The organism is Roseateles sp. GW835-FHT13E02 (assembly GCF_058794035.1).
Genome location: NZ_JBXAGJ010000002.1, coordinates 226383 through 283816 on the forward strand (window position 1 = coordinate 226383; position 57434 = coordinate 283816).

Here is a 57434-nt window from a genome sequence, read left to right on the forward strand (position 1 = left end):
ACGCCCCCCTCGGGCAGGCCCTGGAAGGTGTCAACAAAGCCAGGCTTGGGCAGCAGCTGCAGAGCGCCGCGAAAGCCGGCAATGATGTCCAGCACCTCCTGCATATCGTGGGTCATGTCCAGGCGTACCAGGGTGCGCAAGGTGTCGCCTTTGCCGATCAGGTTCTCGACCATGGAGTGCGCGCCCTGGTGCGGCGTGCCCAGCATCAGCAGGCGGGCGCCGTCGCGCGCCATCAGGCTGTCCATCACCGCGCGGCGCTTGTGGATGCAGGCACGCACCACCAGGCCACCCATGCTGTGGGCCAGCAGGCGAATGGGTTGGTCGCTTTCCTTGAGCAGGCGATCGAGGAACTGCCCCAGGCGCTCGGCCAGCACGTCAAGCGGCTGGCGCCAGTCGTAGGGGAAAGGCTCGACCTGGTGGCTCTTGCTCAGGTGCTCGCACAGCTTGCCGTAGAACATAGCGAACAGCTCTTCGGCCTCCACCCCCGCTCCCCCCTCCTGCCAGGCCAGCTTTTCCAGACCACCCGCAGCAATGTCCAGGGGATCGAACCAGACCCGGTCTTTGGGGCCGGCGCGCAGATGCGAGCCCATCACGCCGGGCAACACCACGACGATGGGCCGCGTGTCCGCGCCCACCGCGCGGCTGCTGCTGGCCGCCAGGGCGGCGGCCATGGCCGCGGCAAAGTCGGCCTGAGCCGGCAGGTCGTGAAAGTTGGGCAGCCGGGCCGGCTCGCTGTGGGTCAGCCAGTCGCGCAAGGCGCTGCGTGTGTCGGCATTGAGGAAATAGCGGAAGTGCGAAACATCGGCACCGCGATCGAACAGCACCCGGGCCGAAAGCTTCGGGGCGATGCCGGCCAGCATAGCGCTGGTGTTGACGACCAGGTCGTTGTCGTCCATATCGAAGAGCAGGTAGTCGGTCAACATCACGCCGACCCGGCGCAAGAGGCCGCCGCCCTCGATATCACCGGCAATCACCGCCATCTGCGTGCCGGGCCGCACCGGCGCTTCGCGCAGCAGGCGGGCCAGCGGCGAATCGGGCAGCATGGCCTCGATGCCGGGCACCAGATGGGCATCGGTGCGGTTCTTGGCGATCTCGATCACCACACGCTTGAAGGCCGAGTACAGCGGGCTGCCGAAGAACACCGGCACGCGGCCGATCAGGCTCAGCAGGCCGGAGAGAAAGACATCGAAATTGCCGCTGGCCAGCTTGGTGCCGCTGGCCGGCGAGGCGGCACGCACATAGCGCTGCACCACCAGGCGGCGCTCACGCAGCACCCGGGCCAGGGTGCGCAGCTGCTCGCGCTGCTCGGCATGTCCTGCATCCAGCTCAGCGCGGATGCGCTGGTTCTCCGCTTCATCGGCCACGCCCGTGCCTTCGAAGGCATAGGCATAACGCTCGATCAGATCGTCAAATTTATCCAGGCAGAGCAGATCGGCCACCAGGCCGCCGCGGGAGTGCGAGACCAGGTTGACATGGGCGCCGATGGGCAGGGAGCGCGCCAGGGCGATCGCATTCTCGATCGGGCTCTCGGAAAGGGTGCGATGCTCGAAGGCAAAGATGCCACCGCGAAAGCGCGCCTCCAGCGCGCCCCAGAGATCGCGGTCGCCGTTGCGCAGCTCGCCAAAGCTGCCCAGCGAGCTGGAACCGGTACCATGCACAAACACCAGCATGGGCTGGGCCGTGGCCGGGTCCACCGGCGTGAGCAGATCCAGGCCGTGCGGGGCCAGGTCTTGCGCCTTGCCGGTGGCCGAGACCCAGCGGTACAGCCCGGGCTCCTGGTCCAGCTGGCACTCGATCGCCCACATCAGCGCACGCGTGCCGGCCCAGGTGACGCCGAGCTCGGCCTTGTCTGCCAGCTTGCCCAGAGCCAGCTTGATGATGGAATCAGGCTTGTCGCCTGCCGCGAAGGTGAAGACTCTGCTGATCAGGCCGCCGACGGCCTCTCCCAGGCCGCGGCTGGGGGCGGCGCCTTGCTGGCGCAGCTGCTCCAGCAGGATGGCGCCTGTCGCGGGGTCGAGCAACTCGGGGTGGCTCAGGCGCAGGCTTTGCTGCAGGCGTGCGGCACTGGTGATCAGGCTGCTGCCATCGGCCAGCTCGATCAGCATCAGGGCATCCGGTGCCAGCGCAGCCTCATGCTGGGAGGCACCGGCCACGCTGCTGCGCGCGGCCGGGCTGGTCTCGAAGCTGGCCAGGGGCTGGAGGTAGCCGGCCGGAAAAAACACATCGCCCTGCTCTTGCGGCGTTCCCGCCGCGCGGGTGGCTGGCATCAGCAGCTGAGGCAGCTGAGCCTGGCCAGTGGCGCGGGCACTGAGGCGCAGAGGGATGGGGGCGGCGGCAGCGGGCATGGCGGGCTCCAGCAAGGCTCAGACAGTGAAAGGCTTTTGCGCAAGAAAGGCCGCAGCCGGCCCCAGGACGAAGAGATTGGGCGACTGGCTGGGCGGCAGACCGGCGCGGATGCGGGCATGGAAGGCCGAGTAATTGCCGCTGAAGGCGCCGTTGTTCCAGACCTTGAGCAATTGGCCGGTGAAAGCGCCGTTGTGCGGGCCGTCCATCGAGGTCTGGTTGTCCTGGCAGCCCGAGATCAAGAGCACGGCCGGCCGGAAGCGCCCCACCAGCTTGCTGGCCTGCGCCGCGGCCCCTACCAAAGCCAGGGCCGCATCGGGGTCCACAGGTGCGGCCGAAGCCGCCCTGGCCGCCGCCTTCATCACATCGTCCTGCAGCTTGTCGTAGAAGGCCTGGTGCTCGCGGTAGACGCGGTTGGCCACTTCTTCAGGCATGAGCTTGGGGCGCTGATCCGGCGGCGGTGGCGGCGGTGGGAAGGCGCGTGTGACGCTGCCGCTGTGGCAGCTGTCGGACAGCACCAGGATGCGCACACCGGCGGCAAAGCGGCTGAGCTCGAAATAGAGCTCGTCATCGATCAGTTGGCCGTCAAACAAGCACCAGGTCTCGTCCTTCTTGTCGGGTTCGTCGCCATTGCTGTCGGCCACCTGGCCGCCATGGCCGGAGTAGCTGAGCAGGAAGAAATCACCAGCCTTCAAGCTCTTGGCCGCCGCACGCATCTGCGCCAGCACGGCCGCGCGCGTCGCCTTTTGCGTGAGCAGCACCGCGGGTTTGGCGATGCCCTGGGCTTTGGCTATGGCCGCCATGTCCTGGGCATCGAACTCGCAGGCCGCCAGCGGTCCGCTCCAGCCCCCGTAAGCCGCCGGGCTGACGGCATTCAGGCCGATGTGCAGGGACGCTGCCTTGGGTTTGAGCAGCGGCTTGGAGGCGGCAGTTTTCTTGCTGGCCATGGTCGGATCTCCTGACAAAGATGAACGCGGAGGGTCTCGGATGAACGGCCAGCGATCTCAGCCCGAAGCGGCCGGCGCGGAGCCGGCGGCCATCTTGGGCGACATGCGAACAGGACGAAACCCCTAGGTTCAGATTGCCCAAACAGCCACGGGTTTCACCCAGGGTGCGCGGGCAACAAATCGCGCCAGGGAAAAAGAAAAGCCGCAGGGGCATGCCCTGCGGCTTTGCGTCGACTTCGCGCCCGTGAACGGCCCACAGGGCCGCGGCGATCAGGCCTTGTTGCGGCGGCGACCCAGCCAGCCGATCACGCCCAAGCCGCTGAGCAGCAGGGCATAGATTTGCGGCTCGGGCACGGCCGCCACGGCGGCGACACCGGTGTCGGTGAAGTCGGTGAAGATGCCGTCCACGCCCATCTTCAGATAGGCTTCCATTTCCTTTTGCGGGTCGTTGAAGCCCAGCATGGAGGCGTCGTTGCGGAAGGTCCAGGTGTGCACGAACAAGCCGTTGGCATGGGCGTTCTCGATCACGCCGGTGCTGCCGTCAAGGCGACGATCCTGGCCATTGACGACGCCATCACCGGTGCGGTCCACGCCGTCGGCCACGGTCTTGAGCAGATAGGGCTTCCAGGGGCCGATGCCGTCGGCATAGGTGGCGACAAAAGACAGGCCGACGTTGCTGACCAGGTCGGCAAAGGTCAGCTTACCGTTGCGCACCGCCACGTCGTACGGGCGGTCATAGGGTGCAACCAAGGACATGGAGCCATCGGGGTTGACATCGTCGGCATCCACCAGCTGCACCAGCTTGATGTCGGTCCTGGTGTTCAGGTACTGCAGATTGCCGACTTCAAAGCTCTGGATGAAGACCGGTGCAGCGCCCGAGTTGCCGTAGGCAGCGTGCAGGGTCGAGACCAGCTTGTCTTCAAAGTAAGTCTTGCCGAAACCCAGGCTTTGCGAGACGCCCTGCATATAGGTCGAGTGCTTGAGCTCGGGATAGATGCCGATGGTGCGGCCGGTCTCGATGCTCTTGGCCTTGGCCAGGGCGATCACTTCGTCCAGGGTCGGAACCTTGAACTGGCCATCGAACTCGGTCGGGCGGCCGGCGCGAGTCTGCTTGGCGCCCAGGGTCTTCAGCTCGGCCAGGGTGAAGTCTTCGACGAAGAACTGGTTCTCGTACTTGACGCCGTCGATGGTCTTGGTCGTCATGCGGTCGGCGAACTGGGCCAGCGATCGCACATTGGTCGAATCGCCGATCACCGGCTCATGGCGGGCCACCAGCACGCCATCGCGCGTCATCACCAAGTCGGGCTCGATGTAGTTCGCGCCCAGTTGGATGGCCTTGGCATAGCCTTCCAAGGTGTGCTCGGGCAGGTAGCCCGAGGCGCCGCGATGGGCGATCACCAGCGGAGCCTTGCCATCCAAGGTATTCCAGGCTTGTGCCGGCGCGGCGGCCAAGCCAGACAAAGCGGCCAAGGCGGCCAGGACGGTGAAATTCAGATTCGTGTGCATGGGGGGACTCTCCGGTCTACAACAACAAGACGTGAGCCATATTCCTCATTCCCCGTGAAAATTCTCACCATGCCGATGAGCGCTCATGAGCCAAACGGACTACCTGCAAACATCCAGCAGCGGATGTGGCAGGGGCTGGTTCTGGCACAGAGCTGCCGTTGAAGGTTAGGCTGGTGCCACGGGGCATCGGGCGAGTGCTTCCGCTCATGTCCTCCGGCCAGTGCTGCGCACTGGCCTCCCCCTTTACTTCGCTTCAGCACTCACCCGACACCCCTTGTCAGTGCGACCGCTCGGCGTTTTCGCCGAAGGAGCAAGGCCTTGCTGGATCGGGACGGCTGGGTGCTCTGCGAAGTGAAGTCAAGGAGGAGACCCCAGCCGCGGGCTGGGGTCGGGGGACAGGAGCGGAGCAGAGCGCCCAGTCGGCCCGATCAACAACCGATCCAAGGGCTGCTTCGTACCTACAGCCGCCATCCCCAAGGATGGATGCTGCACAGCAAAAAGGGGCGAATCCTCCCGGACTCGCCCCCTCCTTGGATATCCAAAGTTTGCCGCGACTCAGCGCATGCTCAAACCGCCTCGCGCGGCCTTGACCGCACCTTCGCCCAGGGCGGCGCCGAAGCGCTTGGCCAGGCGTTCGGCCACGTTTTCACGCGGCGTGTAGTCGATCACTTCCTCGGCCTTGACCACCTCGCGGGCGACGTAGTCGAGGTTGCCGAACTCATCGGCCAAACCCATCTTTACGGCCTGTTCACCGTTCCAGAACAAGCCGGAGAACATCTCCGGCGTTTCCTTGAGGCGCTTGCCGCGGCCTTCGCGCACCACGGCAATGAACTGCTGGTGGATCTGGTTCAACATGGCCTGGGCGAACGCCTGCTGCTTGGGCGAGACCGGGCTGTAAGGGTCCAGCATGCCCTTGTTCTCGCCGGCGGTGAGCAGGCGGCGCTCGACGCCGAGCTTGCCCATCAGGCCGGTGAAGCCAAAGCCGTCCATCAGCACGCCGATCGAGCCCACGACCGAGGCCTTGTCCACATAGATCTCGTCTGCGGCCGCGGCGATGTAGTAGGCACCCGAGGCGCACATTTCCTCGACCACGGCAAACACCTTCTTGCCATGCAGGGCCTTGAGGCGCTGGATTTCGTCGTAGACGATGCCGGCCTGCACCGGGCTGCCGCCGGGTGAGTTGATTCGCAGCACCACGGCCTGCGAGCCGGGGTCCTCGAAGGCGTCCTTCAGGGCCGACAGGATCAGCTCGGCGCTGGCCTCTGTGTCGGCCGCGATCTCGCCGCGCACCTCGACCAAGGCGGTGTGCGGCGTGTTATTGCTGGGCCGGTGCAGATGCGGCGGGTACAGAAACAGCCAAGCACCGAAGGCCAGCACCAGCAACCAGAACATGCGGAAGACCAGCCGCCAGCGGCGCTCGCTGCGGCGGTCACGCAAGTACTCGCGGGCGAATTCGGCCAGCAAAGGCTCATACGCTGCGGCGCCGGAGGCCGGGCTGGCCGCAGTTGCGGCCGCTGCTGTCGCAGGGCCAGGCCGCGCGGCCGGCTCGCTCGCCAGCGGAGCGCCTTCAATCACCGGATCCGCAATCGGCCGCGGCAGTTCGTCATGGTTGCTCATCTTGGGGTACGGCTCGTTCTGTTCAGAGTGTTCGTTCGGGGCGGGCCCCAAAGAGGGCCGAAAAGGGCCGCAAAAAGGGCCAAATCGACCCAGGGTCGCCTGGTTTGGCTGTCAGCCTACTCGGCTTTGGGCGTCGGCGCTGCGGGGCGGGTGTCTCGGGAAGGATACCAATAGACCACGCCCTCGCGCTCCTGCACCTCGATCTTGGTCAGGCCCATGCGGCCGCACATGCCGGTGACGCAGCGGCCGGTCAGCGGGTCGTACACCGCGCCGTGAATGGAGCACATGATGTACTGCTTGTCACCATCAAGGAACTCGCCCTCCTGCCAATCCATCTCGGTCGGCACATGGGCGCAGCGGTTCAGATAGGCCACCACCTGGCCATCGAAGCGCAGGGCGAAGGCCCGCGCCGGCTCGCGGTACTGCTGTACATCAAAGGTGTGGGCACGACCACGCTCCTGCAGCGCCTCGGAGCTGCACAAAGGCAGGCCCTCGGCTTGTGGCGATTCCGAAGACGGCGGTGGGGTGAGGCTGGGCGGGAGGCTCATCGAGGGCTTCTTATTCAAATCCATCAAGGCTGAAATCAGGACAGGCCGGCGGACCACCGGCCCTCAGGCATGCTGCAGCAGCCACTGCTGCAAGTCAGCCACGCTGTGGGCCACATGCAGGGGCTGGAACTCGGCAAAACTGCTGTGATCATGGGCGCCATAGCTGACCCCGGCGCTGGCGCAGCCGGCGTTCAGCGCCAGCTGCAGATCATGGGTGGTGTCACCAATCATCAAGGTGCGCTCGGGCTCAGCACCGAACTCGCGCATCAGCTCCAGCAGCATCTGCGGATGGGGCTTGCTGCGGGTTTCATCGGCAGTGCGGCTGCCATCGAAGAGCTGGTCCAGGCCGACCGCGCGCATGGCCTCGTCCAGGCCGCGGCGGCTCTTGCCGGTGGCGACCGCCAGCCAGTGGTGGCGGGCCTGCAAGTCGACCAGCATCTCCGGCACCCCGGGAAACAGAATCACCTCATGCTGGGCCGCCAGGTAGTGATGGCGAAAACGCTCGCCCATCTCGGCAAAGCGCGCCTCAGGCAGATCGGGCACCGCATGCGCCATGGCCGCCTGCAAGCCCATGCCGATCACATAGCTGGCCTGCGTGTCGCTGGGCCGCGGCAGACCCAGGTCCACCGCCGCGTTCTGGATGCTGCGGGTGATCAGAGCCGTGGAGTCGAACAGGGTGCCGTCCCAATCAAACGCGATCAAATCGAAACGCTGAGGCCGAGTCATGGATGCCCCTCGACCAAGGCATGCCTTGGTCGGTCCCCCGAGGGGACGGCGATTCGTGCCGGTTCGACCGGCACGAACATCGCCGTACCGGGCCGGCTTGGGGCGGCCCGGCGCTCGTCCCGAAAATCCAGGTCTTGGTTCATCAAACTACTTTCGACTCAAAGCCGCGACCAGGCGCTGGCATTCCTCGGGCAGAGGTGCCAGCAGCTCGATCTCCTCGCCCTCGCGGGCCGGATGGTTGAAGCGCAGACGCTGGGCGTGCAGAAACATGCGCTCGAAGCGGTGCTCGCCGCGCGCCAGGGCCCGGTTTGCTTCGAAATCGCCGTACTTGGGGTCGCCGACGATGGCATGGCCGCCGTGAGCCAGGTGCACGCGGATCTGGTGCGTGCGGCCGGTCTTGATGGTCACGTCCAGCAGGCTGTAGCCATTCAGGGCCTGGGCCACCTTGACCAGGCTGATCGAACGCTTGGCCTGCTCCGCCTGTGGATCATGTGAATTCGTCACCGCCCTCACCCAGCGCTCGCCATCGCTGCCCACGAACTTGAGCAAGGGCACGTCGATCACCTTCAGATTGGCCGGCCAGACCCCGGCCACCAGGGCGGCATAGGTCTTGCCGGTTTCGCGTTCGCGAAACTGGTCCTGCAGCGCGACCAGGGCGCTGCGTTTCTTGGCGATCAGCAACAGACCCGAAGTTTCCTTGTCCAGGCGATGCACCAGTTCCAGGAACTTGGCCTGCGGCCGGGCCTGGCGCAGTTGCTCGATCACGCCGAAGCTGACGCCCGAGCCGCCGTGCACGGCCACGCCGGCCGGCTTGTTGATGGCCAGCAGGTGATCGTCCTCAAAAACCACCGGGAACTCGCGCGGCGGCACGTACTCCCCCGCGCCTTCCGCCGCCCGCTCGGGCAGGCGCACCGGCGGGATGCGCACCTCATCGCCGAGCTCCAGCCGTGTGTCGGCCTGCGCCCGGCCCTTGTTCACCCGCACCTCACCGGCCCGGATGACGCGGTAGACATGGGTTTTGGGCACGCCCTTGAGCTCGCGCAGCAGGAAGTTGTCCAGGCGCTGGCCGGCCGAACCGTCGTCGATCACCACGCGGCGGACTTGGGCGGCCGAGGGCGGCAGCGGGGCTGTGGCGTCGGCTGCCGGCTTGCGCGCCGAAGCCGCCGGCGCCGCCGACGTACCCAGTGGACGCGCACCGGGCTTCACCGGCACCCGCTCGCCCAGCAAGGGGCCGGCCCGGCGGCCGCCGGCTCGGCCCGGCGCCTTGGCGCCCGGGCGGGCGGTTTTGTCGGCGGCCCGGCCGGGTGTTTTGGCAGCGCTGGCAGCGCCCGATTTGGGGCCGGACTTCCGGGTTTCTGTGGCGGCCGGTGCTCTGGCTTTAGCCCTTATAATGTTGCTCACCACGTTACTGCCGTAAGTATTTGATTTTTCTGATTTTACCCGGGCTCAGGCCCGCGCAGGATCGGGCAGAAATCAAGGCCAGACTCAGGTCAGGGCCACGGCGGCGAGGTGGCGATGGGGCTTGATGCCCGTCAAGCACGTGGTCTTGAGCCCCATCAACAACTGGTGATGCAACACAAATGCCCAGCGGCGGGCCCTGTCCCCAAGTGACACGGCGGCGGCTGAGTGTGTGTGGCAGAGCGATGTAGAACGAACCACGCCGCATGGGCGCCGCCGACCTTTGAATCGCGGGGCGCATGGGGCAGCAGACAAGGTATTCCACGGCGGCAGGCCGGTCGATCAAGAGTCAGACCGCCTGCTGCTCGCGTCCAACAGTCCTCGCGGATGATTTCCCTCACTCCCCCCACCCCCCACCGCTTTGCATGCAGCCCCGGCCCCGCGCCGGCGAGGCTGGCGCGCCGCCGTGGCCGGGCCGCGCAGCACCCCCGGGCCTTTGGCGCCCGCGCTGCGCGTTCATGGGAGCGGGCCTCCGCGCCGCCTGTTGCGCCGCACGCGCCAACGCTGGCCCACTGAGCGTCCACCCACACCGGTGGCGATCAGGGTCAGTCCAGGGCGATTCCTTCCTCGGTTCCTCCGCATCGCCCGTGCATCGATGAGTCGCCGCCCGGCTTCGGTCCTTCCGGATTGACGCCGCCGCGGTGACGCGATGTGTGAGCGCGCGAACCGCTCGGGCCAGAAACCCGACGGCCGCGCGCGAGGAGTGATGTCAATGAAACGCATGCTGATCAATGCGACGCAGCCGGAAGAACGGCGCCTCGCAATCGTTGATGGCCAGAAGCTGCTCGACTTCGAGACCGAAATCGAAGGCCGCGAACAGCGCAAGGGCAATATCTACAAAGCGGTCGTGACCCGCGTCGAGCCCTCGCTCGAAGCCTGTTTCGTCGATTACGGCGAAGACCGCCACGGTTTCCTACCCTTCAAGGAAATCGCCCGCCAGTACTTCCGCGAAGGCGTGGACGTGCGCACCGCACGCATCCAGGACTGCATCAAGGAAGGCCAGGAACTGCTGGTCCAGGTCGAAAAGGAAGAGCGCGGCAACAAGGGCGCAGCCCTGACCACCTTCGTCTCGCTGGCCGGCCGCTACCTGGTGCTGATGCCCAACAACCCGCGCGGCGGTGGCGTGAGCCGCCGCATCGAGGGCGAAGACCGCGAAGAGCTGAAGGAAAACCTCGACCAGCTCGAATACCCCAAGGGCATGAGCCTGATCGCCCGCACCGCCGGCATCGGCCGTTCCGCCGCCGAGCTGCAGTGGGACCTGAACTACATGCTCAAGCTCTGGACCGCCATCGACGATGCGGCCAAGGGTGGCAAGGGCGCCTACCTGATCTACCAGGAATCCAGCCTGGTGATCCGCGCGATCCGCGACTACTTCACCGCCGATGTCGGTGAAATCCTGATCGACACCGACGACCTGTTCGAACAGGCCCACCAGTTCATGAACCACGTGATGCCCGACCAGGGCCATCGCGTGAAGCGCTACCGCGACGACGCGCCGCTGTTCAGCCGTTTCCAGATCGAACACCAGATCGAAACCGCCCACAGCCGCACGGTCAACCTGCCCTCGGGCGGCGCCATCGTGATCGACCACACCGAAGCGCTGGTGTCGGTGGACGTCAACTCGGCCCGCTCGACCCGCGGCGGCGACATCGAAGAAACCGCCACCCGCACCAACCTCGAAGCCGCCGATGAAATCGCGCGCCAGATGCGTCTGCGCGACCTGGGCGGCCTGATCGTGGTCGACTTCATCGACATGGAAGAGTCGAAGAACCGCCGCGAAGTCGAACAGCGCCTGCGCGATGCCCTGCGCAATGACCGCGCCCGCGTGCAGTTCGCCTCCATCAGCAAGTTCGGCCTGCTGGAAATGAGCCGCCAGCGCCTGCGCCCGGCCCTCAGCGAAGGCAACCACATCACCTGCCCACGCTGCAACGGCACCGGCCACATCCGCGACACCGAATCCTCGGCGCTGCAGATCCTGCGCATGGTCCAGGAAGAGGCGATGAAGGACAACACCGCCGCCGTGCACGTGCAAGTGCCGGTGGAAGTGACCTCCTTCCTGCTGAACGAGAAGCGCACCGAGATCACCAAGATCGAGTTGAAGCAGCGCGTCACCGTGCTGCTGGTGCCCAACAAGCACCTCGAAACGCCCAACTACAAGCTGGAACGCCTGCGCCACGACGACCCGCGTCTGGAAAACCTGCAAGCCAGCTACACCATGATCGAAGAGCCGCAGGACGAGGTGGGCATCACCCGTCGCGGCGACAGCGACAAGGGCCGCAGCAAGCAAGAGCCGGTGATCAAGGGCATCCTGCCCGAGCAACCCGCGCCCATGCCCACGGCACCGGCCCCCAAGGCCGAGCCGGCAGCACGCGCGGCATCGCCGGCCGCAGCACCGGTGGCCGCAGCCCCGGCCGCTGGCGGTGGTTTCTTCGGCTGGATCAAGAGCCTGTTCGGTGGCCCGGCGGAAGCCCCGGCCGCGGCCCCTGCCGCCGCCAAACCGGCCGCGGGTTCCGCTGCTGCAGCAGGCGGTGAGCGCAAGCGTGAGGGCGGCCGAGAAGGTGGCCGTGACGGCGCCCGCGGTGGCCGTGGTGGCCGCGCCGAGCGCGGTGGTGAGCGTGGCGAGCGCAACGGCAAGCGCGAAGGCGCAGGCCGCAACGAGCCCCGCTCGGAAGCTCGCGGTGAAACGCGTGCAGAGGGCCGCCCCGAGCGCACCGAGCGCCCGGAACGCGCCCGCCGCCCTGAGCGCGCCGAGCGCCCGGAAGGCGTCGAAGGCCAACGCCCGGAACGTGCAGAGCGTCCGGATGGCCGCCGCCCGCGCGGTGATCGCCCGGAACGTGGCGAACGCAGCGAGCGCGGTGAGCGCGCCGAACGTGGTGAGCGCGTCGAGCGCAATGCCGAGCAGCAGCAAGCCGCTGCCGCCCTGCCCGCCAGCCTGAACGACACCCCCGCCGACTTCGTCGACACCGTGCCCGAAGGCGCGCTGAACGCTGGTGAAAACGGCGCCGAGGCTGCCGCTGGCGCCAACGGTGAAGAGCGTCAAGGCCGTGGCCGCCGCCGCCGCCGTGGTGGCCGTGACCGCGAAGAGGGTCGCAACGTCGAAGCCGGTGAAGCGGTTGAAGGCGCCGACACGGCCGAGGGCGCTGAGCCCAAGGCAGCGGCAGCCAGCGAGGCCGAGAGCGGAGCCGGCAGCGATAGCGCCAACAGCGCCGCCGCCGCTGAAGCAGGCAGCCACGAGTCTGGCGATCGCCCCGAAGCGGGTGAAGGCCAGGAAGGCCGCCGCCGCCGTGGTGGCCGCGATCGTGGCCGCCGCGAGCGCCGTGACGACCAGGCCGAAGGCCAGAGCAGCGAGCACGCAGCCACCCAGGGCGACAGCGCAGAGGCCCTGGCCACTGCAGCCCCTGCGGCCGCACCGGTGCAACTGAGCCTGGCACCGGAAGCGAGCGACGCTGCAGCAGCCGCGACGCCGGCCGCTGCACCTGCCCCCGCTCCGGCTCCTGCTGCGCCTGCCGCGCCCGTGGCAGCGCCGGCCCCGGTCTTCGCTCTGCCGATGGACGAGTTGCACGCCATCGCCGCCTCCAACGGCCTGCAATGGGTGAACTCCGACGCGGACAAGATCCGCGCCGCCCAGGAAGCGATTGCGGCCGAGCCCAAGCCGATCCATGTGCCGCGCGTGCGCCCGCCCATGGTCGCCCTGGACGAAGGCCCGCTGGTGCTGGTCGAGACCCGCAAGGACCTCTCGCAGTTCAAGCTGCCTTTTGAGCAGTAAGTAAAAAGAGGAAAGAGACGCGCCGTGGCCCCAAGCTCCGGCGCGAAGCTCTCGCCCTTTAGAGGGCTGGGCAGCCTAGACCGCCCCGCCGACAATGCCGCCTCGCTGCACCGCCAGCCAGGCGGCATTTTTTCGACCGGGTTTCAGCGCGCGCGCCACCCAGGCCTTTTCCCTAAGCACCCCATCACACTTACCCGAGGGAGTCTTGTCCATCATGTTGACGTCTCAACACCCCAAGCGCAGCCTATTGACCCACGGCTTCAGCGCCCTGCTGATCCTCAGCGCCGCCCTGCTGCCGGCCGCTCAGGCCGCCTCGGCCAAGCCCAAGGCCGCTGCCGCGGCAAGCGCCAGCGCGGCCACGGACGAGGTGGAACTGCGCTTCTTCCCCCTGCCCCAGCAACGCCATCAGATCCATTCGGTCATGCGCATGAAGATGGACATGCGCATGGAGCCCTTCGAGGGCATGAGCGAGGAAGAGCGCGCCAAGATGGAGCAGGCCATGCAGGCCGCCAAGATGCCCATGAGCATGCGCAGCGAGTTCGACCAGCAAGTCACGACCACGGCCGCTGACAAGCAGGGCAACTTCCAGCTTCAGCTGCGCGGCAAGAGCCTGCCCCTGGAGATGAGCAATTCCGCTGGCGAGCGCGTCGGCCCGCCCAAGGCCACGGTCGACATCAAGATCGACGCCAAGCTGAACCAGAAGACCGGCAGCTTCCAGTCCATGAAGATGGCCGGCATGGATGCCGCGAGCAGCGGCCTGTCCGAAGGGCTGCTCAAGCAATTGCTGAGCAGCATGAGCGCTCTGGAAGGCCGCCGCCTCAAGGTCGGCGAATCGGCCGAGATGCCGCTGGACATGGCCTTGCCGATTCCCAAGGGCCCGGGCATGGACCTGAAGATGCTGGGCCGCTACACCCTGGTCAAGCTGGAAAACGGCGTCGCTGATTTCGACGTCGGCGTGAACATCACCATGGCCATGAACGATGACAAGGCCGAAGCCGCTGCGGCAGCTGCCGCCGCTGCAAGCTCGGCCGCCAGCGCCCCGGATGCCACCGCCTCCGCGCCGGCCGCGCCGCTGATGACCGCCTCGGGCCAGGGCCAAGGCCGCATGAGTTTGCGCTTGGCCGACCGCCTGGTCCTGAATCACGCCATGAACCTGGCCATGAACATGCGCATGCAAGCGCCGGGCAAGCCGGTGATGAATATGAAAGTGGACATGGAGATGGAAGCGAGCGGCAAGAACCTCAAGCGCTGAGTGTTTCAGTGGCGGGGGCCGGAGGCGCGTCCCCGCTACTGCGCTCGCTGCCGCGTCTCCCAGGCCCTCCGGGCCTGGCGATACTGGTCCATGGCCAGATCGTGCAGGTCGAAGATGCAGGGGTCGCAGCCATTGCCGCAGCAGGCGTCCAGGTCGGGTGCCACGGGCGGCTCGGGCCGGGGGTCGGCCGCCTTAGCCGCACTGGCAGCGTTGACTGCATCAGCCGTCGCGAGCGCGACGCCGGCATCCTTGTTCATGACCGCAGCCTCCGGCTTCAAGGCAGGGTCTGCAAGGCCTGGTGGTAGGCCGGTTCATGCATGAGCTCGTCCCAGGTCAGCGGCGCCGATTGCGGCAGCAGGCCTGCGCGGCGGGCCTCGCTCTCGGCGCTCGGCTGCCAGTCACCGCGGGCCTGCGCGGCTTGCAGGCCGTCCAGGAATTCATCCAAGGCCCGGCCACCGTCGACATTCGACTGATTACACAAGAGCACCAGATCGCAACCGGCCTGCAGGGCCGCCAGCGCCGCGTCCACGTAGCCGATCGCACGCCCTTCCAGCACGCGGGCGCCGGCCATGCCCAGGTCATCGCTGAAGATGGCGCCGCCAAAGCCCAGGCGCTCACGCAGCACCTCCTGCAGCCAGCGGGCACTGAATCCGGCCGGGCGAGTATCGACCTTGGGGTAGATCACATGAGCCGGCATCACGGCGCCGGTGCTCATGACCAGCCATTCAAACGGTTTCGCATCCTCGGCCAGGATGGCCTTGAGGCTGCGGCGGTCCACCGGCACCTCGGTGTGCGAGTCGGCCTTGACGTAGCCATGGCCCGGGAAATGCTTGGCGCAGCTGGCCATGCCAGCCAGCAACAAGCCATGCTGCAAGCTCTTGGCCAGCACGGCCACCACGCGTGGGTCGCGGTGGAAGCTGCGGGTGCCGATGACAGAGCTCTCACCGTAATCCAGGTCCAGCACCGGGGCAAAGCTGAAGTCCACGCCACAGGCGCGCAGCTCGGCGGCCAGCACGAACCCGGCAGCAGTGGCCGCCGCGGTGGCCTGCAGCGCATCCTCCATCCATAACTCGCCGAGCCGACGCATGGCCGGCAGGTGGGTGAAGCCATCGGTCTGGAAACGCTGCACGCGGCCGCCCTCATGGTCCACACAGATCAACACATCCGGTCGGATGGATTTGATCTCGGCCGTCAGCGCCAGCAGCTGGGCACGGCTCTCATAGTTACGAGCGAACAAGATCAAGCCGCCGACCAGGGGGTGGCGCAGGCGCACACGCTCGGCCTCGCTCAGGCTCAGGCCGGCGACATCGAGCACCACGGGGGCGTGTTGCAGGTCTACTTCCATCGTCTTTGTCCGTCTTTCTGCGGCCTTGCTTCAGGCCAGGGTCTCGACCACCACAAAGCTGGTCGCGTAATCGGTTTCGTCGCTGACGCTGACCAGGGCGCGCAGGCCCTGGTCCTCGAACCAGCGGGCCAGCTCGCCATGCAGGCGGATCTCGGGCTTGCCGCTGGGCGCGTTGAGGATCTCGCAGTCGCGCCAAGTCATGGGCATGCGCATGCCCAGACCGATGGCTTTCGAGAAGGCCTCCTTGGCGGAGAAGCGGGTGGCGAGAAAACTCAGGCCCCGGCTCTCTGCGCGCGCACGGCGGGCGCGAAAGACCTCCAGTTCCTGCGGACCCAGCACTTTTTCCGCGAAGCGCTCGCCGCGCCGCGCCAGGGTCTCGCGCATGCGGCGGATGTCGCAGACATCGGTGCCGATGCCGTAAATCATGCCTCGGGCTCCAGCGGTGCCCAGCCCAGCAACTCATTGCGATGCTGCTGGCCGCCCAGTTCGAACCAGGCCTCGCCCCAGAGGCTGGCACCTTCGCGGCGGTAGAAACGCAAAGCGCCTTCGTTGCCGATCCAGGCACTGAGCCACAGCGAACGCTCGGGCCAAGTCTGGCGCGCCTGGTGCAGCAGCTTCAAGCCCAGGCCCTGGCTCTGGCTGTGCGGCGCCACGTAGAGGCGCTTGAGCTCGACCGCCTGGCCGGACACAGCCACCGGGCAGACGGCGCTGTCGTCCAAATGCGCCCAGGCCAGCAAGGTGTCGCCCCGCTCGATCACCCAGTGACGGTTCAGATCGATGGACTGACGCAGCAGCTGTTCGTCGAAATCACGCTTCAGGTACTCGGCCACGGTGCTGTTGACGCCGCCCTCGGCGGCATAACGGTCCAGCCAGACCCAGCGCGCCAAGGCGGCGATGCGCAGCGCATCGTCAGGCTCGGCCGGGCGCAGGTCGAGGAATGCCGGCTTCTTGTTGCTCATGTCGACGCTCAGGCTGCGTAGGCGCGCTGGATGCTGCGCAGGTACTCACGCACGGTCTCGGTGTAGCCCAGCTCCAGGGCATCGGCGATCAGGGCGTGGCCGATGGACACCTCTCGCACACCGGGCACGGCGCGCAGGAACAGGCTCAGGTTGTCGCGGTTGAGGTCGTGGCCGGCGTTGATGCCCAGGCCCTGGGCCAGGGCGGCCTCGGCCGTGCGGGTGAAGCCGGCCAGCACCTCGGCCTCGCGGGCGGTGCCGAAGGCGCTGGCGAAGGTTTCGGTGTAGAGCTCGATGCGCTCGGCGCCCAGCGCGGCCACATGGGCCATGGCCTCGGGCAACGGGTCCATGAAGAGGCTGACGCGCACGCCCAGGCTTTGGCATTCCGCGATCAGCGGCGCCAGGCGCTCGCGATCGGCCGGCAGGTTCCAGCCGTGGTCGGAGGTGAACTGGTCCTCGCTGTCAGGCACAAAAGTCACCTGGTGCGGACGCAGCTCACGCACATAGTCCATCAGGTTCTGGGTCGGGTTGCCCTCGATGTTGTACTCGGCATGCGGCCACTGCTTCATCAGCGCCGCCAGCTCGCGCACATCGGCCGGGCGGATGTGGCGCTCGTCGGGGCGCGGGTGCACGGTGATGCCCTGGGCCCCGGCCAGCAAGCAGGCCTCGGCCGCGCGCAGCACGCTGGGAATGCCCAGGTGTCGTGTGTTGCGCAGCAAGGCCACCTTGTTGACATTGACCGACAAGGCGCAGCGCTGGCCGTGCGAATGGACGGCCGAGGCCTCGGGAGCGAGCAAAGGATTCATCGTTTCCAGTTCCAGCAAATATCAGTCAGGGCGGCCGGGGCTGCGCCCAAGCTTCAATCGAACAGCTTCTGCACATCCAGCATCACCTGGCGGGTGCGCAGCGGCTTGCCGCCCAGATGATAGTGAAGCAGGCCGCGCAGCGCCGACTTGAGCTGCGGCAAGACCGGGGCGCAAGCCTGCTGCAGCGCGGCCATGCTGCCGTGCAGCAGCGCGGCTTGCAGATGGATCCAGGTGCTGCCATCCAGGCCGCCTGCTTCGACGGACAAGGGTTGAATGCCGGCCTCGGCAGCCAGACCATAGCTGCGTTCCAGCTGCAATGGCGCCTGCGTCAAGGTCACGACGCTAAGGTCGGGCAGCAGGCCGGTTTCCACCAGCAGACGCAGCTCGAATGCCCGCAGCGCCGCCTGCGACTGCGCATCCTCATTGGCATGCAGCTGCGGCAAGGTCTGGGCATAGGCATCGAAGAGCAGCGGATGGGCGTCCTGCCGGGCCAGCAGCTTGAGCAGCAGCTCGTTCAGGTAATAACCCGAAAACAGCGCGGCGCCGGCCGGCAAGGTGCTGCCGCCGGCCCATTCGGCCGCGCGCAGGGTGACGACCTCGGCCGGGTTGCCATCCGTGGATTTGGCCGGTTTGGACAGGGTCACCTGGATGCGCTGAAAGGGCAGCAGCACCGCGCGCAGCTGCGAGTACGGCCGCTTGGCGCCCTTGGCCACCACGGCCAGGCGCCCCTGCTCACGAGTGAACAGGTCGAGGATGAGGCTGGACTCGCTCCAGTCGTACTGGTGGAGCACAAAAGCCTGCTGAACCGCAGGTGCGCGCGCGCCGCGGGCCATCAGCGAACGGGCCGCCGGTCAAGCCGGTCAAACGAGAAGCACGCCAGCGGCTTCACTCGTAGCCGTAGGTGCGCAAATGCTCTTCGCTGTCGGCCCAGCCCGAACGCACCTTGACCCAGAGTTCCAGGAAGACACGGCCATCCATCAGATGCTCCAGCTCCTGGCGCGCCTCGGAACCGATGCGCTTGAGGCGCTCGCCGCCCTGGCCGATGATCATGCCCTTGTGGGCATCGCGCTCGACCACGATGGAGGCCGAGATGCGGCGCAGCTCGCCCTCGTCTTCCCATTTGTCGATGATCACGGTCGAGGTGTAGGGCAGCTCGTCACCGGTCAGGCGGAACAGCTTCTCGCGGATGATTTCGCTGGCCAGGAATTTCTCGCTGCGGTCGGTCAGCGCGTCGCCGTCGTAGAACCAGCCCTGCTCGGGCAGGTAGGGCTTGAGGATCTTGAAGAGGCGCTGGACATCGGCATCCTTCTTGGCCGAAAGGGGCACGAATTCGCTGAAGTTGCGGCGCTCCTGCATGCTCTTGAGCCAGGGGGCCAGATCGGCGCGGCGCTGCACGGCGTCCAGCTTGTTGGCGATCATCACCACCGGCTTGTCCTGCGGCAGCAGGGACAGCACCTTGGCATCGTCCAGGCCGAAGCGGCCGGCTTCCAGCACATAGAGCACCAGATCCACATCGCCGAGCACGCCGTGCACGGTGCGATTCAGGTTGCGGTTGAGCGCCGCGTTGTACTTCATCTGGAAGCCGGGCGTGTCCACGAACACGAACTGCGCCTCGTCCACGGTGCGCATGCCGGTGATGCGATGGCGTGTGGTCTGCGCCTTGTCCGAGGTGATGCTGACCTTCTGGCCGACCAGGGCGTTGAGCAGGGTCGACTTGCCGACATTGGGCCGGCCGACGATGGCGATCAGGCCACAGCGCTGGGGCGTGCCGTCGGCCATCTTGCCGCCGCTGGCTTGCGCGGCGGCTGCGGCCTCGGGCGACAGCGAGGTCGCGCCGGAGCCGGCCGCGGGAATGGGCGGCAAGGCATAGGTGACGACGGGTGCAGGAGAGGCCGACGAAGCTTCAGGCGAAGTGGCGTCGTCCGGCGTGGTGGGGGTGTGGGTCATGGGGTGTCGGCGCGGGGCCGCTCCTTGTCGCGCAAGCCAGAACTTGGCTTGTCGAGGGCAATCAGTTCGTCGAGCAGGCGACGGGCGGCTTCTTGTTCGGCAATACGACGAGACCGGCCTTCGCCGCGCGTGGCCAGCTTCAGCGCAGGCACGACGCACTCAACCTCAAAGGTCTGGGCATGGGCCTGGCCGCGGGTGTCGGTGATGCGATAGGTGGGTACGGCGAGGCGGCGGGCTTGCAGCATCTCCTGGAGCGCGGTTTTGGCATCCTTGGCCCAGCGGTCGGTGGCCGCACCGGCCAGCAAATCGCCCAGCATCTTGCGCACCACCTCGAGCGCGGCCGGGTAACCGGCGTCGATGAAGGTGGCGCCGATGATGGCTTCGAGGGCGTCGGCCAGGATGGAGGGGCGCTGCGCGCCACCGCCCTTGGCCTCGCCATCCGAGAGGCGCAGCACCTGGGGCAGACCCAGATCGAGCGCCAGGCGGTGCAGGCTGTCTTCGCGCACCAGGTGGGCGCGGATACGGGTCAGGTCGCCCTCGTCGGAGCCGGCATATCGCTCGTACAGCAGGCTGGAGACGGCCAGGCTCAGCACCGCGTCGCCGAGGAACTCCAGGCGCTCGTTGTGATCGCTGCTGAAGCTGCGGTGCGTCAGGGCGCGGCTCAGCAGCTCCGGCTTGCTGAAGCGATGACCCAGGCGTTGTTGCAAGGCGAGGAGAGGCGCAGCACTGCTACTCATGCGGACACAGACGTTGAAAATGCGGGCGCCAGCGACCGAAGCGGCGAAAACGCCATCAACGGGACTTGCCCTGGTACTTGATCAAGAGATAGACAGGGCCGGCCAGATCGACCTGCTTGTCGTAGGCGAAGCTGATCTGCAGCTTCTCGTTGTCCTTGCTGATCACCAGATCCTGGCTGGAAATGCTGACCATGGAGTATTCAACCTGCTGAGCGCGCTCGAACTCGGCGCGCACGGCCGGCACGGTGGCCGGGTTGGCCGCAGCAATGCGATCGACCACACGTTGAATGGTGTAGAACTCCAGCACGGTCGGGATGACGCGGGCGATCACCACGCCACCGAAGGCGAGCAGAACACCCCAGAACAGCAGGCCCAGAAGGCTGATGCCGCGCTGTGATCGCGCTTGGGCACCCGAATGGCAACGCTGGCCTGGCTTTGACTGACGACGAAGCATCGAAACGTCCTCTCCCTGAAGTTTCAAACCGGATCTTTGCCGGGCGAGACCGCAGCCCCGCCGTTCAGGCCGCCTCAATGGAAGGGGCCAATGCGCTTGAGGTTACCGAAATTCATCCAAACAAAGAAGGCCCGGCCGACGATGTTTTCATCGGGGACAAAGCCCCAGAAGCGAGAGTCCCCGGAGTTGTCGCGGTTGTCGCCGATCATGTAGTAGTAACCCGCCGGCACCGTGCAGCGCACGCCTTCGATGGTGTATTTGCACTGGTCCTGGTAGGGGAACGGGCCATCCGGACGGTTGGGCTGGAAGATGGGCTGCGCCTGTGGGTTGACCAGCATCTGATGCTCCTTCTCGCCCAGCTTCTCCAGGAAGCGCGGACGGTAGGTCATCGAGCTCTCGTCGTAGAAGTCACCCTGGGGTTGGACTTCGGTCGGCTTGCCGTTGATGTAGAGCTTCTGGTTCAGATAGGCCACCTCGTCGCCGGGGATGGCCGCCACGCGCTTGATGAAGTCCACGCTGGTGTCCACCGGCCAGCGGAACACCATCACGTCGCCGCGCTTGACCTCGTTGTTGGAGATGATCTTCTTGTTGATCACCGGCAGGCGCACGCCGTAGTGGAACTTGTTCACCAGGATCAAGTCACCAACCAGCAGGGTCGGCACCATCGAACCCGAGGGGATCTTGAACGGCTCGAACAAGAAAGAGCGCAGAAAGAACACGGCCAGGATGACCGGGAACAAGCCGGCAGTCCAATCCATCCACCAGGGCTGCTGCAGGATCTGCTGACGCGCCGCCTCGACATCCCCATCGACACGGCTGATGCCCTGGGCGGCCAGGGTCTGGCGGCGCTGGGCATCGGCATCGAGCAGGGCCTGGGCGGCACGAGCTCGGGCCGGCTGGAAATGAAAGCGCTCGGCCAGCCAGTAGGCCAGCGTGATCACGGTCAGGATGAAGAGCAGAAGGGAGAAGTTGCCGCTCCAGTAGCCGGTGTACCAGCCGCCCAGGTAAGCGACCAGGGCCGCGTAGAGAATTCCGGTCAGAGCACTCATCAATCGATCGCTTGGTTGGGAGGAAGGGAGAAGAAAGAAGGCCGGGCGACGGCGGTCAGTCGTCCACTTGCAGGATGGCCAGGAATGCCTCTTGAGGCACCTCGACGGAGCCGATCTGCTTCATGCGTTTCTTGCCGGCCTTTTGCTTTTCGAGCAGCTTGCGCTTGCGGGTGATGTCGCCGCCGTAGCATTTTGCCAGCACGTTCTTGCGCATCGCCTTGATGTTCTCGCGGGCGATGATGTTGGCGCCAATGGCAGCCTGGATCGCCACGTCGTACATCTGACGCGGGATCTGCTCGCGCATCTTGGCCGCCACGGCGCGGCCGCGGAACTGGCTCTGCGCGCGGTGGACGATGATGGACAGAGCATCGACGCGGTCGCCGTTGATCAGGATGTCGACCTTGACCACATCGGAGGCGCGGTACTCCTTGAACTCGTAGTCCATGGAGGCGTAGCCGCGCGAGACCGACTTCAGCTTGTCGAAGAAGTCCAGCACGATTTCGGCCAGCGGCATTTCATAGGTCAGCATGACCTGGCGGCCGTGGTAGGCCATATTGATCTGCGTGCCGCGCTTCTGGTTGGCCAGGGTCATGACCGGGCCGACATAGTCCTGCGGCATGTAGAGGTGCACGGTGACGATGGGCTCGCGGATCTCGGCGATCTTGCCGACCTCGGGCATCTTCGAGGGGTTCTCCACCTCGATCACCGTGCCATCCCCCAGCACCACCTCGTAGACCACGCTGGGCGCGGTGGTGATCAGGTCCTGGTCGAACTCACGCTCCAGACGCTCCTGCACGATCTCCATATGCAGCAGGCCCAGGAAGCCGCAGCGGAAGCCGAAGCCCAGCGCCTGCGAGACTTCGGGTTCGTAGCGCAGCGAAGAGTCGTTGAGCTTGAGCTTCTCGAGCGCATCGCGCAGCTGGTCGTACTCGCTCGATTCGGTCGGGTACAGACCGGCAAACACCTGGGGCTGGATTTCCTTGAAGCCGGGCAAGGCCTCTTCGGCCGGGCCGAGATTGTTGGGCAGCTTCTTTTCCAGCGTGATGGTGTCGCCGACCTTGGCGGCCTGCAGCTCCTTGATGCCGGCGATCACAAAGCCCACCTCACCGGCATTGAGCTGATCGCGCTTCTCGGACTTGGGCGAGAACACGCCCAGATGCTCGGCCGGGTAGATGGCATTGGTGGCCATCATGCGGATGCGCTCGCCCTTGCGCAACGTGCCGTCCACCACGCGAACCAGCATCACCACGCCGACGTAGTTGTCGAACCAGCTGTCGATGATCATGGCGCGCAGCGGTGCCTCGACCACGCCCTTGGGCGGCGGGATGCGGGCGATCACGGCCTCGATGATTTCATCGATGCCCATGCCGGTCTTGGCGCTGCAGGGGATGGCGTCGGTGGCGTCGATGCCGATCACGTCTTCGATCTCGGCCTTGGCGTTGTCCGGGTCGGCGCTGGGCAAGTCCATCTTGTTCAGCACCGGCACCACTTCCACGCCGAGGTCCAGCGCGGTGTAGCAGTTGGCGACGGTCTGTGCTTCCACGCCCTGGCTGGCGTCCACCACCAGCAGCGCGCCCTCGCAGGCCGACAGCGAACGGCTCACTTCGTACGAGAAGTCCACATGCCCGGGCGTGTCGATCAGGTTGAGGTTGTAGGTCTTGCCGTCCTTGGCCGTGTACTGCAGGGCTGCGGTCTGGGCCTTGATGGTGATGCCGCGCTCGCGCTCGATGTCCATCGAGTCCAGCACCTGCGCTTCCATCTCGCGGTCCGAGAGACCGCCACAGCGTTGAATGATGCGGTCCGCCAGCGTGCTCTTGCCGTGGTCGATGTGGGCGATGATGGAGAAATTGCGGATGTGGTTCATGCTTTTACAGACTGAGCTGGGCTGGAGTCACAAAGGGCGGGAGCCCGGGCAGCGCAAGCTCTCAATCGCGGCGCGATGTGATGGCCACACAAAGGCCGAACGGCGGGTAAAAAAAAGGCACGTCGAAACGGTGACGCGCCTTCCAACAAAAGGTATGGCAACTGCTTGTTGGGCTTCCATTGTAGCCAAAAGGTCCTGTCTGGAAACCGCGCCCCGCCGGGATTGCCCGTCGTTGCGGCCCGCCAACATGGATTTTGTCCACAACTTATTCACAGGCTTATCAAGGCGCGCTGGCATGGTTTTTGAAAACCTTGCAGCCCGCCCGCCTGCGCCTCCGTCGGCCCGGCATTTTCGTCACGCTTGACTCGTGTTTACGTCTTTCGCCGGCCGCAAACAGGCCAGGCGAACTCCGGATTCTAGCCGACAGCGACAGGAATCGAAATCCGCCACCCTGCCCTGCCGCGTGGCCCGGCAGGTGAGCAGCTTCCGCCATATGAAAAGACCCGGCAGCCCGCTCTGGCATACCGGGTCTTGGCACTGTCGCCAGCGTGGATTAACCGGCCGGATTACCGAGCCGGACGCAGCAGCACAAAGCTGGTCAGGTCACCGCGGCGCACCAGCAAATTGATGACCTTGGCCTTGTCCAGCTTGGCCAGCACCGCCTGCACCTGCTTGACGCTGCTGACATCGGTGTTGTCCACCGACAGGATGACATCGCCCTCGCGCAGGCCCGCGCGTGCGGCCACGCCGATGGCCGCTTCCACGCGAACACCCGACTTGAGCTTGAGCTCGCGCTTTTGCGCCTCGCTCAACTCACCGAGCTGCAAACCCAAGGCGCTGGCCGGACCGGCAGAGGGCTTGCCATCACCGTCAACGCCCGCCGAAGCACGTGCTTCTTCATTGGGCATCTCGGCGATGGTGATGTTGAGGTCCTTGTAGGTACCGCGGCGGAACACCTGGACCACGGCCTTGCTGTTCGGCTTGAGGCCGGCCACCACGCGGCGCAGATCGCTGACCTTCTCGATCGTCTTGCCGTCGAACTTGGTGATCACATCGCCGCCTTCGATGCCGGCCTTGTCGGCCGCGCCGCCCGCGACCACGCTGCGGATTACGGCGCCATGCGGCTTGCCCAGGCCGATGGCCTCAGCCACATCCTTGCTTACATCTTCCAGCGTCACGCCGATGAAGCCGCGCACCACCTTGCCGTGGCTGCGCAGCTGCTCGGACACGCGGATCGCCTCATCGATGGGGATCGAGAAGGAGATGCCCATGAAGCCGCCGGACTGGCTGTAGATCTGCGAGTTGATGCCTACCACCTCGCCGCGCATGTTCAACAGCGGGCCGCCCGAGTTGCCCGGGTTGATGGCCACATCGGTCTGGATGAAGGGCAGGAAGTCGCCGGTGTCGCGCGCCTTGGCGCTGACGATGCCGGCAGTGACGCTGTTGTCGAAGCCAAAAGGCGAACCGATGGCCATGACCCATTCACCAACCTTGAGGCGGCCGACATCGCCGATCTTCACTGCCGGCAGGCCGCTCGCCTCGATCTTGAGCACGGCCACATCGGTGCGGCGGTCGGCGCCGACCAGCTTGGCCTTGAACTCGCGCTTGTCAGTCAGGGTGACGTAGACCTCGTCGGCATCCTGAACCACATGGGCATTGGTCATCACATAGCCATCAGCGCTGAGCACAAAGCCCGAGCCGACGCCGCGGCGCTGCGGTGCATCGTCGTTGTCGCCGCCGCCGCGTGGGGCACCACGGCGCTGGTTGGGCGCGGGCATGCCGAAGCGGCGCAGGAACTCCAGCATCTGCTCGTCCATCTCGGGCATGCCCTGGGCATTGGCCTTGAGGCGCTCCGAGGTGCGGATGTTCACCACCGCCGGGCCGACCTTCTCGACCAGCTCGGTGAAGTCCGGCAGCTCGCGCGCCTGGGCATGGCCGACATCGGGCAGCAGGCTGAGGCTCAGGGACAAAGCGCCGGCAGAGAGCAAGGCTCGCGACCAGCGCGACAGGGACGGACGGGCAAGAGACAGAAAGGACATGGTTGGACTCGAAGTGTTCACCAGAGAAAAACCCACCAACGCGGCCAGGGCGTTGAACCTGAGACAGCAGCTGGCGATTTTGGGACCAGGCGCCTTGATTTCAAGGGTGGACGAATGCAAAGAACAGGTAAACAAATGCAGCGTGTGCTGCGATCGGACAAGCGGGCGGACAAGCCGCCACTGCCAGCAAGCACGGCATGGCGCGCCAGCCTCGACCGGCTGCAATTGATGATGGCAGCGGCCCAAGCCAGCTTGCGAAAGTCACCCCGGAATCAGCGGCCGCCGCACCTCAGGTCGCAGGACCTGCGCCTCCAGGGGGCTGATCCTGCGCCCCGCGTGCGCCCTGCCCGTCCTGGCTGGCGCGAGCGGCAAACAGGGTCGCCCGCAATGTGCCCCACACTCCCGGCTGCCGGCGCCGGCTCAGCGGCAGATAGAGCGGCACCCAATGCCAGCGCAGTCGCTGCAGCCGAGGTACTGCAGCACCCACACGCTGCGCCCGCAGAAGCAGCCAGTCGTCGAAATCAAAGACCGCGGCCAGTCTCAGTTCCACAGCCGGGTCACGCGGCGCCCCCGAGGCCTCGCGCTCGTGCAAGCGCCAGCTCTGGCCATCCCACAGCAACAGGCGCGGCCGCACACGCGCCACTCGCCAGCCGAGGGCGGCGCACAGAGGCAAGACCCAAACCGAATGCCACGCGGACGCCTGCTGGTGCGCGACCAACGCCGCCAGCAGCGAGGCCGCAGCCAGCAGGGCCAGAAACGACACAGCCAGCTGCAAGGCTGGCTGTGGAAGCACCTCAACCCGGAGCGGCGCTGCGTGACGCGAGGTGGCGTTCATCGCAGCAGGCTCAGGTTCGGCTTTGAAACAACAAGGCAGCTGGCGCCGCCGGCGATCAGACCCGCTTGAAGATCAGCGTGCCGTTGGTGCCGCCGAAACCGAAATTGTTCTTGGCGGCGTACTCGATCTTCATCTGCCGCGCTTCGTTGGCGCAGTAGTCCAGGTCGCACTCGGGATCCTGGTTGAAGATGTTGATGGTTGGCGGCGCCACCTGGTGGTGAACCGCCAGCACCGTGAACACCGACTCGATACCACCGGCCCCGCCGAGCAAATGCCCGGTCATGGACTTGGTCGAGCTGACCACCAGATTCTTGGCATGGTCGCCGAAGGCCAGCTTGATGGCGTTCGTCTCGTTCACATCACCCAACGGCGTGGAGGTGCCGTGGGCGTTCATGTATTGCACTTGGTCAGCGTTCAGGCCTGCGTTGCGCAGGGCCGCACGCATCGACCGCTTGGGACCGTCCACATTGGGCGCGGTCATGTGGTACGCGTCAGCACCCATGCCAAAGCCGGACAGCTCGGCATAGATCTTGGCGCCACGCTTCTTGGCATGCTCGTACTCTTCCAGCACCAGCACACCGCCGCCCTCACCCAGCACAAAACCGTCGCGGTCCTTGTCCCAGGGTCGGGAAGCAGTCTTGGGATCGTCGTTGCGCGTGGACAGTGCCCGCGCCGAGGCAAAGCCTCCGATGCCCAAGGGCGACACGGTGGATTCCGCGCCGCCGGCGATCATCACGTCGGCATCGCCGTATTCAATGAGCCGCGCAGCTTGACCGATGGCATGCAAGCCGGTGGTGCAAGCGGTCACGATGGCCAGGTTCGGGCCTTGGAAGCCGAACTTGATCGAGACATGGCCCGAGATCATGTTGATGATCGAGGCCGGCACAAAGAAGGGGGAAATGCGACGCGGGCCGCGCGCAACGTACTCGCTGTGGGTTTCTTCGATCAGCGGCAAGCCGCCGATGCCCGAACCCACCAGCACGCCGATGCGCTCAGCCTGCTCTTCACTCAACTGATCGCCGGTCGGCAGACCGGCATCGCGCACCGCTTGAATGGACGCCGCCAATCCGTAATGGATGAAGGTGTCCATGGTCCGCGCTTCTTTGGTGGACATGTAGTCCGCCACATCGAAGCCCTTCACTTCACCGGCGAACTGACAGGCAAAGGCCGACGGATCAAAGCGGGTGATGCGGTCAATACCGGACTGACCGGCCAGGATGTTGGCCCAGCCTTCAGCAACCGTGTTTCCCACGGGGCTGATCAGACCAAGTCCGGTAACTACGACGCGACGACGGCTCATGCGGTACGGAAATCAGTTGAACAAAGGCTCAAGCGCTGAAGACTCAGGCCTTTTGGTGCTTGACGGCGTAGTCAATCGCCAGCTGAACGCTGGTGATCTTCTCGGCTTCTTCATCGGGGATTTCGATGCCGAACTCGTCTTCGAGTGCCATCACCAATTCCACGGTGTCGAGCGAGTCGGCGCCCAGGTCGGCCACGAAGGCCTTTTCGTTGGTCACATCGGACTCAGGCACGCCGAGTTGCTCGGCGATGATTTTCTTGACACGTGCTTCGATATCGCTCATGACTCCTCCAGGAGGGGTTTGCTAGGAACAGCCCGGGATTCTAAGGCCTCTAGGGAGTCGCGCCTAAAACAAGGCATTGCGGCACATCAGAGAACCTTCACCGGCCGGGCAAATCCGGTGGATGGCGGCGGAACTGCCGCCATCTCAAATCTGTCAGTTCATGAACATGCCGCCGTTGACATGCAGTTCACTGCCGGTAATGTAGGCTGCCTTCGGTGACGCGAGGAAGGCAACAGCCTCCGCAATTTCCCGCGGCTCGCCCAGGCGGCCCACCGGGATCTGCGCCAGCAGCGCGGCCTTCTGCGCCTCGGGAAGCACTTCGGTCATGTCGGTGGCGATGAAACCAGGCGCCACGCAGTTGACGGTGATGCCGCGACTACCCAGCTCGCGCGCCAGCGAGCGCGTCATGCCGGCCACGCCGGCCTTGGCCGCCGCGTAATTGGCCTGGCCCGGATTGCCCGAGGCACCAACCACCGAGGTGATGCTGATGATGCGGCCATAACGCTGTTTCATCATGGTGCGCATGACGGCGCGGCTCATGCGGAACACGGCCTTCAGATTGGTGTCCAGCACGGCATCCCAATCGTCATCCTTCATGCGCATGGCCAGGGTGTCGCGGGTGATGCCGGCATTGTTGACCAGCACATGCAGGCCGCCATGGGCTTTGACGATGCCGTCCACGGCCGCTTCAACCGCGGCCGCGTCATTGACATTGAGGACCAGGCCAGAGCCCCCCAGCGCAGCCAAGGCTTCGCCGATGGCGGCAGCGCCGGATTCGCTGGTGGCGGTGCCGATGACCTTGTAGCCCTGCTCGGCCAGGGTCAGGGCGATGGAGCGGCCGATGCCGCGGCTGGCGCCGGTGACCAGGGCCACTTGGGGGGTGCTGCTGCTTGTCGTCGTGTCAGTCATGATCTTCTTGCGGTTTCGTTGGAAGGTGCAGACGGGGCGATGCTCAGCCCAGCAGTGCGCGTGCCTCGGCCAGGCTGGCCGGGTCCAGCACGGTGGCGCTGATCAGTTCGGCATCGACACGCTTGGCCAGGCCGGCCAGGACCTTGCCCGGGCCGCACTCCAGCACATGCTGGATGCCCTGCGCCTTCAGCGCCTGCACCACTTCGACCCAGCGCACCGGGCCGAAAGCCTGGCGGTACAGCGCATCGCGCAGGCCGACGGCATCGCCAACTGCGGCCACATCGATGTTGTTGATCACCGGGAACTGCAGCGCCGCGAACTCGGTCGTGGCCAGACGCCCTTGCAGCGCCAGCGCCGCCGGCTTCATCAGGCTCGAGTGGAACGGCGCCGACACCGGCAGCAGCAGCGCGCGCTTGGCGCCCGCGGCCTTGAGCAACTCACAGGCCTTGTCGACCCCGGCCTTGGTACCGGCAATCACGGTCTGCTTGGGGTCATTGAAATTGGCAGCCTCCACGGCCTCACCGGTGGCGGCCGCCGCGGCGGCACAACCCTCGATCACGGCCGCGCTGTCCAGACCCAGGATGGCCGCCATGGCGCCCACGCCCACCGGCACGGCTTCTTGCATGGCTTGGGCACGGAATCGCACCAGAGGCAGGGCCTCGGCCAGCGTCAGCGCACCGGCCGCCACCAGGGCGGTGTACTCGCCCAGCGAGTGGCCGGCCGCAGCCGCCGGCAGCAAGCCGGTTTCAGCCACCCAGGCGCGGTAGCAGGCAATGCCGGCCGTCAGCATCACGGGCTGGGTGTTGGTGGTCAGGTCCAGCTGCTCTTTCGGGCCGGCCTTGATCAGGGCGCCGATGTCTTCGCCCAGGGCCTCGGATGCCTCGGCCAGGGTGCGAGCCACCTCAGGGTGATCGCCCCAGGCGTCCAGCATGCCCACGGTTTGCGAGCCTTGGCCCGGAAAGACGAATGCGAACTTTGCGCTCATGATCGTGTGTCGAAGAATTGGAGATGAAGTAACTCGGAATTGCAGCGGAGGCAAAAGCCGTGAAGCGCGGCCTGCGGAATCAGAAATCCAGCAGCACGGCACCCCAGGTGAAGCCGCCCCCCACGCCTTCCAGCATCACGGTATCGCCGGCCTTGACGCGGCCGTCTCGCACCGCCACATCGAGGGCCAGCGGGATCGACGCCGCCGAGGTGTTGCCGTGCTGATCCACGGTGACCACCACCTTGTCCAGCGGCAGCTTCAGCTTCTTGGCCGTGCCTTGCATGATGCGGATATTGGCTTGATGAGGAATCAGCCAATCGATGTCATCCTCGCTGCGGCCGGCTTTCTCCAGCACCGAGCGGGCCACTTTTTCCAGCACGCCGACGGCCAGCTTGAACACGGCCTGGCCGTCCATCTTCAGCAGCGGGTCGCCGCTGACCTTGCCGCCCGAGACATGGCCGGGCACGCAAAGAATGCCCGAATGCTTGCCATCGGCATGCAGCTCGGTGGCCAGGATGCCCGGCGTGTCGCTGGCGCCCAGCACCACAGCACCGGCGCCATCGCCAAACAGCACACAGGTGGTGCGGTCCTTGAAATCGAGGATGCGCGAGAACACCTCGGCACCCACAACCAGGGCCTTGCTGGCCGCACCGGTGCGGATCATCGAATCCGCCACCGTCAGCGCGTAGACAAAGCCGGAGCAGACCGCCTGCACATCGAATGCCGCACCGCCGGCGATGCCCAGCTTGTGCTGCAGCAGGCAGGCGGTCGAGGGGAAGACCATGTCCGGCGTCGAAGTGGCGACGATGATGAGATCGATCTCATCGGCCGCAATGCCGGCCGCGACAATGGCGGCTTGCGCAGCGGCCAAGGCCAGGTCGCTGGCCGTCACGCCTTCGGCGGCGAAATGGCGGGCATGGATGCCGGTGCGCTCGACGATCCATTCATCCGAGGTCTCGATGCCATCGGCGGCCAGCTGAGCAGCCAGCTCAGCATTGCTCAGTCGCAGTGGCGGCAGGTAGCTGCCGGTGCCGATGATGCGGGCGTAGCGCGCAGAAGGCATGGCCGTCGAAGGCGAGGGAGCAGATGCGGGGGTGTTCGTGGCGCTGGGGATGGTGGTCATGCAGCTTGGGCGACCGGGGCCGCCTTGTCTCCTGAGTCGCCCACCGCGAGCCCCTCGGCGCCGGCCGTGGTGCCGGGCGTGGCTTGCAGCGTGGCAATGATGCGATCGTGTACCCGGTCGAGCAACCGGTTGCGGGCGGCATCATACGCCCGGTTCAAAGCGTTCTCGAAAGCGAAGGCGTCGGCCGAGCCATGGCTCTTGAACACCAGGCCACGCAGGCCCAGCAGGGCTGCACCGTTGAAGCGGCGATGGTCGACGCGACCTTTGAAGCGCTTGAGCACCGGCATCGCCAGAGCGGCGGTCGCCTTGCTGATCCAGCTGCGACCGAACTCCTCGCGGATGATGGTGATGATCATGGTGGCCAGGCCTTCGGCCGTCTTGAGCGCGACGTTACCGACAAAACCATCGCACACAACCAGGTCGACCGTACCCTTGAAGATGTCATTGCCTTCCACATTGCCGTGGAAATTCAGCTGACCAGCAGCTGCCGCCGCGCGCAGCAACTCACCCGCGCGCTTGATGGTTTCGCTGCCCTTGATGACCTCTTCACCAATATTGAGCAGGCCGACACGCGGCTCGGGCTTGCCATCCACAGCCGCGACCAGGGCGCTGCCCATCAGCGCGAACTGCAGCAGATGCTCGGCCGAGCAATCGACATTGGCGCCCAGGTCCAGCATGGTGGTGTAGCCACCGAGCTGGTTGGGCATGACCGAGGCAATGGCCGGGCGATCGATGCCATCCAGGGTCTTGAGCAGATAGCGCGAGACCGCCATCAGGGCGCCGGTGTTGCCGGCCGACACACAGGCATCGGCCAGCGGCAAGCCGCCGTCGGCCGACTTGAGCTGGCTGATGGCCACCCGCATGGACGAATCCTTCTTGCGGCGCAGCGCCACCTCGACCGGGTCGTCCATGGTCACCACTTCACTGGCGGGCACGATGCGGCAGCGCGGCCATTGGGCGGCCGCAGCCAGCGCATCGGGCAGGCCCACCAGCAGCAGCTCGGCTTGCGGATGCTTGGCGAGGAAGGCCTCACAGGCCGGCAAGGTGATGGACGGCCCATGGTCGCCACCCATGCAATCGACAGCCAGACGCACCCGGGCCAAAGGCTCGGCCACGGACACCGCGGGCTGGGCGGGCAGACGGGAATCGACAGAAGACATCACAGCAACCCAGGTGAAAGCCGGCCAGAGAAAAACGGCCGGACACGAAAACTCAGGCCGTGCAGCGCCTTCGCGCGCGCACACCCGAGTGGATCAAGCCAATATGTCAGGCCATGCGGCCTCTTGCCAACGGTGGAAACACCGCGCAACAGAGCCCACAGAAAACACAAAAACCCGGCGCTGCAACAAGGCACAGGCCGGGAATTCGTGATCACAGCAGATCGTGAGATCAACGCGCCGCCTGAGGCGGGCGCGTCAGTCGAAATCGATCAGGCGTCAGCCTTGGTCTTCAGGACCTTGCGGCCGCGGTAGAAGCCGGTGGGGCTGATGTGGTGACGCAGATGCACTTCGCCGGTGGTCGGCTCGATGGCAGTACCCGGGGTGACCAGGGCATTGTGCGAACGGTGCATGCCACGCTTGGAAGGCGACTTCTTGTTTTGCTGAACGGCCATGAAATTCTCCTAAGGCTCCGGTGATTGAGGCGCGGCGGTCTGGATTTGCTGAAGCGGTTCGCTCCAGCTCTCCACGCAGACCAGCGACCTGCACACCCCGGGCGCCGCGATTGCTGTGTACACAAGCGTCGCGAGCATCAAGCGCACCATGCGCCAGCGGTTTGCAAGCACTGCGGCCAAGCTGGCCCGCACTCACGGCACGCTACTTTGATTCTCGGACCGGGGAAAGCCCGCGATTGTAGCACCGTTGGCGCCAAGACTCAAATCCGAGCCCACAATCGCCGCTGGCGGAAGCACTCGGCCGCCGGCCCGCTCCATCATTTTTTCTTCAATGCAACCAGGGCCGCAAAGGGATTGGGGCGCTCGGACGAGGCCACTTCTTCTTCGCTCAACTCCGCCACGCCTGCCGGCACTTCCAGGGGCTTCGGGCATTGTTCGTGACGCGGCACCAAGGGGAGCGACAAGAGCAATTCATCCTCCACCAATTCCTGCACGTCAAGATTGCGCGTCAGCACCAGCAGCTCCTCTTCGCTCTCGATGTCCTGCTCGGCCGCCTCCTGCTCATCGCGCACAAAGCGATAGGAGCGCTCCAGGCTCATCGATTCCTGCACCGGCTGCAGGCAGCGCTGGCAGGTCATGCTCACTTCGGCCGAGGCCTCCAGGTGCAACCAGGTTTCAACAGCACCGCCACTAAGCTCCCGGCGCTCACCTTGCAAGGACCACTGCACCGCAGGCCAGGCCGCCACCGGCGTCTCGGGCGCCGCCACATCGGCCAGGCGGCTCAGCTGCGCGGCCGGCCACTCGCCCTGCAGGCTGCCCGCATCCCGGGCAAAGGCCGGAACGTCCAATTTTCGTGAGTCAAATTCATGCGCTTTCATGGCCGCAAGTGTACGAGGCCGGCCTTGCAAGCCGGGCAGCTGAAACGCGAAGTCCAGCCGCCAATGCGAAAATCCAGCAATGCACACACCCTCTGCCACCCCGGCACCCCGCCCTCTGATCCTCGCCTCCACCTCGCGCTACCGGCGTGAACTTCTGGAGCGACTGCGCCTGCCTTTTGCCGTGCAGTCTCCCGAGGTGGATGAAACCCCGCTTCCCGGCGAAGCACCCGCGGCACTGGCTGCGCGCCTGTCTCTCGCCAAGGCACACGCCGTGGCCCGACTTCACCCCGAGGCCATCGTGATCGGCTCCGACCAGGTTGCCGACCTGAACGGCAGCCCCATCGGCAAGCCAGGCAGGCACGAGCGCGCCGTCGAGCAACTGCGCCGCATGAGCGGCCACAGCATCATTTTTCAAACCGGCGTGGCCGTGGTCTGCGAGGCAAGCAGTTTTGCCCAGCAAGACCTGGCCCCGGTGCGCGTGCGCTTTCGCGAACTCAGCGACACCGAGATTGAGACCTATCTGCGCGCCGAGCAGCCCTACGACTGCGCCGGCAGCGCCAAGTCGGAGGGGCTGGGTATCAGCCTGCTGTCCGCCATCGAATCGGACGACCCCACCGCGCTGATCGGCCTGCCACTGATCCGCACCAGCACCCTGCTCCGCGCTGCGGGCCTGGATCCCCTGCAAGCCCTCGCCCACAGCCTGGCAGGCGGAGTCAGCAAATGAGCGCCCACAGCAACAAGAAGGGCCGCCTTTATCTGATCCCCAACACCCTGGACTTCGGCGTCGAGGGCGCGGCGGTGCCGCTCAACGAAGTCTTGCCGCAGCAGGTGATTGCCACCGCCGCACGCCTCGGCCACTGGGCCGCCGAAAGCGCCAAGACCAGCCGTGCGTTTTTGAAGCGCGTGGACGAGGTCTGCCCGCTGGCGCAGCCCCTGCAGAGCCTGGAAATCAAGGAGCTGCCACGCCCGCCCAAAGGCCGGGGCGGCGATCTGGTCAATCAAAACCAGGCCTGGCACGCCCTGTTGGCGCCCGCGCTGGCCGGGCATGACATGGGCCTGATTTCAGAAGCCGGCCTTCCGGCCGTGGCCGACCCCGGCGCCCTGCTGGTGGCCGCCGCGCACGATGCCGACATCGAGGTGCTGCCGCTGAGCGGCCCGAGCTCCCTGCTGATGGCCCTGTCGGCCAGCGGCCTGAATGGCCAGAGTTTTGCGTTTGTCGGCTACCTGCCCGTGGAAGCACCAGCGCGCGCCGCGCGCATCAAGGAGCTGGAAGCCCTGTCCGGCCGGCAGCAGCAGACCCAGCTGATGATCGAAACACCGTACCGCAACTCCGCTCTGCTACACGCCCTGTTGAGCCATCTGCGGCCACAGACCCGCCTGTCCATCAGCTGTGGCCTGAGCCTGGCCCAGGGCTGGACCCGCAGCGCCAGCGTGGCCGATTGGCGCAGCTCCGGCGAGGGCTTGCCGGACAAGGTGCCTGCGGTGTTCGCCATCCTGGCCTGAGCCGGGCAGTCAGGGCTGCCGCTAGCACGCCCAAGAAAACGGCGCCTCATGGGCGCCGTCTTTTCACTTGAAACTCAGCCCGCTTTGCCAGCCGGCCGAGCCGCGCAAGACGCGCGTGCCCTCAAGACTCCAGCGAAGCCGCCGGTGCCTTGGCACCGAACAAGGCCGCCACCTTCTTCTTGGGCTTGATATTGCTGGACACGCTGCGCGGCGCTGCAGCAGCGCCCTTGTCCCAGGCTGGAGGCTCGTCGCGCTGACTGGCTTCGTAGGGCTTGTAGAAGAAGGCATCGCGCGGCGCGGCCGGTGGACGGTAGGCCGGACGGGGCGCCGCTGCAGCGGGGGCTGCGTCAGAGAAAGACTCCTCACGACGCGGGCGGGCCGGACGCTCCGAGCGCTCGGCACCCTCGAATCGAGCGGGGCGCGAGCCACGCTCATCCTGCAACTCAAAAGCCTGCAGGTCCAAGGTGCGCTTGACCAGTTTTTCAATGTCCGCCACCAGTCGCGCATCGGCTCGGGTCACCAGCGTCACCGCCACGCCGGACGCACCCGCGCGGCCGGTGCGGCCAATGCGGTGAACGTAATCTTCGGCATTGAAGGGCACGTCGAAATTGAAGACCGCGGGCAGATCGGCAATATCCAGGCCACGCGCAGCCACGTCGGTGGCGACCAGCAGGTCGACTTCACCACGCTTGAAGGCCTCGAGCGACTTCAGGCGCTCGTCCTGCGACTTGTCGCCATGCAAGGCCGCCGTGCGCAAGCCATCGCGTTCGAAAGAACGCGCAAGACGGGCCGCACCCAGCTTGGAGTTGACGAACACAATCGCCTGTTTGATTTCACGCCGGCGCAGGATCTGGCGCACCACGGCGCGCTTGTCGTCATCGGTGACGCTGTAGAACAGCTGCTCCACGTTCTTGGCCGTGGCGTTGGGGCGCGCCACTTCGACCAAGACCGGGTCTTGCAGATAGCTTTGCGACAGACGCTTGATCTCGGGCGAGAAGGTGGCCGAGAACAGCAAGGTCTGGCGGGTCTTGGGCAGGAAGCTCAGGATGCGCTGCAGATCGGGCAGGAAGCCGATGTCCAGCATGCGGTCGGCCTCGTCCAGCACCACATACTCGACTTGGTTGAGCACGCAGTTCTTGGCTTCGATGTGATCCAGCAATCGCCCGGGCGTGGCGATCAAGACTTCCACGCCGCCCTTGAGCACCAAGGTCTGCGGCTTCATGTCGATGCCGCCAAACACGCAGGTCACACGCAGATTGGTGTGCTTGGCGTAGGCCTTGATGTTGTTGGCCACCTGATCGGCCAACTCACGCGTGGGCGCCAGCACGAGGGCGCGCACCGGATGGCGAGCCGGCGAAGCGCTGGCGTTTGCATGCTTCAGCATGCGCTGCAGCAGAGGGATGGAGAAAGCAGCCGTCTTGCCGGTGCCGGTCTGCGCGGCACCCATCACATCGCGACCCTCCAGAACGATCGGAATCGCCTTGGCCTGGATCGGCGTCATCAACGCGTAGCCAGAGTCGGCCACGGCACGCAAAAGCTTGGCGTCGAGCGGGAGGGTGTCGAAGCGAGCCGGCGTGGGATCAGGGGTGGCGGATTCGATGATTTGGGGTTCGGTCATCCCACCATTATCCCTGATGCAGGGCTTTTACTGCGATTTCGGGCCTGACGCCGATTTGGAGTCATGCGGCGCACGCCCCATCACGTCGCCTCGAAACACGAGCCACGAGGGCGTACGGAAACGCACGATGCGCCAATACAGCGCCACATAGGTCAAACCAAAGAGCAGCATGCACAGCGCGAGCATGGCCGTCGAATCCCAGAAGAACACCGCCGGCACCAGGGACGACAGGCACAGCATCCAAAGATAAGGCGCCGTCATCGAGTTGCGACGCGTCATCGCACGGGCATCACGCGCCCCCACCGTCCAGCGCATCAGGCGGCGATAAATCAGCGAATGCAAATGGATGCCATCCGGCAGCCCCGGCGGCGTGGCCCGGATGAAACGACGGCGGTAGATCGAGAACAGGGTCTCGAACACCGGGTAAATGCAGACCATCAGCGCAAACAGCGGCGACACCTCGGGGTGACGGGCGATCAGCAGCACCCCAATTTCGGCCACAAAGAAGCCCAGGAAATAGGCCCCGCCATCGCCAAGAAAGATCAGCCCGGCCGGAAAGTTCCAGACAAAAAAGCCCAGCACCGCCCCGACGCCCGCCAGCGACCACAGGGTCAACTCCACGTCACCGACCTGCAGCGCCACATACGCAAAGGTCAGCAACATCAGGCTCACGCACATCGACGACAAACCGTTGAAGCCGTCAATGATGTTGACAGCATTGGCCACGCCCGACACCGTCAACACGGTGGCCACCAAAGCCCCGACGGAAAAACCAACCAACCAATCCAATCCCGGGATGTCGGTCCGCGTGATCTGGGCGTTGATCAAATAAAACGCGATCGTCGCCGAAATGGCCGTCGCCAACAGTCGCTTGCCCGGCGACACCTTCTTGGTGAAGTCCTCAATCAGACCCGCCGCGAAAGCAGGCAAGCCGCACAGCAGCAGCATCAATCCCAAATGCGCATGATCGGAGCCTCGCCACCACACCAGGGCAGCGGTCACCAACAATCCCAAGTACATGCCGACCCCACCGATGCGGGGCACAACCTTCACATGGAACTTCTGAGGGCCGTCCAGATCACCGTCAGCAGAGAGATGAGCATGCAGGCTGGAGGAATGGACGATCCAGAGGGTGACCAGAGTGGCCACCAAAAAGGAGCAGAGCAAATAGAGCATGGTTCAGAGTGTAACGAGCCACGATTCTTGCCCTCCAATTAGTCTGCCGAGTGGACGGCTAGAATCCCGCGACGCCGGAACTGGGATGCCCCTGGACGGTCAATGAATGCACCTTTTGCGAGCAGGCCATGACATTTTTTGAGTCGCAAGACAAACACAATACAAAGACCGACCGCAGCGACAGACTCCCCAAAACCATACTGAACGCTCGTTGCAGCCGCGGCTTGAAGCACGGGGCGATCGTCGCAGCAGTAGCCCAAAGTGCACTTTTGGGAGCATTTGCGACTCAAGCTCAGGCTCAAACACAAGCTCAATCGCAGACCGCAGATGGGGCGCCAATCCGATTGCAGGGGCCAACAAGCTATGCCCCCCTCAGCTCGGATCAAGACAAACTAACAGGTTCGCCTGATTCCCGACTCTTAGCCAAGCCAGCCGAAATCTACGTTCCCAGTGAGTTTGAGCGCTATGTGCAGCGCAATGTCGGTGCCGAGGCATTGGTACGCAGATTTGGCAGCGAACTGATGGAGCATGGACATTCCTCGAATGGACTCCAAGAAGCCAGCGCCCAAATCCCGCAAGACTATGTGATCAGTGTGGGAGATGAAGTCTTGGTGACTTTGTGGGGATCGGTTGAGGCCGACCTGCGACTCAACGTAGACCGGAGCGGCCGCATCACCCTCCCGCGAGTCGGACCGGTTATGGTTGCAGGCCTGCGTTACGCCGACCTTGCGGCAGCCATCGACCAAAGGGTCAGCCAAGTCTTCAAGAACTACAAACTCAGCGCCTCGCTTGGCAAGCTGCGCAGCATTCGCATCTACGTCACCGGCTTCACCAAACGCCCCGGCGCATACACAGTAAGCAGCCTGTCGACCTTGGTCAACGCACTGATGCAAGCTGGCGGCCCCACTGCTGCAGGCAGCTTCCGCCAGATCGAACTGCGCCGAAGCAGCAAAACGATCAGCAGCTTTGATTTTTACGACTTGCTGATCAAGGGCGACAAATCTGCCGACCGCCCCCTGCAAGCCGATGATGTGATCCACATCGGCGCCGTCGGGCCACAAGTAGCCCTCGTCGGTAGTGTCAACAAGCCCGCCATCTTTGAACTGAAGCCGCAAGACACATTGGAGGACGTGCTGGCCATGGCCGGCGGCTTCACAGCCGTGGCTGACCGCAGCCGCTTCACGGTAGAACATCTGGATACCCGCAATGACACACGCATCAGCGAGTTGAGCTTGCCGCAGCAAGCCAAGCTAAAGCCTCGCGACGGCGACCTCTTGCGTGCTTTCAGTGCCGTTGACGCCTCTCTGCCCCAACACAAGCAAAGCAAACGGGTCAAGATCGAAGGCGAAGTCCAGCGCCCCGGAGAATTCATACTCCCAGCCAACAGCAGCCTTGCTGACGCAATTCGAGCGGCCGGTGGCTTAACACCTGACGCGTATGTTTTTGGCACTGAATTCAGCCGAGAAAGCACCCGGCTTTCCCAACAGGAAAACTATGAACGGGCCCTTCGCGATATGGAGACTGAGTTCGCTCGCAGCACCTCTTCTCAGCGCACCGCGAATTCGGAAGAAGCCTCCGCACAAGCAGCCAAAACACAGGGAACCAACCTGCTGATTCAACGCCTGCGATCGATCAAACCTACAGGCCGAATTGTTCTGCAACTGAACCCATCCTCCAAAACGTTGCCAGATTTAGCCGTAGAAGACGGCGACCGTCTGCTGATACCCGCAATACCCAAAACCATCGGAGTCTTTGGCAGCGTATTCAACGGTGGCAGCTATCTATTCAGCGACGGAAGTTCCATCAACGACTTCCTGAAACTCGCAGGCGGACCAACGAGAGGCGCTGACACCAACAGCATCTTTGTCTTGCGCGCCAATGGTAGCGTGGTGAGCGCACGCCAGAAATCAGGTTGGCTGCTTGCCGGCGGCGCACTTGATGGCGTAACCGCCCTTCCCGGAGACACCGTCTTCGTACCGGAAGAAATGAACAAAACCACATTCATGCAAGAAGCCAAGGACTGGACACAGATCCTTTATCAGTTCGGCTTGGGTGCTGCGGCACTGAAAACCATCAAAAACTGATTGCTTGAATCAAGCTGAAACTGCGGAGTCGCTGCGCGTGAGCCAAAACAATTCAACATCGCAAGACCATCTTGCCCTTCGTGACCCACAAGACAATGACAACGGCATCGACTTGCTGAACCTCTTGACCATCTTGGCAGCACGCTGGCGATTGCTGGTTGTAGCCCCCATCGCTGCTGGCGCATTTGCCTTGGGTGGCAGTTACCTTATAGCACCGACCTATACCGCAAAGACCACGTTTTTGCCGCCCCAGCAGCAACAAAGCTCAGCCGCATCAGCCTTGGCCTCGCTGGGCGCCCTGTCCGGCTTAGCGGGCGGCATGGCTGGAATCAAAAGCCCGGCTGACCAGTACGTCGCCCTGATGCAAAGCAACAATGTCGAAGATCGCATCGTCGACCGTTTCAAGCTCATGGACGAGTACAAATCCAAATTTCGCTTTGAAGCCCGCAACACGCTCGAAAAGAATGTGCGGATTTCTTTGGGGAAAAAGGACGGCTTGATCACGGTCGAGGTCGATGCCAAGAACCCCCAAATGGCCGCCGATATGGCCAATATGCACGTCTCCGAATTGCGGCGCTTAACTTCAGAACTCGCATTGACCGAGGCTCAGCAACGCCGCGCCTTCTTTGAAGGTGAGCTGAAGCGAACCCAAATCAAACTTATTGAGGCTCAACAAATCCTGCAAAGAAGCGGATTCAACCCTGGCGCATTGAAGGCCGAGCCCAAGGCTGCCGCCGAAGGCTATGCCACCCTCAAGGCCCAGGCCACCGCGGCAGAGATTAAGCTGCAAACCATGCGACGTAGCTTGGCCGAAACCGCCCCCGAACTCCAACAGCAAGCAACGCTGTTAGGCGCGCTACGCGCCCAGCTATCAAAACTCGAAGGCGCAACTATCGATATGAAAAGCGATTCGGACTACATCGGCCGCTACCGAGAATACAAGTATCAGGAAACTCTGTTCGAGTTGTTTTCCAAACAGTTTGAAATGGCTCGGTTGGACGAAAGCCGCGAGGGGGCACTGATCCAGGTCGTCGATCCAGCCACGCCGCCTGAGCACAAAAGCAAACCAAAACGAGCATCGATAGCCGTCGCCACCACATTTGCAGCATTCCTCATCTTGACCATAGGCCTACTCATTAGGCATTTCTGGCGAGAAAGCAAAGCCCGCCCTGAGAACTCCGAAAAGTTCGCGCGCTTAGAACAAGCCTGGACTGGCCGCTGATCAAAAGGCTGACAAAACTCCTTCAACCGCCTGCGGCCCATGTGCATGGTACAGTCCTGGTCCGTTCACGAACTGAACGAATGACTTGATAGGATGCGCATGCAAGGCGATGACATCGACTACGAGCTACTCCGCAGGATCGAGGAGCTCGGCAGCACCAATCAACGCGACTTGGCAGCCCGGATGGGCATGAGCGTAGGCAAAGTTAATTTTTGCTTGCGTGCCGTGATTGATAAGGGCTGGGTCAAGGTCAACAACTTCAAGCGTGCGGACAACAAATGGGCATACGCCTATCTGCTAACGCCTAGCGGTGTGAGCGCAAAAGTCAGTTTGGCGAAAGCATTTCTGGAACGCAAAGAGGCAGAGTTCGAAGCCTTGCGCCTGATGATCGATCAGGCGCGCCATGAGCTAAAGAGCTCGGCACAGCCGCCTGATCACGGCATACACACCACTGAAGTTTCCTAAATTGAAGGTAGCAATATGAAGCGAGTCCTCGTGACTGGCGCCGATGGATTCATCGGCTCACATTTGGTCGAACTTTTGGTCCGCGATGGTTTCCAAGTCAGGGCACTGAGCCAGTACAACTCCTTCAACTACTGGGGCTGGCTTGACGACATCGACTGTGCAAAGGACGTCGAGATCATCAGCGGCGACGTGCGCGACCCGCATTTCTGCCGTAAGGTCACGCAGGATGTGGACACGGTGTTCCACCTGGCGGCGCTGATCGCGATCCCCTACTCGTATGTGGCACCTGACAGCTACGTTGACACCAACGTCAAGGGCACGCTCAACATCTGCCAGGCTGCGCTGGACAACGGCGTGCAGCGCGTGATCCACACCTCCACCAGCGAGGTCTACGGCACCGCCCGCTACGTGCCCATCGACGAGAAGCATCCGCTGCAGCCGCAATCGCCGTACAGCGCATCGAAAATCGGCGCTGACGCGATGGCGATGAGCTACTTCAACGCGTTCAACCTGCCGCTGACGATCGCGCGTCCGTTCAACACCTACGGCCCACGCCAGTCGGCACGAGCGGTGATCCCGACGATCATCACGCAGATCGCCTCGGGCATGAAGCAGATCAAGCTGGGCGACACCACGCCAACGCGCGACTTCAACTACGTGGCCGACACCTGCCGCGGATTCCTGGAGCTGGCGCGCTGCAAGGAAGCGATCGGCGAGACGGTGAACATCGGCTCCAACTTCGAGATCTCGGTCGGCGACACGCTGAACCTGATCAAGGAGCTGATGGGCAGCGATGTCGAGTTCATAACCGACGACCAACGCCTCCGGCCGGAGAAGTCCGAGGTCTTCCGCCTGTGGTGCGACAACACGCGCATCCGCGGGCTGACCGGCTTCGAGCCGCGCCATGACATCCGCGACGGTCTGCAGCGCACCATCGACTGGATGACGCAGCCGGCCAACCTTGCCAAGTACAAGGCCCACATCTACAACGTCTGAGGTCCGCGATGTACGACCGCCTGGTCAGTTTCGTGCGCGAGCAATACGCGACGAACGAGTTCATTCCGCTGCACGCGCCGGTCTTCCGCGGGCGTGAGCGCGAGCTGGTGCTCGACACGATCGAGTCGACCTTCGTGTCCAGCGTGGGCGCGTACGTGGACCGTTTCGAACGCGATGCAGCCGCGTTCTGCGGCAGTCCGCGCGCCGTGGCGGTGATGAACGGGACGGCGGCGCTGCACATCTCGCTGGTGCTGGCGGGCGTCGAGCGCGACGACCTGGTGGTGACGCAGTCGCTGACCTTCGTGGCTACCTGCAACGCGATCGCCTACTGCGGCGCGCAGCCGCTGTTCATCGACGTGGACCGCGGCACGATGGGCCTGTCGCCGTCGGCGCTGGAGGCCTGGCTGCAGGAGCATGCGCTGATCGACGATGCTGGCGTCTGCCGCACCCGCGATGGACACCGCCGAATCCGCGCCTGCGTTCCCATGCACACCTTCGGCCATCCTGTCGACCTGGACATGCTGGTCGAGGTCTGCGCGCGCTGGCGCCTGCTGCTCATCGAGGACGCGGCCGAATCACTGGGTAGTTTCTACAAGGGGCGCCACACCGGAACGTTCGGCCGCATCGGCGTGCTTAGCTTCAACGGCAACAAAATCATGACCACTGGTGGCGGAGGCATGGTGCTGGCAAACGAGGAACTGGGCAAGCGCGCAAAGCATCTGACGACAACCGCCAAGATCCCGCACCCGTATGAGTTCTTCCACGACGAGGTTGGCTACAACTACCGCATGCCCAACCTCAACGCGGCATTGGGTTGCGCGCAGCTGGAGCAACTTCCGGCATTCCTGGAATCCAAGCGCGATCTGGCTCAGCGCTACATCGAGTTCTTCAAGAACACCGACCTGCAACCCATCGTCGAACCCGAGCACTGCCGTTCCAACTACTGGCTTAACGGCGTGATCTGCGAGAGCCCCGATCAGCGCGACGCGCTGCTGAAGGCCACCAATGATGCCGGTGTGATGACGCGCCCGATTTGGGCGCTGATGACACGACTCCCCGCGCACGCAAAGTCGTTAAGCGGTCCACTTGAGAACGCGCATTGGCTAGAGGCGCGTGTTGTCAACCTGCCAAGCAGCGTGCTACCAACTGGAGCCTAACCTTGCGGCGCATTGCGTTCTTCACAAGCACCCGCGCCGAGTACGGGCTGCTCCGTCCGCTGATGGCGGAAGTCACGTCGCGCCCGGGTCTGACACTCCAGGTGATCGCATCGGGCACGCACCTGTCGGAGGCCCACGGTGCCACCTGGCATGAGATCGTCGCCGACGGCTTTCCAATCGACGCGCGCGTTGATATGACGGTCACTGCAGACGGTGCGGAAGGTGCTGCGCTGGCCGCAGCGCAAGTGCTGTCTGGCATGGCAAGCGCGCTAGTCCGTCTCAAGCCTGACGTACTGGTTCTGCTCGGCGACCGCTACGAGTTGCTAGCGGCGGCGCAGGCAGCAGTGCTCGCCAGCGTACCAATCGCCCACATCCACGGCGGCGAAGCCACCGAAGGGGCGATCGACGAATCCATCCGCCACGCGGTCACAAAGCTGTCCCACTGGCATTTCGCCGCCGCCGAGCCATATGCCGAACGCATCCGGCAAATGGGTGAAGCGCCTGCACGCGTCTGGAATTTCGGCGCGCCAGCGATGGATAACATCGCTGCGCTTGATCCCTTGCCAAAGGACGAACTTGAAGCATTCCTCGGCTTGCCACTGCGGGCCCCGACCTTCTTGGTCACTTATCATCCGGTCACACTAGAGAACGACAGTGGCCTCGCTGCGATGCAGGCGCTGCTGTTCGCGCTAGAGGCAAGCAACAGTGGTTCCATTGTCATCACGGGTACCAACGCAGACCCTGGCGCGACTGCGATCCGCTCAAGCCTGCAGGCTTTCGCTGATGACCATCCAGGACAGGTAGTGCTAGTCGAGTCTCTTGGAGTGCGACGCTACTTGAGCCTGATGCATCACGTTGATGCTGTAGTCGGGAACTCTTCCAGCGGTTTGCTGGAGGCGCCCGCAGTAGGGGTTCCCACGGTAGACATCGGCACTCGTCAGCAAGGCCGCCTGCGCGCGCCCTCAGTCCTTCATTGCGGCGAGAGTACGGCGGAGATCCGGCAAGCACTGGACACCGCGCTCTCCGCATCCCATCGAGCGATCGCCGCGCGACGCGAATCACCCTACGGCAGGCCGGGCGCCGCCAAACGCATCATTGACCAGTTGGCAACGATTGACATCACGGTGCGCGCAAAACCCTTCGTCGATCGCTGCTGCACTGCAGTGGCATGACTTTTCACCAACCAAACGACAAGAAGCCCGATGCAAAACGTCTACGTGATTGCCGAAGCCGGAGTGAATCATAACGGTGACCTCGAACTGGCCCGTCGACTGGTCGATTGCGCTGCCGAGGCCGGCGCCGACGCCGTGAAGTTCCAGACTTTCAAGGCAGACAGCTTGGTGACGGCATCGGCGCGCAAGGCGCAATACCAGATCGACAACACTCAGGAAGACGGCGGGCAGCTGGCAATGTTGCGTCGCCTGGAGTTGGCCCACGAGGACCATGAGGCACTCCTAACGCACTGTCGTGAACGCGGCATCGCGTTCATGTCCACTGGGTTCGACTCTGAGAGCCTGGCGATGCTGGCCACGCTGAACATGCCCGCAGTCAAGATCCCATCCGGTGATATCACATGCGGGCCGCTGCTCTTACAGGCAGCGCGGCTGCGCCAGAAGCTCATCGTTTCTACTGGGATGTCCACTCTGGGCGACATTGAGCAGGCGCTCGCTGTCATTGCCTTCGGACTGACTCGCGAGGGCACGCCGTCGTCCCGGGCCGAACTGGAGGACATCTACAGCAGCCTCGAAGGTAGAAAGGCCCTGGTGGAACACGTGACGCTATTGCATTGCGTCACGCAATACCCGGCACCTCCCGGAGCGGTCAATCTGCGCGCAATGGACACGATGCGAGATGCCTTTGGCCTGCCCGTGGGCTACTCAGACCACACTCTGGGTCTGGAAATCTCCATTGCTGCCGTTGCACGTGGGGCCACTGTGATTGAAAAGCACTTCACGCTGGACCGAAATATGCCCGGACCCGATCATGCTGCCTCGTTGGAGCCGGGTGAGCTCAAGGAGTTGGTGCGTTGCATTCGCGCTGTGGAACAAGCGCTCGGCAACTCGATCAAGGCACCCGCACCGGAAGAGATTGGCAACCGGCGCGTCGCCCGGCGCAGCGTCGTAGCAAGCCGCCCCATCGTCGCGGGCGAGCCGCTAACGCTGGACAAACTGACGAGCAAGCGTCCCGGCGATGGCATTTCGCCGATGGACATATGGTTCCTTGGTGACCAAGTTGCCCGTCACGCGTACGATGCGGACGAGCTGATCACCCCATGATGAGTCCGCAACCTGTCATTGTGATCGGTGCCGGCGGACACGCTCGCGTAGTTGCCGATGCGCTGCTTTGCGCAGGCGCCAACGTATTAGGTTTTACTGACATTGATCCCATCAATTGGGGTCAAGTGCACTTCGGCCTGCCGGTCCTCGGTGGGGACGACGTGCTTGCAAGCCATGATCCATCGGCCGTTCGTTTGGCAAATGGCATAGGCATGGTCGACGCGCGAGGCTCGATGCTGCGACGCCAGCTGCAGGAGGAGCTAGTCTCACGCGGCTGGACGTTCATCTCTGTTCGCCACCCGTCGGCCACCATTTCTCCCCGAGCACGACTCGCGGTCGATGCACAAGTCATGGCAGGTGCAACCATACAACCAGGTGCAGCCATCGAAGCCGGCGCGATCATCAACACCCGGGCAGTGGTTGAACACGACGTCCTCGTGGGCGCCTGGTCGCATGTAGCACCGGGAGCGGTGATCTGCGGCGATGTGCAGCTCGGCGAGCATACCCATGTTGGCGCCGGCGCCACTGTGCGCCAGGGCTTACGAATAAGCGATCGTTGCCTCGTGGGCCTGGGCGCGGCCGTCGTCTGCGATTTACCGACCTCGACGGTCGCTGCCGGTGTGCCGGCGAGACCTTTCGAACAGAAACAATGAAAAACTGGAAAGATACGCTCATCACAGCGGACACCACGCTTCGCGGAGCGCTGGAAACCATCAACCAGGTAGGGTGCCAGATGGCGCTGGTCGTCGATGACCAGCAACGGCTGCTTGGCACGCTCAGCGATGGCGACGCGCGCCGCGCCTTACTGCGAGGCCTCACATTGACCGACGCGGTCTCCGAGGCGATGCACCAAACCCCGACAGTCGTGAACGTCGACGATGATCGCGAGACTCGTTTGGGCGTGATGAAACGTTTGGGCTTGCACCAGTTGCCCGTCGTTGATACAGACAGGCGAGTTTTGGGGCTGGAAGTTGTGGACGACTTCCTTTACGCGCCCATGCGTGAGGAATGGGTCGTCATCATGGCTGGCGGCCTCGGTTCGCGGCTCAAGGAGCTGACGCAAGAGACCCCCAAGCCCATGCTGAACGTCGGATCTCGGCCCATCTTGGAGACGATCATCCGCTCCTTTGCCGAGCAGGGGTTCCGGCATTTCTACTTGGCGGTGAACTACAAGGCCGAACAGATCGAAGCGCACTTCGGCGACGGCAGCAAGTTCGGGATTCACGTGCGCTACCTGCGCGAACAGCAGCGGCTTGGGACTGCGGGCGCCCTCAGCCTTTTGCCGACGATCCCGGATCGGCCGTTCATCGTGACCAATGCAGACCTCCTCACGAAGGAGGATTACTGCGCCATGGTAGATCGCCACATCGCGGAAGCAGCGGATGCCACCATGGGCGTGCGCAAGTATGAAATGCAGGTGCCTTTCGGTGTCGTCCGTGAAGATGCAGGATGGATCTCCGGCATCGATGAAAAGCCTATCCACCGATTTGTGGTCAGTGCGGGCATGTATGTGCTTTCGCCACGGATGCTGGATCTGGTGCCGCGCGATACCTTCTTCGACATGCCAGCCCTCTTCGAGGCAGCCATCGGGAAGGGGCTACAGGCTCGCTGCCATCTGATGGATGGTTACTGGCTGGACATTGGCCGTCCAGCCGACTTCGAGCGGGCCAATAACGACTTCTACGAGGTCTTCAAATGATCGGGGAACGCCGAGTGCTGGCCCTGATTCCGGCGCGTGGAGGATCCAAGGGCATTCCAGGCAAAAACATAGTAGAGCTTGCCGGCAAGCCGCTGATTGCCTGGACGATTGATGCCGCGCGGGCGAGCCGTCATATCGACGATGTCGTCCTGACTACCGACGACGAGGCGATTGCCCAGGTGGGGAGGCGTTTCGGCGCGTCCGTTCCCTTCATGCGCCCCGCGGCATTAGCCACGGACGAAGCTTCCACCATGGACGTCGTCTTCGACGCCCTGGATCGCCTGCCCTCCTTCGACATTGTGGTCGTCCTCCAGCCGACCTCTCCGATGCGCACCACCGCCGACATCGACGCTGCCCTCGCGATGCTGAGCAGTGCGCCATCGTGCGTCAGCTTGCGACCTGCGCTGGATCATCCCTATCTCACGTTCCGCATAGACGACCACGAGGCGTTGATGCCCTTCGCCGCGGCGGCCGAGGGCCAGTCACTTCGGCGGCAAGACCTGCCTGACGCGTGGTGCCTGAATGGCGCTGTTTATGCCGCTGAGATTGCATGGCTGCGCACACACCGAAGCTTCATTTCAGCCCAAACCGTGGCCTACCGGATGCCGGCTGGCCGTTCCATTGATATCGACACCCCAGCTGACCTGCGCGTGGCAGAGGCCCTGATGGACCCCAGCCAGAGCAAGGAATAAAGGAAGACCTATGAAAATTGGACCGCACCCAAGTACTGACCTGAGCCGTTTCGACAAGCCGGAAGAGGAACTCGAAGCCTATTACGGTCTGCCCCGCTATGTGGCGTTTTGCAAGCTTTGCAACATGTCCAACCAGCAGCCGATGTCCAGCAACGAATATGCGCACGGCAAAGACTCGACCAAAACCACCCTGAGCTTCGACGAAGAAGGCGTCTGTCACGCCTGCCGATTCAACAAGCTCAAGGAAGACGGCGAGATCGACTGGGAGGAGCGCGAGCGCGAGCTCATCGACCTGTGCAACCGCTTCCGCAAGGACGACGGCAGCTACGACTGCATCGTTGGGGGGAGTGGCGGCAAGGACAGCGCGATGCAGTCCCATCTGCTCAAGTACAAGTACGGCATGCATCCGCTGACGGTGACCTGGTCGCCGCATTTGTACACCGACATTGGTTGGAAGAATTTTCAGAACTGGGTCCATGTCGGTGGATTCGACAATTTCCTGTACACGCCGAACGGCAAAATCCATCGCCTTCTGACTCGCAACGCGACGATCAATCTGCTGCACCCGTTCCAGCCGTTCATCCTGGGTCAGAAGACCTTCGTGGCGAAGATGGCGGCACAGCTCAATATCCCTCTGATCTTCTACGGAGAGATGCCGGGCGAATACGGTGAAAAGATCTCCCACAAGACGACTGGCTACGCCAGCGGCGAAGGCGAGGCCGAGAGCGAGGGCTTCTCGCTTGACTACCTCGGCGGCAAGGACGTGCGCGACGTGCTGCTGGGCGGTAAATCGATCGGTGAGTACCTTGATGAAGGCGTGCCCATGGCAGACCTGAAGAGCTACCTGCCGATGGACCCGGATGTCCTGCGTCGCAAGGGCATTGACTTCAAGTACCTGGGTTACTACAAGAAGTGGGTCCCACAGGAAGCCTACTACTACGCGGTGGAAAACACCGGCTTTGAGGCCAACCCACTCCGTACCGAAGGCACGTACTCCAAGTACAACAGCCTGGACGACAAGGTCGACGGCTTCTTCTACTTCACGCGCTGGATCAAGTTCGGTGTGGGCCGCGCGATGATGGACTCCGCTCAGGAGATCCGCAACCATCACATCACCAAGGAAGAGGCCATCGCGCTGATGCGCCGCTACGAAGGCGAGTACCCGGCACGCTACGAGAAGGAATTCCTGGAGTACATCAGCATGTCGCGCGAAGAGTTTTTGGCGCTGTGCGACCGGTTCCGCTCCCCTCACCTGTGGAAGGTAGTGGACGGCGAATGGAAGCTGCGCCACGCACCATGGGATGACCTGGAGAAGTCTGCATGACAGGGACTCGGTTGATCCCTCGTCTGGACGTGAAGGGTAAGAACCTCATCAAGGGCATTCACCTTGAGGGCCTCCGCGTCATTGGCGATCCTCAGGCCTTCGCACGCAAGTACTACGAAGACGGTGCCGATGAACTGCTCTACGTGGACGTTGTTGCCAGTCTGTATGGCCGCAACAGCCTTCACGACATCGTGCGCCGGGCTGTGCAGGATGTCTTCGTCCCGCTGACGGTCACGGGGGGGCTGCGCACAGTGGACGATGTGCGTGAGATGTTGCGTGCCGGTGCTGACAAAGTCGGCATCAATACGGCGGCTACGAAGCGGCCTGAGCTAATCACCGAGGTGGCGAGGAAGTTCGGTTCGCAGTGCATGGTGTTGTCGATCGAGGCCAAACGCACGGCCTCCGGCAAATGGGAGGCCTATACCGACAATGGCCGGGAGCCCACTGGGCTCGACGTCGTCGAATGGGCCCAGCGCGGTGTTGAACTCGGCGCTGGGGAGATCCTGTTGACCTCCGTGGACCGTGAAGGGACACGCGAGGGATTTGACACAGCGCTCATCGCCGCTGTGTCGTCGGTCGTGCCTGTGCCTGTCATCGCTAGCGGCGGCATGGGCGATCCGAGTGATATCGGCCGCGCCGTGCACGAGGGGCGGGCCGATGCCGTCGCCATGGCGGACATACTGCACTACGGCCGCGCGACTCTGGCCGACATCCGCGAGGCAGCGCGTGCGCACCATTTGGATGTGAGAACTCTATGAGCAATTCCGTCACCTTGATCGACTATGGCGTCGGAAACCTTCTAAGTGTGGCGCGCGCCTTCGAGCACTGCGGCGCCAATGTCATCCTGACGAACGACCCTACCGACATCGAGCGGGCCGAGCGCCTTGTCCTGCCTGGCGTGGGCGCATTTGCCGACGGGATGCAAGGTTTGCGAGAGCGCGAGTTGGTGGACCCGATTCGTCGCTACGCCGGATCTGGCAGGCCCCTGCTCGGTATCTGTCTGGGCATGCAGATGTTGACCACAACAAGCGAGGAGTTCGGAGAGCACCAGGGCCTGGATCTGATCCCCGGCCATGTGCGAGCAATTCCGCGTGTGGCCACGGATGGCTCGCCGCTGAAGACGCCGCACATTGGCTGGAGCCCTCTGCACTGCCCTTCCCACGCCTCTTGGGAGGGCACCCTGCTCGCCGAAACCGCACCAGGCACTTCGGTTTACCTGGTCCACTCGTATGCAGTGGAAACGTCGGATCAGCGCCATCTATTGTCGGACTGCGTCTATGGCGGGCATCGCATTGCGACGACGATCCGGAGCGGTAACGTGGTCGGCTGCCAGTTCCACCCTGAGAAGAGTGGGCCTGCTGGCTTGCGCATGCTCGCAGCGTTCATGCGCGGTCAATGAAGGCACCTGGCGCCATGCTTGTACAGCTGCTCCGATCCGGGGCGATATACGGTCTTGCCAATGTGATGGCCGCCGGCGTTCCTTTTCTGCTGCTGCCGGTGCTCACCCGCGCGCTTTCGCCGGCCGAGTACGGCGAGGTGGTTTCATTCTTTATGCTGGTGTCGGTCAGCGCAGCGCTGGCGGGCCTAAGCCTTCATGGTGCCGTTGGTGTGCGGTGGCTGGATGCAAGCCGTGGCGACCCGAAGAGCTATACCCGGACGGCTGTGCTGCTGGTGGCAGGTTCCACGACGCTCGCCGCCTGCCTGGCGGCGCTGCTGGGTCCGGTTGTCGGTCTGGATCTGAGCCCTGCCTGGTGCGCGATGGCCGCCCTTGTGGCTGGCTGCACGGCGCTCCAGGGCATGCGCTTCGCGGTCTGGCAGAGCCTCCACCAGGCACTGCCCGCTGCTGCGCTACAAGTGCTTTCGGCCGTCCTCGGCTTGGGTTTGTCGCTGGCAGCGGTGCTGCTGTTCTCCTTGGGAAGCGCCGGCCGGATTGGTGGCGCCGTGCTCGCAAGTCTGATCATTGGTGGCTTCAGCGTCCTGTCACTGTCCCGTATGGTGGCCGGTAGCAGGCCGCGCGTTGAGGATGCGACCGCACTGCTGCGGTTCGGCCTGCCACTGATACCGCATGCAATGGCCGGCGCACTCCTGGGTAGTCTTGATCGATTTGCGGTGTCAACACAACTTGGCGTGGGCGCGCTCGGCGTTTATGGAGTTGCCTCGCAACTTGGCCTGATCATCAACGTGCTTGCTGACGCAGCCACGAAGGCCTTCACCCCACAGATGTACGGCATGCTGGCGCGCAATACAGCCAGAGACCGCTTACGCGTTGTAGCCCTGAGCTACCTCAGTGTTCCGGCCTGGTTGTTGATGGCAGTGGGTTTGTGGTGCGCATTGCTGCTGGCCGGCAAGATATTGCTTGGAGTGAAGTACCTGGCAGCCATCGACCTCACAGTCTGGTTCCTTCTAGGTGGTGCACTGACAGGCGCCTACCTGAGCGTTGCCGGCCTCTTCTTCTTCACCGGCAAAACAGAATGGATAAGCGCGGCAACGCTGCTGGCGTGCGCCGTCACTGCGATGCTGGCACCGATGATGGTCACCCGTTATGGCGTTGAAGGGGCGGCACTGACCTACTGTGCCGGGCAGGCTGCGCTGTTGCTGGCCGCATGGATCTTGTCCATGCGTGTAAGACCCATGCCATGGCAGCACCCTGGCCTCGCCTTTCGGGTCCTGACACGCAGTTGGAGGTCTCGATGATGTGGAGGCTGTTATCTGATCTGCTCCTGCGCTTGCGCATGGCCGGCTGGAACCTTGTGTATCGCGGATACCGGCAGCGATACGATATCGCGCCGAGTTTTCGCTTCAACGGCGCTGGCATTCAGCTCTACGGCAAGGGGCGCATTACGCTGGGTGAGCACAGCTATGTAGGGGAGCTTTGCAGCCTGCAAGCTGCGTCAGGGGAAGGCGTGAGCGTCGGGAACCTCTGCAGCATCTCCCACAACGTTCGGATCTACACGTCATCCGCGCAGCCAGATGCCGACTTCAGGCTCGGCTCTCCTCCGACGTTATCGGGTTCGGTGCGCATCGGGAACGGCGCATGGATAGGCGCCAATACCTACATCGGCCCTGGCGTCACGATCGGCGACAACGCAGTGGTGGGCGCTAACTCGGTGGTCACCCGTTCGGTGCCCCCTTCGGAAATCTGGGGTGGGGTGCCGGCGCGACGCATCCGTGTCAAGCGGGGGAGCGAATGAGTCAGCACTCGAGCTCCGAACTCACGCTGCGCGATCTCCTGATAGTCGAAGATGATCCGGCGTTGGTGGATTTCCGCTGTCATGCCACGGAACTGCCGCTGTGGCCGCAGGTACGAGTGGCCCTTTTCCGGATGATGATGTCAGACCTGCTCTACGGTGTGCGCCTAACTGGGGCCTCCAATGCAGCCAAATCGTGGACAAAAGCGGCCACGACAATGGTGCGATCAGTCGCCCACAACATGCAACAACAACGCATCCATGGCGTACGCGCAACTCTGTGCATCACCGCCGAAGGTGTTGCGGACCAGTGGATCGAAGGGCAATGGTTCAACCGTCTGAGCGACCATTTCGTGTCCCTCAATCCCGAAGATAGTCTTGTGCTGGCTGATCACTTCGAGTGGCGTTGGCCTTTCCCGCGCCGCCATGATCGCCTAATGCTACATGCCCCTTGGCAGGCCACGAATGCAGTCCTGGGACGAATTCGTGTTAGCTCCGTCCATGAACGCCAAGCAAGCGAACTAATCAAACTGGTGACGGATCGCGCACTGCAACATTTAGGTTGGATACTGGATGCCCAGCGCTTCAATGCTTTAGCACATATGCTAGCGCGCAAGGCAGCCTCCATGCCTTGGCAGTACGGTGCTTACACCAAACTATTGAGCCGTATCCGACCAAAACTCTTAATGGTAGGAGCCGGTTGTTACGGACCGTCGGCGTGCCTAATTGCGGCAGCAAAATCCCTCGGCATTCACACCGCTGAATACCAGCACGGCGCGATATCGGCGGGGCACGACGCCTACAATTTCGCACCTTCAATTCGCGAGAGCACTGTCTATCAGCGAACACTACCCGACCATTTCTTAGGTTACGGTGAATGGTGGATCGAACAAATCAACTCCCCAATCAAAAAATGGGCAATTGGAAATCCACACCGCGAAGAAAGGCTTGGGAAACTTAACGCCCAAGCCTTAGACCAGAAAAACATCTTAATACTGAGCGATGGAATTGAGTTCAATCTATACCTCAATTTAGCTCGAAACCTTGGCAAACGAGCCAAATCCTTGGGTCTAAGAATTGTTCTGCGCCCACACCCCTTAGAAAGAACTCGGGCGATGCAAATGACTGATCTCGACGGAATTCAAATAGACACGAACGCCGACATATATCAGTCATTCAAAACAGCCCATACGGTAGTAAGCGAAGTTTCAACCGGACTATTTGAAGCCGTTGGAATCGCAAAGAATATACTTATTTGGGACACCCCGAAATCTCGTTTCGGATATCCAAATCACCCTTTCAAAACATTTCAATCCGCTGATTCACTGATCGATATATTGGGGCAAGCCGATTGCACTACGCATAAAAATCCGATCGAATCTGAGCGTATATGGCGAAAAAACTGGAAATCCAACTTCCAGAGATTCCTTGCCGACCAAGGCCTTAATTGATGAGAAAAATAGCAATCTCAAGAACAACACAGGAGGTCTCCTTAGTGATCTTGATGTTGACACTGAGTTTGTTTGGTATGGGATTTTTGTTCCTGATTGGAAACGACCAACTTCAGGAAACGCTGCCCTCCTTACAATTTTTTGCCGACTCCAACACTTATATAAAGACTTACCAAGGTGATGCCGAAAATTTCGAAGGATCCTACATAAAAATCGACGCAAATTATTTGGGGCCGATGATGATCCTCAATATATTCCAAGGCAATAACTACTTAATATTGCTTTTTAATGTTTGCATCTTTACGTGTTCAATTATTAAAATCGCCAGAACACTAAAAATCAGCACCCTTCTGTTTGCGGGGCTGCTACTAATTAGCCCTATCACCCTATCAAGCCTTCTTTCCGTAAACAAGGAAATTTTTCTATTTCCATTTCTAGCGTTTGCCTTGAACGCCTTCTCAAGCCGATCCATTCATTCACTTATTTTAGCCTTTATACTTTCAACTTTTGTTCGCTGGCAACTGGCCATTTTCTACATTGCAGTGGTGCTTATTAGCAAGTATAGAAATCTACTATCTAGCAGAATAAAACTTCTATTCTTGATGCTAATTACCATATCGATAGCTTATCAAGCCATCCTTCCTCTTATAGAACCCATACTTTTGTATGTTCAACTCTCCATTGAGAACTACGAGGACGGCGGGAGCGGGATTTTCGAACGCCTGCTACAAGCGCAGAATAGCGGACTGTACTTTATAGTGTTTCCACTCAAAGCCTTCCACCTGCTATTCGGCATGGGCTTTAAAATAGACAAAATACTAAATCCAGTCGAACTTTACAACGACTTCTTCATTGCGGGCCATTGCGCAATCGCATTTGCTATGTTTACCACGCTAGCACTCCAGAAGAAGCTAAAACTAAGTTCAGATTTCTTATTTTTAGCGGTTATATTTTTAGTATTCTTTTGCATAACACCAATTTTTGCCCCAAGATATTTATATTTTACCTACATATTAGCCGCACTCGCGCTAGCTGGAGCCCCCCTGGATCTCCGGGCATTGAAAGTACAACGCAAAAGAATTTCACCAGTTAACACGAAACTCTCCATTTAAAAATTCAACCTCTATTGATCCGCCTTGAACCATGTCAGAAATTTACATACATTCCTCAGCTATCGTAGATCCAGGTGCTCAGATTGGAAACTTTAGTTCCATTTGGCACTTTTGCCACGTTGAAAAGCAAGCGATAATTGGAGAGAATTGCAACCTCGGCCAAAACGTCTACGTTGGTAACAATGCCGTGGTGGGTAATGGTTGTCGACTCGGGAACTCCGTGTCGATCTTTTCCCACGTCGAATTGCATGATTTTGTTTTTTGTGCACCGTTTATGGTGTTCACTCATATTTCGTTCCCACGTGCTGCGGTTAACCGCCGAGCAACATTTGACAAGACCATCGTCAAAACCGGAGCTACTCTCGGCGCCAACGCTACTGTAGTGCCGGGCATTACCATCGGGGAAGGCACGTTCTTGGCGGCCGGCAGCACCCTCACGCACGACTCGCTTCCGTGGTCATTAATGATTGGCTCTCCAGCGCGTCGAGTAGGCTGGGTTAGCGCCTACGGTGGGAAGATCCCGCTACCTCTCGAAGGCAGCGGCGAATGGCGCTGCACACAAACAGGTGACTTATACAGACTCGATGGAACTAACATGGAGCGCATTCCAGGCAACCATGACATCCTTAAATACGTTCCGGGCAAGAAACTTGAGCGCATTCAATACAATGCTGACGTCACCCACACAGTAACTGGGCATGACCTGACTCGTACGTCGGAATAATATGTCGATGAACGTTCTATACATTGACGGCGACGGTCCGTTCGGCGGCGCTTCCCGCAGCTTGTTCGAGGCGGTTCGCGCATTGCCAGCGGGTGCTGTGAAACCATTATTTCTGGCGGCCGAAGGAACTGCGCTTGATGTGTACAGACAGGTCGCCGCAGATGTGGTCGTCACGCGCGGACTGACCAAGTTCGACAATACCCGTTATAGCTACTATCGAGGCATTCGATGGCTGGTGCTGCTGCGCGAGTTATTCCACTTTCCCTTCACGATTGCAGCCTTGATGAAGGCGAAACGCCGCTGGGGGAAAGTTGACCTAATTCACGTCAACGAGGCCGTCTATATTATTCCCGCTATATTGGCAAAGTGGATTTTTGGTGCGCCGCTGGTCGTCCATGTTCGCTCTCTTGAACGGGTGAGTGAAAGCTCATGGCGCTGCCGCTGGCTCAATGCGAGACTCAAAAAGGACGCAGATGCTATCGTGGCAATCAACGAAAACACGCGAGCGACGCTACCTGCTGACCTACAGGTAGAGGTCATCCAGAACTCGTTTACAGCCAAACGAGCCGGGCAACCAGATATGGCGATCATCGCAAAACTGGATCGCCTGCGCCCGAGTTCGTTAAAGGTAGGGTTTATTGGCAACCTGCACCATTCAAAAGGGCTGTTTGAGTTACTTGATTCGGCCATCGCTTTGCGTAAGGCCGGACATGATGTCGAATTTTTGATCGTCGGCGGCGTGACCATGGAAGACAAGGGACTAAAGGCTTGGTTACTCGCCAAAGCCGGTCTGGCCCAGAATGTCCAAAGCATGCTGGCTGAACGGGTCGAACAAGAGCAGCTTGGTGATACCTTTCATCTCATAGGCCCTACATTTGATATTAAGTGCGTCTATGATCGGTTGGACGTCCTATGCTTCCCTTCGTACTACGACGCACCTGGACGCCCGGTCTTTGAGGCAGCATTTTCAGGGGTGCCGTCCATCGTCTGCGTCGACAATCCCCGCGCAGACACATTAGTTCATGGTGAAACGGGCTTGGCCATTCCTGCCCGTGATGTGCCAGCGCTGACTACAGCAATCTTGCATTTTGCGCAAAATCGAGACGAAGTGCGCCGCATGGGCGAGAATGCTCAGCGATTGGCGCACAACAATTTTGATCCCGCCACTAATGCACGCAAGCTGTTTAAGGTCTACAGCAAAGTAGTCAACCCTGCTTAATCGCCTAGACCTAGCACCAGCTTTAAGTCAAATCACCCAATTGCGTCACCCGCTTGCAAATCATGACGAATAACGCCAGCAAAAAAAGACCTTATGCAATCTGTAGCAATTGCATCATGGATACGAGCGACTCGCACATTTCGTTCGATTCAAATGGTCGTTGTGACTATTGCAGCAACTACTTCACCAACATACTGCCGAACTGGCACACGGACGAGCGTGGCCAGGCCGAAATTGACACCA

The 57434-nt window shown here is 62.9% G+C and carries 54 protein-coding genes (2 of these 54 cut by a window edge); 24 read left to right on the forward strand and 30 right to left on the reverse strand.

Annotated elements, in window-relative coordinates; genetic code table 11:
• The 7 genes from AC1Q6P_RS02810 to AC1Q6P_RS02840 all read right to left on the reverse strand — a co-directional run.
• A protein-coding gene (locus AC1Q6P_RS02810; protein WP_492662944.1) for a DUF7379 domain-containing protein crosses the window boundary here: on the reverse strand, positions 1-2345 show its start. Its footprint begins 3694 nt before the window's first position; the window shows 2345 of its 6039 coding nt (coding positions 1-2345); it begins with the start codon at positions 2343-2345; its stop codon lies beyond the left edge, outside the window.
• 18 nt (positions 2346-2363) lie between these two features.
• Positions 2364-3290 (reverse strand): caspase family protein, encoded by a 927-nt coding sequence (locus AC1Q6P_RS02815; protein ID WP_171825673.1) that lies wholly within the window; start codon positions 3288-3290, stop codon positions 2364-2366.
• A gap of 270 nt (positions 3291-3560) precedes the next feature.
• Complete coding sequence (locus tag AC1Q6P_RS02820; RefSeq protein ID WP_492662945.1) at positions 3561-4796, reverse strand: glycerophosphodiester phosphodiesterase; 1236 nt, start codon at positions 4794-4796, stop codon at positions 3561-3563.
• Positions 4797-5351: 555 nt separating this feature from the next.
• A complete protein-coding gene (locus AC1Q6P_RS02825; RefSeq protein ID WP_492662946.1) occupies positions 5352-6413 on the reverse strand; it encodes a S49 family peptidase in 1062 nt (353 codons plus the stop codon).
• A gap of 116 nt (positions 6414-6529) precedes the next feature.
• Positions 6530-6961, reverse strand: coding sequence for a Rieske (2Fe-2S) protein (locus tag AC1Q6P_RS02830; protein WP_492662947.1), 432 nt, complete (start codon positions 6959-6961; stop codon positions 6530-6532).
• Between the two features lie 63 nt (positions 6962-7024).
• Entirely contained in the window at positions 7025-7687 is a 663-nt protein-coding gene (locus tag AC1Q6P_RS02835) for an HAD family hydrolase (RefSeq protein WP_492662948.1), read from the reverse strand.
• Positions 7688-7834: 147 nt separating this feature from the next.
• The gene (locus AC1Q6P_RS02840) at positions 7835-8893 is read right to left on the reverse strand and encodes an RluA family pseudouridine synthase (RefSeq protein WP_492662949.1); all 1059 of its coding nucleotides are present in this window, start codon (positions 8891-8893) and stop codon (positions 7835-7837) included.
• Positions 8894-9857: 964 nt separating this feature from the next.
• Here AC1Q6P_RS02840 and AC1Q6P_RS02845 point away from each other — a divergent pair.
• Both AC1Q6P_RS02845 and AC1Q6P_RS02850 read left to right on the forward strand, forming a co-directional pair.
• Positions 9858-12911 (forward strand): Rne/Rng family ribonuclease, encoded by a 3054-nt coding sequence (locus tag AC1Q6P_RS02845; protein WP_492662950.1) that lies wholly within the window; start codon positions 9858-9860, stop codon positions 12909-12911.
• Between the two features lie 214 nt (positions 12912-13125).
• Positions 13126-14163: a hypothetical protein gene (locus AC1Q6P_RS02850; RefSeq protein ID WP_492662951.1), complete on the forward strand. Its 1038-nt coding sequence runs from the start codon at positions 13126-13128 to the stop codon at positions 14161-14163.
• Between the two features lie 35 nt (positions 14164-14198).
• Here the strand turns inward: AC1Q6P_RS02850 and AC1Q6P_RS02855 are convergent, their stop codons facing one another.
• From AC1Q6P_RS02855 to AC1Q6P_RS02955, 21 genes are all read right to left on the reverse strand, one after another.
• On the reverse strand, positions 14199-14420 hold the full coding sequence (locus tag AC1Q6P_RS02855) for an oxidoreductase-like domain-containing protein (RefSeq protein ID WP_492662952.1): 222 nt from the start codon (positions 14418-14420) through the stop codon (positions 14199-14201).
• 17 nt (positions 14421-14437) lie between these two features.
• A complete protein-coding gene (gene nagZ / locus AC1Q6P_RS02860; RefSeq protein ID WP_492662953.1) occupies positions 14438-15508 on the reverse strand; it encodes a beta-N-acetylhexosaminidase in 1071 nt (356 codons plus the stop codon).
• 30 nt (positions 15509-15538) lie between these two features.
• A complete protein-coding gene (gene acpS, locus AC1Q6P_RS02865; RefSeq protein WP_492662954.1) occupies positions 15539-15934 on the reverse strand; it encodes a holo-ACP synthase in 396 nt (131 codons plus the stop codon).
• Positions 15931-16467: a GNAT family N-acetyltransferase gene (locus AC1Q6P_RS02870; protein ID WP_492662955.1), complete on the reverse strand. Its 537-nt coding sequence runs from the start codon at positions 16465-16467 to the stop codon at positions 15931-15933. Before AC1Q6P_RS02870 ends, acpS begins: the two co-directional genes overlap by 4 nt.
• 8 nt (positions 16468-16475) lie before the next feature.
• Positions 16476-17270 carry a pyridoxine 5'-phosphate synthase gene (locus tag AC1Q6P_RS02875; RefSeq protein WP_492662956.1) on the reverse strand — a complete coding sequence of 265 codons (795 nt, stop codon included), beginning with the start codon at positions 17268-17270 and terminating at the stop codon, positions 16476-16478.
• Between the two features lie 53 nt (positions 17271-17323).
• Positions 17324-18103, reverse strand: coding sequence for a DNA repair protein RecO (gene recO / locus AC1Q6P_RS02880; protein ID WP_492662957.1), 780 nt, complete (start codon positions 18101-18103; stop codon positions 17324-17326).
• A 52-nt stretch (positions 18104-18155) separates the two neighbouring features.
• Positions 18156-19217 (reverse strand): GTPase Era, encoded by a 1062-nt coding sequence (gene era, locus AC1Q6P_RS02885; RefSeq protein ID WP_102767669.1) that lies wholly within the window; start codon positions 19215-19217, stop codon positions 18156-18158.
• Positions 19214-19954 carry a ribonuclease III gene (gene rnc, locus AC1Q6P_RS02890; protein WP_102767670.1) on the reverse strand — a complete coding sequence of 247 codons (741 nt, stop codon included), beginning with the start codon at positions 19952-19954 and terminating at the stop codon, positions 19214-19216. The genes era and rnc overlap by 4 nt, the downstream gene beginning before the upstream one ends.
• A gap of 55 nt (positions 19955-20009) precedes the next feature.
• Positions 20010-20408: a DUF4845 domain-containing protein gene (locus tag AC1Q6P_RS02895; protein WP_171825639.1), complete on the reverse strand. Its 399-nt coding sequence runs from the start codon at positions 20406-20408 to the stop codon at positions 20010-20012.
• 74 nt (positions 20409-20482) lie between these two features.
• Positions 20483-21457, reverse strand: coding sequence for a signal peptidase I (lepB, locus tag AC1Q6P_RS02900; protein WP_492662958.1), 975 nt, complete (start codon positions 21455-21457; stop codon positions 20483-20485).
• 55 nt (positions 21458-21512) lie between these two features.
• Positions 21513-23321 (reverse strand): translation elongation factor 4, encoded by a 1809-nt coding sequence (gene lepA / locus AC1Q6P_RS02905; RefSeq protein WP_102767673.1) that lies wholly within the window; start codon positions 23319-23321, stop codon positions 21513-21515.
• 566 nt (positions 23322-23887) lie between these two features.
• Positions 23888-25360 carry a DegQ family serine endoprotease gene (locus AC1Q6P_RS02910; protein WP_492662959.1) on the reverse strand — a complete coding sequence of 491 codons (1473 nt, stop codon included), beginning with the start codon at positions 25358-25360 and terminating at the stop codon, positions 23888-23890.
• Positions 25361-25649: 289 nt separating this feature from the next.
• Complete coding sequence (locus tag AC1Q6P_RS02915; RefSeq protein ID WP_492662960.1) at positions 25650-26195, reverse strand: hypothetical protein; 546 nt, start codon at positions 26193-26195, stop codon at positions 25650-25652.
• A gap of 55 nt (positions 26196-26250) precedes the next feature.
• Positions 26251-27495, reverse strand: coding sequence for a beta-ketoacyl-ACP synthase II (gene fabF, locus AC1Q6P_RS02920; RefSeq protein ID WP_102767676.1), 1245 nt, complete (start codon positions 27493-27495; stop codon positions 26251-26253).
• A gap of 43 nt (positions 27496-27538) precedes the next feature.
• Positions 27539-27778: an acyl carrier protein gene (acpP, locus tag AC1Q6P_RS02925; protein ID WP_102767677.1), complete on the reverse strand. Its 240-nt coding sequence runs from the start codon at positions 27776-27778 to the stop codon at positions 27539-27541.
• Between the two features lie 153 nt (positions 27779-27931).
• On the reverse strand, positions 27932-28687 hold the full coding sequence (gene fabG, locus AC1Q6P_RS02930) for a 3-oxoacyl-ACP reductase FabG (protein WP_492662961.1): 756 nt from the start codon (positions 28685-28687) through the stop codon (positions 27932-27934).
• Between the two features lie 43 nt (positions 28688-28730).
• Positions 28731-29672 carry an ACP S-malonyltransferase gene (gene fabD, locus AC1Q6P_RS02935; RefSeq protein WP_492662962.1) on the reverse strand — a complete coding sequence of 314 codons (942 nt, stop codon included), beginning with the start codon at positions 29670-29672 and terminating at the stop codon, positions 28731-28733.
• Between the two features lie 79 nt (positions 29673-29751).
• Positions 29752-30735 carry a beta-ketoacyl-ACP synthase III gene (locus AC1Q6P_RS02940; RefSeq protein ID WP_492662963.1) on the reverse strand — a complete coding sequence of 328 codons (984 nt, stop codon included), beginning with the start codon at positions 30733-30735 and terminating at the stop codon, positions 29752-29754.
• 56 nt (positions 30736-30791) lie between these two features.
• Positions 30792-31889 carry a phosphate acyltransferase PlsX gene (gene plsX, locus AC1Q6P_RS02945; RefSeq protein WP_492663039.1) on the reverse strand — a complete coding sequence of 366 codons (1098 nt, stop codon included), beginning with the start codon at positions 31887-31889 and terminating at the stop codon, positions 30792-30794.
• A gap of 335 nt (positions 31890-32224) precedes the next feature.
• Entirely contained in the window at positions 32225-32407 is a 183-nt protein-coding gene (gene rpmF, locus AC1Q6P_RS02950; protein ID WP_009552540.1) for a 50S ribosomal protein L32, read from the reverse strand.
• 317 nt (positions 32408-32724) lie between these two features.
• Positions 32725-33285, reverse strand: a complete 561-nt coding sequence (locus tag AC1Q6P_RS02955) for a YceD family protein (RefSeq protein ID WP_492662964.1) — start codon at positions 33283-33285, stop codon at positions 32725-32727.
• Positions 33286-33364: 79 nt separating this feature from the next.
• On the opposite strand from AC1Q6P_RS02955, the gene AC1Q6P_RS02960 reads away from it, so the two are divergent.
• Complete coding sequence (locus tag AC1Q6P_RS02960; RefSeq protein ID WP_492662965.1) at positions 33365-34009, forward strand: Maf family nucleotide pyrophosphatase; 645 nt, start codon at positions 33365-33367, stop codon at positions 34007-34009.
• Positions 34006-34788: an SAM-dependent methyltransferase gene (locus AC1Q6P_RS02965; RefSeq protein ID WP_492662966.1), complete on the forward strand. Its 783-nt coding sequence runs from the start codon at positions 34006-34008 to the stop codon at positions 34786-34788. Before AC1Q6P_RS02960 ends, AC1Q6P_RS02965 begins: the two co-directional genes overlap by 4 nt.
• A 121-nt stretch (positions 34789-34909) precedes the next feature.
• On the opposite strand, the gene AC1Q6P_RS02970 is transcribed toward AC1Q6P_RS02965, so the two are convergent.
• Together AC1Q6P_RS02970 and AC1Q6P_RS02975 are read right to left on the reverse strand one after the other, a co-directional pair.
• Positions 34910-36406, reverse strand: a complete 1497-nt coding sequence (locus tag AC1Q6P_RS02970) for a DEAD/DEAH box helicase (RefSeq protein ID WP_492662967.1) — start codon at positions 36404-36406, stop codon at positions 34910-34912.
• A 27-nt stretch (positions 36407-36433) separates the two neighbouring features.
• The gene (locus AC1Q6P_RS02975; protein WP_492662968.1) at positions 36434-37582 is read right to left on the reverse strand and encodes an MraY family glycosyltransferase; all 1149 of its coding nucleotides are present in this window, start codon (positions 37580-37582) and stop codon (positions 36434-36436) included.
• A 128-nt stretch (positions 37583-37710) separates the two neighbouring features.
• On the opposite strand from AC1Q6P_RS02975, the gene AC1Q6P_RS02980 reads away from it, so the two are divergent.
• The 20 genes from AC1Q6P_RS02980 to AC1Q6P_RS03075 all read left to right on the forward strand — a co-directional run.
• Positions 37711-39666, forward strand: a complete 1956-nt coding sequence (locus AC1Q6P_RS02980; protein WP_492662969.1) for an SLBB domain-containing protein — start codon at positions 37711-37713, stop codon at positions 39664-39666.
• A gap of 4 nt (positions 39667-39670) precedes the next feature.
• The gene (locus AC1Q6P_RS02985; protein ID WP_492662970.1) at positions 39671-40888 is read left to right on the forward strand and encodes a Wzz/FepE/Etk N-terminal domain-containing protein; all 1218 of its coding nucleotides are present in this window, start codon (positions 39671-39673) and stop codon (positions 40886-40888) included.
• A 99-nt stretch (positions 40889-40987) separates the two neighbouring features.
• Entirely contained in the window at positions 40988-41353 is a 366-nt protein-coding gene (locus AC1Q6P_RS02990) for a MarR family EPS-associated transcriptional regulator (protein WP_492662971.1), read from the forward strand.
• A 15-nt stretch (positions 41354-41368) separates the two neighbouring features.
• Positions 41369-42349 carry an NAD-dependent 4,6-dehydratase LegB gene (locus AC1Q6P_RS02995; protein ID WP_492662972.1) on the forward strand — a complete coding sequence of 327 codons (981 nt, stop codon included), beginning with the start codon at positions 41369-41371 and terminating at the stop codon, positions 42347-42349.
• 8 nt (positions 42350-42357) lie between these two features.
• Positions 42358-43506 (forward strand): LegC family aminotransferase, encoded by a 1149-nt coding sequence (locus tag AC1Q6P_RS03000; RefSeq protein WP_492662973.1) that lies wholly within the window; start codon positions 42358-42360, stop codon positions 43504-43506.
• 2 nt (positions 43507-43508) lie between these two features.
• Positions 43509-44678 carry a UDP-N-acetylglucosamine 2-epimerase gene (gene neuC / locus AC1Q6P_RS03005; RefSeq protein WP_492662974.1) on the forward strand — a complete coding sequence of 390 codons (1170 nt, stop codon included), beginning with the start codon at positions 43509-43511 and terminating at the stop codon, positions 44676-44678.
• A gap of 30 nt (positions 44679-44708) precedes the next feature.
• Entirely contained in the window at positions 44709-45782 is a 1074-nt protein-coding gene (gene neuB, locus AC1Q6P_RS03010; protein WP_492662975.1) for an N-acetylneuraminate synthase, read from the forward strand.
• Positions 45779-46435: an acetyltransferase gene (locus AC1Q6P_RS03015; RefSeq protein WP_492662976.1), complete on the forward strand. Its 657-nt coding sequence runs from the start codon at positions 45779-45781 to the stop codon at positions 46433-46435. Before neuB ends, AC1Q6P_RS03015 begins: the two co-directional genes overlap by 4 nt.
• Positions 46432-47481, forward strand: a complete 1050-nt coding sequence (locus AC1Q6P_RS03020; RefSeq protein ID WP_492662977.1) for a nucleotidyltransferase family protein — start codon at positions 46432-46434, stop codon at positions 47479-47481. Before AC1Q6P_RS03015 ends, AC1Q6P_RS03020 begins: the two co-directional genes overlap by 4 nt.
• The gene (locus AC1Q6P_RS03025) at positions 47478-48173 is read left to right on the forward strand and encodes an acylneuraminate cytidylyltransferase family protein (RefSeq protein ID WP_492662978.1); all 696 of its coding nucleotides are present in this window, start codon (positions 47478-47480) and stop codon (positions 48171-48173) included. The genes AC1Q6P_RS03020 and AC1Q6P_RS03025 overlap by 4 nt, the downstream gene beginning before the upstream one ends.
• A gap of 10 nt (positions 48174-48183) precedes the next feature.
• On the forward strand, positions 48184-49497 hold the full coding sequence (locus AC1Q6P_RS03030) for an N-acetyl sugar amidotransferase (RefSeq protein WP_492662979.1): 1314 nt from the start codon (positions 48184-48186) through the stop codon (positions 49495-49497).
• Positions 49494-50255 (forward strand): imidazole glycerol phosphate synthase subunit HisF, encoded by a 762-nt coding sequence (hisF, locus tag AC1Q6P_RS03035; protein WP_492662980.1) that lies wholly within the window; start codon positions 49494-49496, stop codon positions 50253-50255. Before AC1Q6P_RS03030 ends, hisF begins: the two co-directional genes overlap by 4 nt.
• Positions 50252-50896, forward strand: coding sequence for an imidazole glycerol phosphate synthase subunit HisH (gene hisH, locus AC1Q6P_RS03040; RefSeq protein ID WP_492662981.1), 645 nt, complete (start codon positions 50252-50254; stop codon positions 50894-50896). Before hisF ends, hisH begins: the two co-directional genes overlap by 4 nt.
• A gap of 14 nt (positions 50897-50910) precedes the next feature.
• On the forward strand, positions 50911-52191 hold the full coding sequence (locus tag AC1Q6P_RS03045; protein WP_492662982.1) for a lipopolysaccharide biosynthesis protein: 1281 nt from the start codon (positions 50911-50913) through the stop codon (positions 52189-52191).
• The gene (locus AC1Q6P_RS03050; protein WP_492703048.1) at positions 52188-52688 is read left to right on the forward strand and encodes an acyltransferase; all 501 of its coding nucleotides are present in this window, start codon (positions 52188-52190) and stop codon (positions 52686-52688) included. The genes AC1Q6P_RS03045 and AC1Q6P_RS03050 overlap by 4 nt, the downstream gene beginning before the upstream one ends.
• Positions 52685-54136, forward strand: a complete 1452-nt coding sequence (locus AC1Q6P_RS03055; protein WP_492662984.1) for a hypothetical protein — start codon at positions 52685-52687, stop codon at positions 54134-54136. The genes AC1Q6P_RS03050 and AC1Q6P_RS03055 overlap by 4 nt, the downstream gene beginning before the upstream one ends.
• 44 nt (positions 54137-54180) lie before the next feature.
• A complete protein-coding gene (locus tag AC1Q6P_RS03060; RefSeq protein ID WP_492662985.1) occupies positions 54181-55248 on the forward strand; it encodes a hypothetical protein in 1068 nt (355 codons plus the stop codon).
• A gap of 31 nt (positions 55249-55279) precedes the next feature.
• Entirely contained in the window at positions 55280-55972 is a 693-nt protein-coding gene (locus AC1Q6P_RS03065; RefSeq protein WP_492662986.1) for an acyltransferase, read from the forward strand.
• A 7-nt stretch (positions 55973-55979) separates the two neighbouring features.
• Positions 55980-57191: a glycosyltransferase family 4 protein gene (locus AC1Q6P_RS03070; RefSeq protein WP_492662987.1), complete on the forward strand. Its 1212-nt coding sequence runs from the start codon at positions 55980-55982 to the stop codon at positions 57189-57191.
• A gap of 62 nt (positions 57192-57253) precedes the next feature.
• On the forward strand, positions 57254-57434 hold the 5' portion of the coding sequence (locus AC1Q6P_RS03075) for an N-acetyl sugar amidotransferase (RefSeq protein ID WP_492662988.1). It continues 974 nt past the right edge of the window; 181 of the gene's 1155 nt are visible here — the first part of the coding sequence; it begins with the start codon at positions 57254-57256; its stop codon lies beyond the right edge, outside the window.

Bases quoted from the DNA above. Each gene is read 5' to 3' on its own strand.
- AC1Q6P_RS02855 (WP_492662952.1), bottom strand. From the start codon at position 14,420: ATGAACAAGGATGCCGGCGTCGCGCTCGCGACGGCTGATGCAGTCAAC.
- AC1Q6P_RS02895 (WP_171825639.1), bottom strand. From the start codon at position 20,408: ATGCTTCGTCGTCAGTCAAAGCCAGGCCAGCGTTGCCATTCGGGTGCC.
- rnc (WP_102767670.1), bottom strand. From the start codon at position 19,954: ATGAGTAGCAGTGCTGCGCCTCTCCTCGCCTTGCAACAACGCCTGGGT.
- AC1Q6P_RS02820 (WP_492662945.1), bottom strand. From the start codon at position 4,796: ATGCACACGAATCTGAATTTCACCGTCCTGGCCGCCTTGGCCGCTTTG.
- AC1Q6P_RS02835 (WP_492662948.1), bottom strand. From the start codon at position 7,687: ATGACTCGGCCTCAGCGTTTCGATTTGATCGCGTTTGATTGGGACGGC.
- acpS (WP_492662954.1), bottom strand. From the start codon at position 15,934: ATGATTTACGGCATCGGCACCGATGTCTGCGACATCCGCCGCATGCGC.
- AC1Q6P_RS02995 (WP_492662972.1), top strand. From the start codon at position 41,369: ATGAAGCGAGTCCTCGTGACTGGCGCCGATGGATTCATCGGCTCACAT.
- AC1Q6P_RS03050 (WP_492703048.1), top strand. From the start codon at position 52,188: ATGATGTGGAGGCTGTTATCTGATCTGCTCCTGCGCTTGCGCATGGCC.
- AC1Q6P_RS03070 (WP_492662987.1), top strand. From the start codon at position 55,980: ATGAACGTTCTATACATTGACGGCGACGGTCCGTTCGGCGGCGCTTCC.
- AC1Q6P_RS02830 (WP_492662947.1), bottom strand. From the start codon at position 6,961: ATGAGCCTCCCGCCCAGCCTCACCCCACCGCCGTCTTCGGAATCGCCA.
- AC1Q6P_RS02980 (WP_492662969.1), top strand. From the start codon at position 37,711: ATGACATTTTTTGAGTCGCAAGACAAACACAATACAAAGACCGACCGC.
- recO (WP_492662957.1), bottom strand. From the start codon at position 18,103: ATGGCCCGCGGCGCGCGCGCACCTGCGGTTCAGCAGGCTTTTGTGCTC.
- fabF (WP_102767676.1), bottom strand. From the start codon at position 27,495: ATGAGCCGTCGTCGCGTCGTAGTTACCGGACTTGGTCTGATCAGCCCC.
- neuB (WP_492662975.1), top strand. From the start codon at position 44,709: ATGCAAAACGTCTACGTGATTGCCGAAGCCGGAGTGAATCATAACGGT.
- AC1Q6P_RS02825 (WP_492662946.1), bottom strand. From the start codon at position 6,413: ATGAGCAACCATGACGAACTGCCGCGGCCGATTGCGGATCCGGTGATT.
- nagZ (WP_492662953.1), bottom strand. From the start codon at position 15,508: ATGGAAGTAGACCTGCAACACGCCCCCGTGGTGCTCGATGTCGCCGGC.
- AC1Q6P_RS02815 (WP_171825673.1), bottom strand. From the start codon at position 3,290: ATGGCCAGCAAGAAAACTGCCGCCTCCAAGCCGCTGCTCAAACCCAAG.
- AC1Q6P_RS03065 (WP_492662986.1), top strand. From the start codon at position 55,280: ATGTCAGAAATTTACATACATTCCTCAGCTATCGTAGATCCAGGTGCT.
- AC1Q6P_RS02850 (WP_492662951.1), top strand. From the start codon at position 13,126: ATGTTGACGTCTCAACACCCCAAGCGCAGCCTATTGACCCACGGCTTC.
- AC1Q6P_RS02870 (WP_492662955.1), bottom strand. From the start codon at position 16,467: ATGAGCAACAAGAAGCCGGCATTCCTCGACCTGCGCCCGGCCGAGCCT.
- AC1Q6P_RS02845 (WP_492662950.1), top strand. From the start codon at position 9,858: ATGAAACGCATGCTGATCAATGCGACGCAGCCGGAAGAACGGCGCCTC.
- AC1Q6P_RS03055 (WP_492662984.1), top strand. From the start codon at position 52,685: ATGAGTCAGCACTCGAGCTCCGAACTCACGCTGCGCGATCTCCTGATA.
- AC1Q6P_RS03025 (WP_492662978.1), top strand. From the start codon at position 47,478: ATGATCGGGGAACGCCGAGTGCTGGCCCTGATTCCGGCGCGTGGAGGA.
- lepA (WP_102767673.1), bottom strand. From the start codon at position 23,321: ATGAACCACATCCGCAATTTCTCCATCATCGCCCACATCGACCACGGC.
- AC1Q6P_RS03045 (WP_492662982.1), top strand. From the start codon at position 50,911: ATGCTTGTACAGCTGCTCCGATCCGGGGCGATATACGGTCTTGCCAAT.
- hisF (WP_492662980.1), top strand. From the start codon at position 49,494: ATGACAGGGACTCGGTTGATCCCTCGTCTGGACGTGAAGGGTAAGAAC.
- AC1Q6P_RS02915 (WP_492662960.1), bottom strand. From the start codon at position 26,195: ATGAACGCCACCTCGCGTCACGCAGCGCCGCTCCGGGTTGAGGTGCTT.
- AC1Q6P_RS02960 (WP_492662965.1), top strand. From the start codon at position 33,365: ATGCACACACCCTCTGCCACCCCGGCACCCCGCCCTCTGATCCTCGCC.
- AC1Q6P_RS03015 (WP_492662976.1), top strand. From the start codon at position 45,779: ATGATGAGTCCGCAACCTGTCATTGTGATCGGTGCCGGCGGACACGCT.
- AC1Q6P_RS03030 (WP_492662979.1), top strand. From the start codon at position 48,184: ATGAAAATTGGACCGCACCCAAGTACTGACCTGAGCCGTTTCGACAAG.
- AC1Q6P_RS02940 (WP_492662963.1), bottom strand. From the start codon at position 30,735: ATGCCTTCTGCGCGCTACGCCCGCATCATCGGCACCGGCAGCTACCTG.
- AC1Q6P_RS03000 (WP_492662973.1), top strand. From the start codon at position 42,358: ATGTACGACCGCCTGGTCAGTTTCGTGCGCGAGCAATACGCGACGAAC.
- fabG (WP_492662961.1), bottom strand. From the start codon at position 28,687: ATGACTGACACGACGACAAGCAGCAGCACCCCCCAAGTGGCCCTGGTC.
- AC1Q6P_RS02965 (WP_492662966.1), top strand. From the start codon at position 34,006: ATGAGCGCCCACAGCAACAAGAAGGGCCGCCTTTATCTGATCCCCAAC.
- AC1Q6P_RS02875 (WP_492662956.1), bottom strand. From the start codon at position 17,270: ATGAATCCTTTGCTCGCTCCCGAGGCCTCGGCCGTCCATTCGCACGGC.
- AC1Q6P_RS02975 (WP_492662968.1), bottom strand. From the start codon at position 37,582: ATGCTCTATTTGCTCTGCTCCTTTTTGGTGGCCACTCTGGTCACCCTC.
- era (WP_102767669.1), bottom strand. From the start codon at position 19,217: ATGACCCACACCCCCACCACGCCGGACGACGCCACTTCGCCTGAAGCT.
- AC1Q6P_RS02970 (WP_492662967.1), bottom strand. From the start codon at position 36,406: ATGACCGAACCCCAAATCATCGAATCCGCCACCCCTGATCCCACGCCG.
- AC1Q6P_RS02990 (WP_492662971.1), top strand. From the start codon at position 40,988: ATGCAAGGCGATGACATCGACTACGAGCTACTCCGCAGGATCGAGGAG.
- lepB (WP_492662958.1), bottom strand. From the start codon at position 21,457: ATGAGTGCTCTGACCGGAATTCTCTACGCGGCCCTGGTCGCTTACCTG.
- hisH (WP_492662981.1), top strand. From the start codon at position 50,252: ATGAGCAATTCCGTCACCTTGATCGACTATGGCGTCGGAAACCTTCTA.
- AC1Q6P_RS02910 (WP_492662959.1), bottom strand. From the start codon at position 25,360: ATGTCCTTTCTGTCTCTTGCCCGTCCGTCCCTGTCGCGCTGGTCGCGA.
- acpP (WP_102767677.1), bottom strand. From the start codon at position 27,778: ATGAGCGATATCGAAGCACGTGTCAAGAAAATCATCGCCGAGCAACTC.
- fabD (WP_492662962.1), bottom strand. From the start codon at position 29,672: ATGAGCGCAAAGTTCGCATTCGTCTTTCCGGGCCAAGGCTCGCAAACC.
- AC1Q6P_RS02955 (WP_492662964.1), bottom strand. From the start codon at position 33,285: ATGAAAGCGCATGAATTTGACTCACGAAAATTGGACGTTCCGGCCTTT.
- rpmF (WP_009552540.1), bottom strand. From the start codon at position 32,407: ATGGCCGTTCAGCAAAACAAGAAGTCGCCTTCCAAGCGTGGCATGCAC.
- AC1Q6P_RS03020 (WP_492662977.1), top strand. From the start codon at position 46,432: ATGAAAAACTGGAAAGATACGCTCATCACAGCGGACACCACGCTTCGC.